The sequence below is a fragment of the Rickettsia endosymbiont of Proechinophthirus fluctus genome, assembly GCF_001602635.1.
Lineage (GTDB): Bacteria > Pseudomonadota > Alphaproteobacteria > Rickettsiales > Rickettsiaceae > Rickettsia > Rickettsia rickettsii.
The window spans coordinates 1-57,671 of sequence record NZ_LECS01000004.1 but is presented as its reverse complement, the minus strand read 5'-3'; the positions used below and the strand labels follow the sequence as shown (position 1 = coordinate 57,671).

The following is a 57,671-nucleotide window of genomic DNA, read 5'->3' as shown; positions in this document are numbered from 1 at the left end:
GAGCGTGGCAATCTCATAAACTAGGGTGCCTGAGATCGCGTACGTACAAAACTTACAGTTTTTCCGTAGCTTATGACGAAGAATCTATCCATGCAGCAAAACCGAGAATGATATTATCCTCTCTACTTATCTTCTTGTTTAACTCTCTCTTTTGTTTCCAGCTGCTTATTAATAAGCAACCCTGTAATTACATCATAAGCACGAGCAAATTGATAATCTTTTTTGTATAATTCCGATAATTCATTCTCTTCTTGTTTATTATTTTTGGCTTTTGTTGCTTTTTGGCTATCTTTGTTTTTTTCATTATCATTCTTCAAATAATTTTTTAAAGAACTCTCAGAAAAACGCTTATCTATTTTTTTCACTTCTGGATACTCAACTTTCGCCGGCTCAATTAAAATATCAGGCTCTATTCCTTCTGCTTGAATAGAACGACCGCTTGGGGTGTAATATTTAGATATAGTCAGTTTTACGGCAGCCCTAGAATTGATTTGCGTTAAAGCCTGAACTGATCCTTTACCGAAAGACTTAGTACCAAGTATTATTGCTCTTTTATGATCTTGCAAAGCTCCAGCAACTATTTCCGAGGCAGAGGCAGAATTACCGTTTATTAAAACTATCATAGGTACTTTGGGAGCTTTTAACGAAAACTCATTTGCTTTAATTTCGCTATTACTTGATGTAGTTCTACCTTTTGTTGTTACAATTACACCTGAATCAATAAAATAATCACTAACAGCAATAGCTTGATCGAGTATACCTCCGGCATTATTACGTAAATCTAGAATTATACCTTTAAGGTCATCTTTACCCTCAGTTTTTAACTTCTTTACTGCTGCCTTCAGCGCAGAAATTGTTGACTCATTAAAAGTAGTTATACGTATATATGCAATATTATTTTTTTCTAAATGTGCTTTTATCGGCGTGATTTTTACTATTTCGCGAGTAAGCTCTAGCTCTTGGGGTTTTGCCTCTTCTTCCTTAATTATCAACAATTTAACCTTAGTACCAGGCGTACCACGCATCTCTTTTATAGCTTTATTAGGACCAAGCGTAGAGACTAACTCGTCATTCACGCCTACTATATAATCCCCACCTTTAAGCCCTGCTTTGAAAGCCGGCAAATCGTCAATAGGCGATATTATCTTAATTGCTCCGCTATCATACATTATTTCAACACCGATTCCACCGAATTCACCTTTTGTAAAAGTAAAAATATCTTCTAAATCCTCATCGGTATAATAGCTTGAATGGGGATCAAGTGAGTTTAACATACCGTTAATTGCTTCATCTATCATTTTTTGCCTATCGGGTACCTGTACATAAGCCTTTTCGATACGTTCAAATACGTCTTGAAATTGCTTATAAGCTTCCTGATTTGATATTTTATTTTCAGTTTCTTTTTCTCCTTCTGCAAATGCACAAATAGAATTTATAATAAAAAATAGTGTTATAATTAAACGTAATAACATAATACTCCAAATATGTGTGTTTTTTAAGCAAAGCGTCATTGCAAGGAAAATTACGAAGTAATTTGACGAAGCAATCTCAGGATATTTGACGAGATTGCCGCGTCGCCTATGGCTCCTCGCAATAACGATTAAATATCAAGCTCACTAATAATTTTATCCATTTTAACTAAAGCCTGTTCATAAATAAATTGAAATCTTTTTTCCGGCTTTTTACCCATTAAATCATCTACTATTTTATCAACATTTTGAAAATCTTCTAAAGTTACCTTTAAAAGCGATCTTTTTTCCGGATGCATAGTAGTTTCCTTTAATTGTGCAGGCATCATTTCACCAAGACCTTTAAACCTACCTACTTCAATTTTCGCTTTACTAGCTTTTAATAATTTATCCGTTAACTTAGCTTTTTCCTCTTCATCACCTGCATAATAAGTTTTATTAGACTGCGTTAAACGATAAAGCGGAGGCTTAGCTAGATATAAATGCCCCTCTTCTACCAATTTCGGCATTCGTAAAAAAAAGAAAGTCATTAATAGCGAAGCTATATGAGCACCGTCAACATCTGCATCAGTCATAATAATTATTTTTTCATAACGCAGATTTTCTTTTTTATAATTCTTTAAACTACCGCAGGCAAGAGCTATTTCTAAATCTTGTATTGCTTGATTATTAACGATTTTCTCAAGCGTAGAACTCGCAACATTTAGAACTTTACCCCATAGCGGTAATACTGCTTGCGTTTCTCTATTACGTGCTTGTTTTGCAGAGCCTCCTGCCGAATCACCTTCTACAATAAATAATTCCGTCCCTTCAGGTGAAGTGCGTGTGCAATCGGCAAGTTTACCGGGTAAACGTAATTTTTGAGTGGCATTTTTACGGGAAATATTTTTTTCGTTTTTCTTACTGATTCTAAACTCAGCAATACTAATTACATGCTCAAGTAAATTAGTAGCTAAAGCTTTATCGCTACTAAGAAAATGGTCAAAATGATCTTTTATTATATTCTCGACCGGTTTACTTACACCGTTTGATACTAATTTTTCCTTAGTTTGTCCTTGAAAAGACGGCTCAGCTATAAAAATAGACAGTACGACACTTGTGGTTTCTAAAATATCCTCAATAGTTAGATTAGCAGCTTTTTTATTCCCTATCATTTCACCATATGCTTTAAGCCCACGTAAAATAGCCGACTTAAGTCCTTGCTCATGTGTTCCTCCTTGAGGAGTCGGGACAGTATTACAATATGATTGCACAAATGCCGAGCTATCGTTATTTTGCCAACAAATCGCCCATTCAAGTTTTATCCTGTCCGGCGTAGACTCTATATTACCTGCAAAAATTCCTGGAATAACTAAATTATCTAAAGTTATTTTTGAACTTAAATAATCTTTTAAACCGTTCGGGAAACTTATTAACGCCTTTTTAGGTATATCTGACTGTACTTCTACTTCGCATACCCATTCTATAGTAACACCGCGATATAAATAAGCTTTTGACCTTGCAAGCTCATAAATCTTTTTAGGGTTAAAATGTAATTTTTCACTAAAAATTTCCGGATCGGGAGTGAAATTTATTGATGTACCTCTTAGCCTTTTAGATGCTTCTTCACATATTAAATCAGTTAATTTTTCTCCTTTAGAATAACTTTGGCTATATAATTTACCTTGTTTATAAACCTTTATTTCTAAATGTTTAGATAAAGCATTTACTACCGATATTCCAACACCATGCAATCCGCCTGCAGTATGATAAACATTATTTGAGAATTTACCTCCTGAATGAAGAGTAGTTAAAATTACTTCTAAAGCTGATTTGTCAGGAAATTTAGGATGATTATCAATAGGGATACCGCGACCGTTATCAAATATAGTAATACTATGATCATGATGCATTTTTATCGTGATGATACTTGCAAAGCCGGCGACTGCTTCATCCATAGCATTATCCAGCACCTCAGATACTAAATGATGCATAGCATTTGAATCAGTACCCCCGATATACATCCCCGGTCTTTTACGAACAGGCTCAAGCCCCTCTAATACTTCAATATCTTTTGCACTATAGTTATTATCGACTAGCTTATTTTTCTTTTCTTTGTTAAAGCTGAATAAATCGCTCATATATTAGAGATTTAATTAATTATTTTCTCTCCTAAATTAAACTATTTAACATAGAAAAGCAATTAAGCTTTAAAGAAATTGTTTGAAAATTCTACGTAATTGCGAGGCAAAACTGTAAGTTTTGACGAAGCAATCTCAGGATTTTATACTATTTTATGAGATTGCCACGCTCCTTACAGTCGCTTGCAATGACGATAAAAATAATCTTATCAATATCCCTTAGCTTTGATTAACATACAAGCTATGTTAGTGTTTCCTTGAGCTAATGCAATATCTAATGGATATTGGCACTCATCATTTAGAGTAGAAATTTTAATACCTCGTATGACCAAAAATTTTGCTAAATAGTAATTATCGTTATAAATAGCAGCAGTTAGTAATGTCTCACCGCTTCTACCTTTTTCTTGCAATATAGGATAAACGTCAAGTAACGCACGCAACCCAAAAAGATTGTTTCTATCCACTGCTCTAAAAGCATTCTCTACTGCACTACAATAAGATAGATTGGCATAAATATCTTTCTTTTTATTTATATCATTATCATATTTAATAAAACTCTCTACAACTTTTCTTCTTTCGGCACTTGCTATCCATTCTGCTTTCTTTTGGAACAGCTCTATATATGCATACATATCCATCTGCTCTAAAGTCGCCTGCTCTGTTAGTTTACCAAGAACTATATCATCATCAGGTAAAAATAACATTTGTGTTTCATCTTTAACAAATTTTGTTACCAACTCCAATGTTTCATTATTTACGTTATTATCTTGTTTTTGAATCGTGACATTTGGAGAACTTGCCGGAGGTGATTTCTCTTGATTATTTGTAGTTTGATTATTATTAATTTGTAAAGGCTGAGGTTGATTCAACTTCACTACAACAACGGGTATAAGCGGCGTATTCCAATCTTGTTTTTTTGGGACATCTGAAACAGCTACAAATGTCTCTTGCGAGTTATTGAGTTCTGCTGAAGAATCGGTTGTAGGAATTACTTTATACGGAGTAGTAACGGGTGTATTTGGGCTAGTCGGTGTTATAGGCTGTGTAGAAGGTTGATTTGTAGGCATTACCGAAGGTGCAGGTACATTACTAAGTACTGCCGGAGGTACTGTTATCGGCATAGTACTTGATGTATTATCTTGGGTTACCGGCGGGCTAACCACAGGCGGAGAAACAGCAGGTATATTAGTTATAGAGGGCGGTGCTATCGGTGCTACGCTTTCTTCCTCTTTATTAGCATCAGGATGGGGATTAAGCGGAATAGGCTTATACACAGGCGGCAAATTGGTTGGTTTATATATTTGCACCGGTCGCTGCGGAGGCACTACATAACTTCCTGCTTGAGCCGGAGGCATAGATACTATCGGTCTCGGTACGTTAGGAATTATACTATTAGCAGCTAAATTTGTACCATTATGCTCATTAGAAGCAACTTGTGCTTCATGCATTTCATTACTTGTAACACTAGGTAACGTTGCACTACCAATATCTATAAAAGGTTCAGATGCCTCGGCTTCATTAGATTCCTGAATGTCATGAGAAGCTAAATTTACACTACTTTCATGACTGGGATTTGTATGAACGTTATCACTTGTAGTACTAGGCAATGCTGTATTACCGACATCTATAAACGGCTCAGCTTGTTCATTGTCATTAGGCTCTTGGGAAGCTAGCTTTTGTTCTTCTTGATGGGCTGCTTTAGTTTGTTCATTTGCTTGTTTAGGGGGTATATCTTTCTTTTTTGGTTTACTAAAAAATTGCTTCAATTTATCAAAAAAAGAAATATCGGCACTAGAGCGAACATCCTTATCTTTAGTATCTACTTCGGCAGCCGGTAATGATGGCGGTAAGGGCGGATGTGAAGCATAACTTTGAACTATCACTAATAATAGATTTATAAAAAATAATACCTTACATAATTTATTTAACATATAATTCCTTATTAAATAATTTATTTGATAGCAGGAGGTTGTTCGATGTCATTCCTGCGAAAGCAGGAATCCAGGGTAAAGCGAGATAAATCGAGCTTTTAATATTAAAACTTACTGTGTATATACCTTTTAATTGCTGGATTCCCGCTTCCGCGGGAATGACATAAACAAGCCATACACCTCCCCCGCTTTTAGCTAGCAATGACATTCACTCCCCTACCTCTTACTATTCTGCACCAATTTCTTTATCTCAATCTCTACTAACTCTTTAACAAGTATAGGTAGATTTTTATCAAGCCAAGCTTTAAGTTCTGGTTTTAACATCTCAACGACTAATTCTTCAAGTGCATTTTTAGATGAGATATTATTATCCAGCTTTTTATCTTTAATAGTATCAGTAAAATTTTTAAAAATATCACCTACCTCTTCAGCAGATTTAGTTGATATTAACTTTTCTTCTTCATCTTGATTTACTATTTCCGTTAGCTCTAATACATCTTCCTCTTCGCTATCATTTTCATGAATAGGATTTTTACGCGCGTTTATTACTCCTTTAATCGATTTTAATATGTCTTCTATCGACATATCTTGGTTCTTTTTATTGTCCTTAATCACGTTAGAAACCTATAAACATTTTCTTTTTAATAGTCTTAAACTCTTCTTCAGGACTAAAATATTTTACTTTAAGTTTTAAACTTTGAGCCGTTAGCTCGCCGGTTAACAATTTCATTTGATATGCCGCAAGTACTGAAGATTTATACGCATCCACACGAGTTATTTTTGCTTCGTATAATTTTTCTTCGGCAGTTAAAACATCTAATATTGTTTTAGATCCGACTATTTCCTCTTGAACAGTACCATCATATGATATTTGAGCAGCATCCACTCCTTGATTAGCGGCAACAATACGAGATTTTGCTGCTTCAAATCCCTCCCACACGCTTACAACCCCTGCTTGGGTCTGCTTTATCACATTATCAAGCTGAACTGCACTATTTCTTGTTTGATTTTTAGCCGATCTGATTCTTGAATATTGAGCTCCTCCCTCAGGATAAATAGGGATATTTACCGAAAGAGTAGTAGTATAGCTTCTATTATTTATAGCATTTACATTTCTAGCATTTATATCACCGTGTGGATTGTAGTATGTTCTACCGGATTGCAGTTGCACACTTACTTGCGGTAATAATTTCCCTTTTTCTGCCATTTCTAAAGCTTTAGCCGCAGTGACATTATGCCTTGCCGAATCAATATCAGGATTGAGTTTAGCAGCTCTGCCAGTTAACTCATCTAATGAAGCAGGTAACATTTTAGGTAACTCAGGCATAGTTATATTAGTCGGCTCTATTCCAAATACTCTAATAAAATTTGCTTTTTTTTCTTGAAAATCGGCATAAGCAGCTAGTTTATTCGTTTCTGCTGCTGCAAGCCCCGCTCTTGCGGTTGCTATATCTACTTCCGTTGCTTCTCCAAGTCTTAATTTTTCCTCAACGGTGTTAACTTGTTGTATGTTAGTGCGAACTCTACTTTCGGAAATATCATATTTCGCTTTGCTCTCAAAACAATCAAGATACGCAGTTATTAAATCTAATAATATTTTTTGTTCACCGGCATAATATGCACCCCGTGCAGCTCTAAATCCTGCTTGAGCAGCTTTAAGAGCTGCAACGCTAGAACCACCATTAAATAGAGACTGTTGAATTGTTAATGCACCTTGATCACTATCTGTTTCCCTTGGAGTAAGACCAAGCCTATCAGCATATTTTTTATTATATTTAGTCTTATTATGTTGTCTATTAATCTGTAATCCGGCACTAGGCATAAACCCCGAAAAAGCTCGCGGAAACTGCTCAATCGAGTCTAAAAACTTAATTCTAGCAGCTTTCAGCTCCTCATTATTCTTATATCCTTCAGTTAAAGCTCCCTGCAAATCAACTGCTGCAACCGAACTAGTTAGTAATAATGTAACAATAAATGTAATTAATTTACGCATAAATTTCTTGAATAATTGATAATATGTTAGTTAGATTAGTTTAATCTTTCAAAAATATACCTATATCCTAATAAAACAATATAAATCTATTGTAGCAATGTTAGCACGTAATATAACAAAAATTAATCTCAAGGGCAATGATAACTATTTTACATTTTATTTTACAGTTATAAAGCTTTAAGATTAATTAATATTTGATAACAAAATAAAATTTTATGTCTATAATTGATTTTTCTAGTTTCAGCGGATTAAATAAAGAATCACGAAGACTTTTAATAAAATTAAAAGGTTTTACCAAATCTTTGAAAATGAATGTAAAAGATTTAGAAGATCTTATTTTATATTTTACAAAATTCTTTAATGAATTATTTCACACTGAAAATATCGATGTAGCGAAAATAGAAAAACTTTTTAATAGTACAATCCAAGAATCTATAACTACTTTATCTGAAGCGCTTGAGAAAGCATATCAAGAACAGTTAAAAAACAAAAGATATCTTTTTATTTGACAGGATTATTGTAGAAAAATGTTTAAATGTTTTAGAACACATTTTATTTCAGCAAGAATGAGATACACTCTATCCTGAAGCTTCTAAAAAAATTATAGAATCATTAGACAATATATTAGTCGGGGTTATATCGACTCAAATACCGATGCTTGGAATATTTATACAAACAAGAGGAACACTTGAAAAAGTAAATAATCTTATTAACTCTGAAAAAATTATTGCCAAAAATAACAACATTGCATAATGATATAAAAGAAATAAGGAAAGAAGCTAAATCTCATGAGAAGCTTGAAAACATCTATGAAAAAGCCAAAAAAGTTGCTACAATTTCAGAAATATCAAAAGAACCGACTCGAAAAATTATTGAAATAGCAAATAAAAACCCTAATAACCAAGCTTCACTAGAGAATATTGTAAAAGCTACTAAAGCTATACCAAAAAGCAAAGATGCAGTAGAAGCAAAAATAACAGAACTAAAAAGTAATATTGGAAGTGCAATTCCACAAGATACAAATATTGACAAATTAAACTCTGTAAAGAATACTATTTCTGGTAATCTAAATGAAGCTAAAACAGAATTATTAAAAGTATTATATCCGGAAGCTTCTTGTAGCGAAAAGATAGAATCCTTATGTAAAGCAGCAGAAAAAGCTACGAAAATTGCAAGCAACATAAAAAAATAGTAGGAGTAATACCAGGAAGTCAAGAACTCGGCAATGTTATAAGTCTCACAATAAAAACTAACTTATTACCACCTCCGGTCTTAGCAATTGCAAAGCTAACTCCTGATATAGCTAACTTAGTTAATATAGGTAAAGCAGTGGTTACTATACTTTCTAAAACACACAACTTAACTCAACAACAAGGAAGAGCAAAATAGTGTCTAATTCTAATACTCATATTTTAATTGCCATAGGTTGCTTATTAGCATTATTATTAATATTTTTAATGTATAAGAAAATAGCAGCACGTAAAAACAATATATTACCTGCTGAAGGAGGTAATATTGCTGATTCGCCAAATGTGGCACTTAATAGTCAAACACCAGAAAATAAAAAGCTGACATTACAAGAAAGAATAGAACTATCTTGGAAATTCCTTTATAATATCACAGAAGTTATTTTAAATAAATTCTCTAAAGAAGATGTTATTCAAGTGAATAAATGCGGTCAAGTTTTATTTGAAAATGGCGTTAGATATGAACATGTAGTCGATCTTGCAATTCCTCAAGTTAAGTCTCATACTCAAACAGTTGAACAAGAACAATCTAAAGGAAAAAAAGCCTTAGGGGTATAACTCTTTTCTTTGAAAAGTAGTATTTTATACTCTTCTTTAAAGCATGTTTAAAATCAATTATGTTTTTTATCTTTTACTTATATACTAATATAACTATTTAGGAGTTTATTCCTAAATAGTAATTTTTTAGGAATAAACTCCAATTAAGTTAGATTATAAAAGGCAGCATTCTTAGCTAAATAGGTAAATTTTATTTAAACTATGTCTAATATATATCTTGTTACTATATCGTTTAATAAAAGTAAGCAATTCTTATTATTGGCATTTACTTTGTAGTTTTATCGGTTCTTTATACCAAAACGGTAATATATTAAATAATGGAGAATTTTTAGTCTTACAAAAAATAAATTGGTTTTTTATGCAGTAATTCCTAATAAAGATGCTTTGTATGCTTCACATTTAAGCTATCATGCATTGAAAGATAAAGATGAATTAAGAGCAATTGGGCGTAATAATTAGTTATAAAATAACAGCAGACTATGTTATGCAACACCTATTGATATCGAAAAAAATATTGAAAATGCAAAATTTATCTATTTATATCCTATTTCATGGTCAAAAGCTTATGAAGAGCAGCTTATATTACGTACAGATGATGGGAGATATCTACCTTTATATATAATAAATGATAAAGACCGATCTATGCACGTTCTAATTATTCAAATTGTCCATCTTGTAAAAAAGATTGGCAATTCAAAACAACATTTCATGAAATATTTGATTATAAATGTAATAAATGCCTTTTATTAGGTTATGAAACTTCATAGTTAGCTTTTTGTTGCCTAGAGATATCTTACATATTCTTAATATAACGCCGGTTTAAACAAATCCGTTAACTTGATGCTCCCAGAGTTCCTTAAAAGTGCCGTCTTCTACGATCTTGCCTTTATCCATAACAATAATTCTATCCATATGCTTGATAGTAGATAATCTGTGGGCTATAGCAATTATAGTGACATTCTCAATATCAAGCATGGTATTAATAGATTTTTGTACTTCTTGCTCTGTATGGCTATCAAGGCTTGAAGTTGCTTCATTTAAAACCAAAATCGGAGCGTTTTTAAGAATAGCACGGACAATTGCTATACGTTGCCTCTGTCCACCACTTAGCTTTACTCCTCTCGCACCGACAATGGTGTTATATTTTTCCGGTAAACTTTCGATAAATTCATAAATATTTGCAGCTTTGGCGGCATTTGCTATTTCCCAAGGCAAAGCATTCTCTTTTGCATATCCGATATTCTTACCTACTGAGCGATGAAAAAGCATAATATCTTGAGGAATTAATGATATCTGCTCCCACAGGCTGTCAAAGGAAGTATCGTAAAGGCTTTGGTTATCGATTATAATATCGCAAATTCCGGCTTAAAATTTTTCAATAATAATGCAATTAAAGTGGATTTACCGCTACCTGAATTCCCGACAATACCCACTTTCTCACCGGCTTTAATATACAAATTAAGAGACTGGAATACACTACTCCCCTCTTTATAAGCAAACGATATATCCTTAAATATAATCTCCCCTTTGAAGATTTTTAATTCAGCAGCATTTTTTATCTATAGTATCTTGTGGGATTTGCATGATTGTAAAGGCGGAGCGAAACGCTGCTATATCTTCTAAAAAGTCTTTAAGTTCCATAGTGGCATGCCACAAATTTTCAGTAACTAAAAAAGTAAGGGACATAATAAAAGCAATATCGCCGATACTAATTTCATCAAGATTACGTTAAATGAATTACATACACAAATACACCTATATACCCAATATACTAAACTGAGTATTATACAAATAATTAAATCATATTTGTAATATTTTTGTTAGAGGATGTACATTATGGTAATAATCATTTACTTTATTTAATTCTCGCTGCTTTGCTGCAAACGAAAAAATAGTAAAGATGTTTATAATACAATCAGCTACCAAGAATCTTGCTTATCTTGTTCCATTGTAGTAAGTCTAGTAAAAAACTGTAAAGCAAGCGGTAAGTCAATAGCCATAAAGGTACTAATGACAACAAATACTTTAATATTAGTAAGACCCAGTGCAATAGCGGAAAGCAAGGTAATTAATAACGGTTTGCTTCATTGATACTCGATTGCTTAGTGCATTTTATAATAATAATCACCTATGCCCCGTACTCTTCCAACGATAAAACCGGAAAGGTTATTTTGAAAATAAGTATACGGCAAATTAAAACAGTGATTACATATTTTATGCATCATGCCTTGAAAGATATGAGGCATTGCTTTAAGTTGTGCAAAGTTATGAGCACGCCAAGCACCATCAAGTATAGCTTGTGCTGCTACAAACCATATTATCGGTTTATAACTTTGAGCAAATATAATCTTTTCATTTTGGGTAAATAAATCAAGCAAAAGCTTTACGGCATAATTATATATAATAGGATGAAAGCCGCTTGCAATAGGCCCAAGCATCATAACAAAATACCAATATTTATACGGCTTTATAACAGACCATAAAAAAGAAACAGAATAAGTTTTGATTTTCATAAGTTGAGAAATGTATGTTATTCTGAGATAAAAGCGGCCTTATTACATGGCCCATTTCATATCATACCTGCGTGCCCTTGTTGCATGACTCTTATGTCATTCCCACAAAAGCGGGAATCCAGTACTTTAAAGCTTTATTTGAAAAGTAAAATTTATAAAAAAAATCTTGGTCTAAAAGATTTATTTGGAAAGCTCGATTTATCTCGCTTTACCCTAGATTCCCGCCTGCGCGGGCATGACATCGACCCTTAAGTTGTCACCCATGTGCGATCAACGGAATGACATTATTGTAGATAATCTATTAATATATTAGTATCAAAGGTAGCTTTCATTCGTTCCACTCATTACATAATTTAGCCTAATATTCTACACTATCTAGATTTTTATCTTTCCAGAGTTCAAAAGCGTTTTCAAATGCCTTATTATTGTGATCATTACTAGCAATGTAACTAGTTAAAGCTTGCCCAATAATTTTATCTCTTGATATTTTTTTCTTGGATAGTTTATCTAGAATTTTAATTTGCGAATCAGCTATATTAATAATAGTTCTCACATAATCTCTTTAGAATTTTTTCCTAATTAGGATATCATATCCCTATGATACGTATTATTATCTTATATCATCCTTTAGATTTAAAAACTACAAGTATTTCTCATTCTCTTCTTTAACCACAGCTATTAACTGCTCAACCGATAATACTTCTTGGTCAGTAGTTCCAAGCCTTCTAATCGCTACTTGTTTATTTTCTTGCTCTTGTTTACCGATTACTGCAATCATCGGTATTTTTTGATTAGAAAACTCACGAATCTTATAGTGAATTTTATCAGGTGAGATATTAAAATCCGTTCTTACCCCGTTATCAATTAAAGCTTTCCGCACTTCCAAAGCGTAATCGTTCAAATCGCTGGTAATAGTTGCAATAGCAACCTGCACTGGTGCAAGCCAAAGCGGAAACCTACCTGCATATTCTTCGATCAATATACCAATAAAACGCTCAAGTGAGCCAAGGATCGCTCTATGTAGCATTACGGGTCTTTTTTTCTCTCCGCTTGCTGCAACATAGCTAGCGTCTAACCGCTCCGGCAAAACAAAATCCATCTGAAGCGTACCGCATTGCCATTGCCGCCCTATCGCATCGGTTAATACAAACTCAAGCTTCGGACCGTAAAATGCCCCCTCGCCCGGGTTTAGTGTATAAGTAAACCCTGCTTGTTCTACTGCTTCTTTTAAAGCATTTTCAGCCTTATCCCAAACTTCATTGCGCCCTGCTCTGATTTCAGGACGATCAGAGAATTTTACCTTTATATCAGTAAAGCCGAAATCCTTATAAACTTCAGTCAGTAATTTACAAAAACTACTCGTTTCATCGGTAATTTGTTCCGCAGTACAAAATATATGTGCATCGTCTTGCACTAAACTCCGCACTCTCATTAAACCGTGCAATGCACCGGATGCCTCATTACGATGGCACAAACCAAACTCCGACATACGAAGAGGTAAATCACGATAACTCTTGATACCTTGTTTGAAAATCTGCACGTGGCAAGGACAGTTCATCGGCTTCAAAGCTAATGTCTTGTCGTCTGTTTCTAACGCAAACATATCATCACGAAACTTTTCCCAATGTCCTGAAGCCTCCCAAAGGCTTTTATCGACCAAAACAGGAGTCTTAACTTCGGTATAACCGTTTTTACGAATCTTTTTCCTAATATACTGCTCAATGGTATTATATATACTCCAGCCTTTATCATGCCAAAATACCATTCCTTGAGCTTCTTCTTGGAAGTGGAATAAATCAAGCTCACGCCCAAGCTTTCTATGATCACGCTTTTCGGCTTCTTCAAGCATCAAGAGGTAACTATCTAGCTGCTCCTTCGTGGCCCAAGCAGTGCCGTATATACGCTGCAACATCTCATTACGACTATCACCTCGCCAATACGCTCCTGCAACTTTCATCAACTTAAAATGCTTAACAACCCCTGTAGAAGGAGCATGCGGACCTCGGCATAGATCAATAAAATTACCTTGCCTGTATAAAGTAATTGGCTCACCTGCCGAAATTGAAGCAATAATTTCGGCTTTATAATGCTCTCCTATCGATTTAAAAAACTCTACGGCTTTATCCCTATCCCATAGCTCTCTTGTTACTTGCTCGTTCTTTTGTGAAAGTTCTTGCATTTTAGCTTCTATAACGGCTAAATCATCATTGGTAAAAGGTTTATCACGAGCAAAATCGTAATAATAACCGTTTTCAATTGCAGGACCAATCGTTACCTGAGTTTCAGGGAATAGTTCCTTTACTGCTTCTGCTGTTAAATGTGCCGCATCGTGCCTTATTATCTCGAGACATTCAGGATCTTTCGCAGTTAAAATACGAAGCTTGCAATCATTGTCAATTACGATACTTAAGTCTTGAAGCTCACCGTTTATTTCAGCAACCATTGCTGCTTTAGCAAGTGACATTGAAATTGCATTTGCTACTTCATAGGCAGTAATGTTTTTTGCAAATTGTTTTATACTCCCATCGGGAAAGGAAATATTAATCATTCTTTTATAACTTATTTTTTCTTCAAATTTTTTACTTGTAGACCTTAGCTTGTAGCTCTTATTTCATTCCTGCAAAAGCAGGAATGACACTTAGACTACTTGCTTTCTTGATCTATTATAGCCATGGCATTTATCAATTCTAATACTCTTGCATCACTAAGGATCTGATCAATAGTTTTATCGTTAAAGGTTAGTCCGGCGTCTTTACTTTTCACATCCACTACTAAAGATTCACCGTCTTTTAATTCAGAATTTTTACTAAAAACTTCTATTGCCCTAAAGCCGTATTGCTTTATTATTGAAGATTGTTTTCCTAGATTTAAAGCAAATTCCTTAGAATCTTCTATTTTATTAAGCACCGGTACAATAGCATTATTAGTATAATGCACAAAATTATTTATAACTACACTCGGATCCGATAATTTTATTACGCTTTCTAGATTCAGAGGATTATCTATACTAGGCATATCAATATCAATAGCAAAATTAAAATCATCCATTACAAGATTAGTTTTACTGGATAATTTTTTTGCTTCAGGATCAAACTCACCTTTTAAATTAAATTCGGAATTATTTATTTTTGCAAAAACACCCATTACTCTTTCTCCATCTTCTTGAGTAATAGGGCTAGTTAGTTTAAAAAATTTATCTAACTCAGCTCTTTTGTTTAAACCATTACTAAAGTAGCTTCCTAAAGCTTCAGCTGCAGTTTTTTGGTATGTTTCAGAAGGTTCTATAGTAGATTTAATATTTAAAGCAAAATCAAAAATTTTATCTTTTTCTATATTTAATTTATATAAATTACTTTCTACTTTTCCTTTTCTTTCAATATCACAAGCAAATAAAAACGGCTTACCTTTTACTAATGCTCCTAACATCTGCATAAAAATAACAGCATACATATTCTCATTTTGCCTTTGATCTAGAGAAAAATTTTGAATTAATAATTTCCCAAGAGCTACTAACTCATCACTATATTTTAGTTTTAATTTGGAATTGTAAGAAATAGGTAAATTCAATATATCTAACTTTGTCAAACCATACTCAAAGAAAGCAGTATCAGAGTTATTAGCTATTTGATCTCTCAAAAATTCAAAAATTTTATCATATAAATTTCTTCTGTAATTTTCAGAAATAAAAGAAACAGTATTTTTTCCATCCAAAATTAACAAATTAAGGTTATCCGATGTCTTAGTATTAGTAATTACAGAATTACTAATATCACTCTCTGCTAATTTTTCTGCATCTAAAGAACTATAAAGAGTTGATTTATTGGCACTCAAGCTTAATTGCCAATAATCAGGCTCTCTATTAAACAAAGATTTTCTAAACCAAATTGTGGTATGATGATCAGGTGAGTAAAAAATATTTTTTTCATCCTGAGCGGTAGTAATTTTTACATTATTTCCGTAAGAATCAATTTTTGTAATATTCAAAAACGGTATATGTCTAATAACTATTTCATCACAATAAAAATCTATAGGTTTTAACATTACTTTATTTAAAGTAACACTAAATCCATATTGATTAACTTTTATTTCATCATAAGTTATATATTCTTCATATTTATCAAGAATAGAGATAATATTTTCTTTACTTTGATGTTCAAATTTATAGGCAGCATATCCCCACCCTACTAGGATTAGAGCTATAAAGCTTATTATAATAAATCGTATTTTCATCTTTTTTACTGTAAAAAATTATTAAAAATCAGAAATGTCCTGCGTAGACACCTAATCGTCATTGCGAGCAGCCGTAGGCTGCGTGGCAATCTCATCAAATATCCTGTGAGATTGCTTTGTCAAGTACTTCGTAATTTTCCTCGCAATGACGAAAAACTGAACTTTGTAATAAAACCTTAAACAGTCCAAAATAGCATATATCGCTTAAAAAATATATTTATTTTTCTTTTAAACGATCAGCTATTAGCTTATATGATTCAAAAACCTTATTTGGTTCTTTTTCAAGCAATTCAAATCCCAATTTTTCATTACTGTTAATATGCCATAATCTACAATTATCCGGACTAATTTCATCAGTTAACATAATGATAGATTCTTCACTGTTAAACACACGCCCAAATTCTAATTTACACTCAACAAGCCGAATCCCGACACCGATAAATAAGCCGCTTAGAAAATCATATATACGCAAAGCCTGCTCTTTTACCGCTTTAATTTCATCCCTAGTTAACCAACCAAAATTTAATATTTGATACTCATTAACTATCGGATATTTAAATTCACGACTTCGGACCTTAAAATCAATGATAGGTTTATCAAATACATACCCTTCATCAATTCCGAATTCTTTTACAAATCTACTGCACGCTACTGATGATATTATTACTTGTATCGGGAAAACCTCAACATATTGAATTAATTGCTCCCTCATATTTATTTTTTCGATAAAATGATTTTCAATGCCGATCATTTCCAGTTTATCCATTAGAAAGGAAGAAATATTATTATTAAGTACTCCTTTACCTGATATATCAACAATCTCACCTGTTTCTAAAATAGCCTTATCGGAAAAAGCCATTATAAGTAAAAAATCTTCTTCAGCAGAATATAAAATTTTACTTGAACCTTCATATAATTTTTTTTTCATTTATTTGTCTCAAAATTCATTTTCCTCATCATTGCGAGAAAATTACGAAGTAATTGACGAAGCAATCTCAGGAGCTTGTTATTATTTCATGAGATTGCTACGCAGCCTACGGCTGCTCGCAATGACGACTCTGGTATCCACACAAGCATATCATTAAAATCCCTGAAGATCATTCGGACCAATAATTGCCGACGTAGTAGTACCACTAAATATTTTATTTGCTGTATTAATAATATCATCAGCTTTTATGCTCATGATAATTTCCATAATCTCTGCAGGAGAAATATATTGACCGAAAACAGAATAATTTTTACCTATTTCTTCTGACTTATAGGTATTTTTCTCTTGAGCCATTTGTAAATTACTACGTAGTTGTGTTTTAGCTCTAAGGATTTCTTCTGTGCTTACTTGTTCAGTCATTTTTATTATTTCGTTTTTAATCTCTCTATATAATAATTCTAATTTATCATGTGCAGTGGATGCATAAATTGTAAACACTCCACTATCAAAATAAGCACTATTATAACTACCTACTGCATATGCTAAACCTAATTTCTCACGAATACTTTGAAATAAACGCGATGACATACCGCCACCGAATATTATAGAAAGTAGATGGGTTTGGTAAAGCTTTTCTAAATTAATATATGATGTACCTTCAAACCCTAGCACTAAACTAGTTTGCTCTAACTCCTTATTAATAAAGCCGTGTCCGCCTATGTATTTTGCCGGAATAAAGCTACTTTTTACTCCTTGCTTCAAAGAAGAAAATAACTGTTCCGCTATAATTACTATTTTATCATGATCAATATTACCGGCAATTGATAAATAGAGATTTTCAGCATTATAATGTTTATCTATAAAATTAAAAAAATGTTCTTTCGTAAAAGTTGCAAGGGTTTTAGCAGTACCTAAGATTGACTTACCCAATGGTTGTTCTCTATAAACTTTATTATAAAATTTCTCATATACTAGGTCATCTGGATTATCCTGATGATGAGCAATTTCCTGCATGATCACCTGATATTCCTTAGCTATTTCCTCATCAGAAAAAATAGAATTTTGAATTATATCGGCAAGTATATTAAGTGCTTTATCACAATTTTCAGACAAAACTCGTGCATAATATACCGTATTCTCATGACCGGTATAGGCATTAAAATGTCCGCCTATAGAATCAAACGCTTCCGCTATCTGTTTTGCTGTTCTAGTTTTTGTACCTTTAAAAGCCATATGCTCAAGAAAGTGAGATATGCCATCCTCTTCTACATTCTCATAACGTGCTCCAACTTTAGCAATTAAATTTATTGCTACTGAATTAACATAAGGCATATTATATGTTAAAATTGTCAAACCGTTTTTTAATTTACTAACATTAAAATTTTCTTTCATAATTTATCTTTTATTTTCTAAATTGTCATTGCGCGGAGATGCATAGCATCGACGTGGCAATCTCAGAAATTTTATATTACTTCATGAAATTGCCACGCTCCTTATAGTCGCCCGCAATGACGTTTTTTGATTTAAGCGATGACTCTCTTAACTTCGCAAGCCTTAGAAATCTTGCAAAAGCAAAAATTATTGAATCTACAAAACCGTCAAAACCAAATACAAAATAGCGTCTAATAAAAAATGCTTTATAAAACCACCATATCATTTCTGTTGTTAAACGAAAATTTGAAAGCTTTTTTCCTTGCTTAACTAAATCTTTTGCTTGCTCGTTAGAATAAAAATTTGCTTTAGTGACCAACTGCTCAATTGAAGTACCCGAATAATGATAAGCAACTTCATTTAATAGATAAATTTTACCTGCAAAATCAACATCCTTATTAAATATTACCGAATCATGAGTAGTACTATTTACGGTATTTGCAAAGCTTGCAAATTTTTTATTATACAACCGAGTACATTTATTACATGGAGCAAACATTCGTGGCTTTTGGTCATTACGATGCATTATTAACAGCTTTATTTGATAAGCTAAATAACGCTCTTGATTATGAGAGGCAAAAATATACTCTATTTCGTCTTGTAACTCTTTAGACAACTCCTCATCGGCATCAATATTAAGAACCCAATCATTTACGCAAAGGCTTTCGGCAAAAGATTTCTGTCCTACATAACCAAGCCACGGTTTTATTACTACCTTTGCTCCTAATTTTTCAGCTATTGCTACCGTATCATCAGTACTTTCACTATCGACTACTATCACCTCATCAGTAATATTTTTTACGCTATTTATAGCTCGTGCTACCCTTGTGGATTCATTTTTGGTAATAATAAATGCTGAGATTTTTTCAGTTAATGACTTATGCATAATACGTATACATTCTAAGAATTTTTACAACTTTTTCTTGTTTATAAACTTCATAAACCAACCTATGTTGAATATTAATTCTTCTTGAATAGCAACCGCTAAAGTCACCAACAAGCTTTTCATATGGAGGGTAAATTTTCCAAGGATCAGTACTAACTATGTTTAATAAAACTTCTACTTTATTCTTTAAACCGGCTTGCACTATTTTCTTAGCATCTTTTTGTGCTTGTATAGTATAACGAATTATATACATTTATAAACAATTACCAATTTAATTTATCGCTACACTTTGCTATAGACTCTGCTCGTCCTTCAATTATAGACTTATGCATATTTGGAATAGATAATAAATATAAAGTTTCTTCCATATTATGATAGTCTTCTTCTGAAATTATCACTACATTATTTCTTTTACCTTTAATATAAACAGGTTTGTGCACATCAGAAACATAATCTATAAGTTTATAAAGCTTACTTCTTGCTTCGCTTGTATTATATATTTCCATTATTTTTTCCTTATAGTTAGTGAGACTTAATATTAATAACGTACTATAAACAGTACGTTTTGTCAAGGTTATATTCCTACTATCACCCTAAACACCAGCTTAACTACATAAGTTAAAAGAAATGTGGATAATAATCCGCTAAGCCATAGGATAATAAACCATTGCCACCCTTTGAGACAAGAGGTTATTGTTTTAAATTTTTTAATATATCGGATGATGAGATGATTTGCCACGGAATATATAATAACAATAGAATGTGTAGCCAAGTATGACAGGTAGGAATATCCCAGCCCCTATCAACAGTAAAGACTGTGACTCCGGTGCTGCTGCTGCAGTTTCAAGCGTAACTTTATAAGGAACGATATATGGCCATATGCTTATCGCGAGCCCTAAATATCCTAATAAAAATAACAAGATCGTATAAATAAACGGCTTTACTTCTTTTTTCTGCTTAACGGCTTTAATTAACTTGATAAATATTAAAGCAGTTACAATAGGTACAATAGATAAATAGTAAATATTAGGTACACTAAACCAACGATGCTTTATGTGGTTATTTAAGAAAGGAACCCATAAGCTTACAAGCCCCATAAAAAGTGCAACGTAAAATAAAATATATAAAGCAGATTTATAAGCCCAATCTTGTGTTGTCTTTTCTGTTTTCAGAATAAGCCAAGTAGCACCCAAGAGTGCATAACCGAATATTAATGCTATCCCCGTCATAACGGAAAAGGGAGTAAGAAAATCAAAGCTCCCTCCTGCAAATTCTCGTCCTTCTATCTCTATTCCTTGGACAAACGTACCAAGCATTAAACCTTGACAAAAAACAGTAATCATAGAACCGAAATGAAAAGCGTAGTCCCAAATATAACGATGACCTATATGAGCCTTAAAACGGAATTCAAAAGCTACACCACGAAATATTAGACCGAGTAACATCAATATAATAGGAATATATAAAGCCGGCATTAATAGCGAATATGCCAACGGGAAAGCCGCAAATAAACCACCGCCGCCAAGTACTAACCAAGTTTCGTTACCGCCCCAAAAAGGAGCAATAGAATTGATCATTTTATGACGGCAATCATCGGTAGGTGCAAACGGAAATAAGATTCCTACTCCTAAATCAAAACCGTCTAATAAAACATATAAACAAATAGCGGTAGCTACAAGCCCACCCCAAACAAGCGGTAAATCCATATTAAGATGCAACATTTAACATAAGCTTATTACTTTTCTAATAATGGGTTATTCAAACCACTCTCTCCGTACATTTCTTTATTATCTATCACTTCTATACCTTTCTTTATCAAATGCATTATATAATATATACCCGCTCCGAAAATGATCACATACACTACTATAAAAGCAATTAGAGAAATAAATACATATTTGCCGAGTACCGGTGATACCGTATCCACGGTTTTTAAAATATTATATACTATATAAGGTTGTCTACCTACCTCGGTTACGAACCAACCGGCAAGTACTGCAATAAAACCTGAAGGTGACATTAATATATACCAATATTGAAACCAATGCGTAGTATATAATCTTTTCTTCAAGTAAAGATATAACCCCACAATACCTGTAAATACCATTAAGCAACCGATTCCTACCATAATACGAAAGCTAAAAAATACTACTGCAACCGGCGGACGCTCTTCTTTTGTCCATTCTTTTAATCCTTTCACTTCACCATCTAAACTATGCGTTAAGATTAAACTACTAGCATAAGGTATTTCTACAGCATATTTTGTTTTTTCTTCTTCCCCGTCAGGAAAGCCGATAAGATTAAAAGCGGCTCCTTTGTCTGTATTCCAAATACCTTCCATAGCCGAGACCTTGACCGGCTGATATTTAAGAGTATTTAAAGCATGCAAATCACCAATAACTATTTGAATCGGTGCAACGATTAACGCCATTAACACCGCCATAAAAAGCATAATTTTAGCATGCTCTTTATAACGATTATTTAGTAAATAAAAGCTAGCTACACCACCGATAACAAAAGAAGTAGTTAAATAAGCCGCCGTAATCATATGGAAAAAGCGATATGGGAAAGAAGGGTTAAAGATAATTTCTAGCTCATTTAAAGGATAAAAGAATCCTTCGCCTCGCAGTTCAAAACCAGCAGGCGTATGCATCCAGCTACTAGCTGCAAGTATCCAAAAAGCTGAGATTACAGTACCAACAGCAACTATTAACGTAGAAATAAAATGTACTTTTTTACTGACTTTATTAAAGCCAAATAACATTATACCTAAAAAAGAAGATTCGAGGAAAAAGGCAGTAAATACTTCAAAACCAAGAAGCGGACCAAGGACATTTCCAACCTTATCTGAAAAATTCGACCAGTTAGTACCGAATTGATAAGACATTACAACACCCGAAACTACTCCCATACCGAAAGTAACGGCAAAAATCTTCACCCAAAATTTGTATATTTCTTGATAAACCGGCTTTTTGGTTTTCAACCATAACCCTTCAATTACCGCCAAAAAGCTTGCAAGCCCTATAGTAAAAGCAGGGAATATTATATGAAAACTTATGGTAAAAGCAAATTGAATCCTTGATAATAATCCTTGATCAAATTCCATATTTAAGCTGCTGTTTTAAGATAATAAGCTTTGTGACAATAACAATATACTCCCAGTGTAATAACGTATACTTAATACATGAGTACCACAGTACTTATAGGACGACGACGTAGCCAATTTTTCAAATTAAGCGAGTATACAGTATTTGATTTAATCATCCACCTTTGCTATTATTAAATTCTATCTGATTAGTTTTAACAAATTTCCCTTTTTCGGAGTTCCAATTATAATGAACATTTACTATTCTTACTTCTGTAACATTAATATCACCATTGGGCAATTGCGTTACATCATACCCTTTTCGGATAGAATCCGTAATTAATAAACTTGCTTGACAAATATATTTTACATCACAGAACGGAGAATCGTCTTTCTTAGACTGTTCTTGTTCTTCTAAAAAATTATTAGATAATTCTTTTTCTTGCATTTCTAATGATGTTGAAGTTATTTTCTGAATTTTGTAGCATTATTTAAGGTAAGAAGCAAGGCTTGTTTATTATTTTTCCACAGATTTAATATTTTTAGGTATATTTTAAAATAATTAAATTAAAATATGCTCCAAAATAACACGAATTAATATATTATTTTAAAATCGAGGTACATTATCGTGATACAATACCCTACTTTATCTAAATCAACATTTAGCTTAAGTATTTATTTTTTAAAATTCGATAAAGTTAAAATGACTTTATTGACTGTAATTTGTATTTTACTCGGTATGATTCCGGCGATCGATAGTATATTACTTCAGAAAATCATTGATTTAATAGAATCTTTCAGCGATAAGAACACTAATAATCTTTTATCTTCTATGGTTTACTGGGCAGTATTTTATGCTCTTTGGTGGGAGAGTATTAATATAGCATATCGTTCATATGATTATTTGTATCTCAAGACTATGCCCGTAATAAAAGGGAAAATACTAAATGAACTTTATAATTACACCCAATATCATAGCCATAAATTCTTTCAGGATAATCTAGCAGGACATATTAGCAATCGTATTACCGAAACTGCAAGATCGTTTGAGATGATTATTTCAATATTCGGTGAAAAAATTCTTCGTAAACTCGCTATTATTGTATTTGCATTAATTGCTTTATATTCAGTACATTACGTTTTTGCTACAATATTTATTTTATGGATTACAGTTTTTTTAGGACTTAGTGTTCTTTTCTCCAATAAAATCAATAAATACTCATTAAATTATGCTAGAAGCCAATCTTTTGTTGCCGGTAGTATCGTAGATGCAATTAGCAACATTAATGCGGTTAGAATGTTTACAGCCCATAAATTTGAACGTCAACATCTCGAAACAAGAGTAGAAAATGCCGTAGCCGATGAGCAGACTATGCAATTCTTTATGTTCAAATTGCGTTATGCTCTTGGGACTTCTTGTTCAATAATGATTTTTATAATGATTTATTATTTATCTAAACTTCGTAGTGAATTATCTATAAGCATAGGTGATTGCGTATTAGTACTAACATTATGTATAAATGTAGCAGACGATATTTGGGATTTAACGCAAGAAATCGGTGATATGTTCGAGCAGGTTGGGGCATTTAATCAAGGCTTATCTTTAATGGCACCGCATATTATAACTGATATTGCAAACGCTACTCCATTAGGTATCAAAGAAGGGGTTATTGAATTTAGAAATGTTACATTTAATTATCATCATAATAACAATCTATTTTATAATAAATCGGTATTAATACCGAGTAAACAAAAAGTAGGACTAGTTGGATTTTCAGGTTCAGGGAAAACCACTTTTATTAGTTTACTCACGAGGTTACATGATATAGAAGAAGGAATGATTTTAATAGATAATCAAAATATTAAAAACGTAACTCAAGATTCTTTAAGAAAAGCCATTAGCCTTATACCTCAAGAACCAGTGCTTTTTCATCGTACCATTTTGGACAATATCAGATACGGGAAAAAAGAAGCTACTCTTGAGGAGGTTATAGAAGCAGCAAAAGCTGCACATATTCATGATGTTATCGATAATCTACCGGACGGTTACGATACTATGTGCGGTGAACGGGGGAATAACTTATCAGGCGGTCAACGTCAAAGAATTATCATAGCAAGAGCCATCTTAAAAAATGCTCCTATTTTAATTCTCGATGAAGCAACAAGTAGCTTAGATAGTGAAACGGAAAGCCTGATTCAAGAGTCAATGGATTATTTAATGCAAAATAAAACCGTGATAGTCATTGCCCACAGATTATCTACTTTACTCAATATGGATAGAATTTTAGTTTTTGAAAAGGGAAGTATAATCGATGACGGTAACCATGCAGAATTACTAAAAAATAGTAAGCTATATCAAAAATTATGGAACTCTCAAGTTAAAGGGTTAATAGTGTGAGGAGGTATTACCCATGTTTTATGTCATTCCTGCAAAAGCAGGAATGACATAAANCCAGCCTCAACCTTTAAACTAAATCATTATGAGCCACTATTTCTCCTGTTGCTTCAACTTGAAGTAGTCTGCACTCTGTCATTGCTTTTATTGCACTCTCAGGTAATTCTATCTTATCTGTAGCGTTACTATCAATAATATCTTCAATTTTTAAAATGCATAAAAACTCTAAAGGCGGTATCAAGTTAGCTATCTTTTATCCTAATTCTATTAATGGTTGTTTTATAGAATCATCCGAATCCAAACTCATTTGATTTGAAAATATTATATAGTTCTAATAGGATTTTTATATACTCATCCTTAGAAACATTTTTTACAACCGGTCATATTGCTGCTTTCCATTGAACAAACGCAGCTAAATCTTTCTTGTCAATAGCCTTAATTTTCTTGTAATCATTCTTACGCAATATGGATTCAAGCGTTAAAAGAGCTTTCAGAGGTTCATAAATTGCTTCCTTGTCACAGACCATTTGACTGTCAGAATCGAGTATATTCGATTAGCACCATATTGTAACAATACTTTTACCATATCTGTACTCTGCTTACTATCATTAAATTCTCTAGTTAGGTCTACTAAACTTTTAAATGCGGTTTTTCATATTAGCACCATAAGCGAGCAATTTAGTTACCATGGCTATATTTAGGTATAGGACGTACATATTTCTAAATCAGTCATATTGTCACCTGTTACGTAATTAGGACCCACACCATTTTTAATTAGAAATGCTGCCATATCAAAATGTTAAACTGTTAGGGCAGTGTGAAAAACGGTCATACCGCTGTTGTGATCAAGGATTATATTTGCACCTTTTGCAAGTAGAAACCTTACTATCCCTTTCTGATTATTATGACACGCAAAATATAAAAAAGATTTAGCCTCACCTTCCAATGTATATACTTCTGTATTTGGATCAATATTTAAAGCGGTTAACATACTATAAACTCAATCATAATCACCTTGACAAATTGCTTTAACTTATAGCAGTGTCAGAAGATCTTGCTATTTTATCTACAGTACAGTATGCCATATTGTACACACTAGAAATATTTGTATTTGGATCTTCAATCAAAGCTTTGAATTCTTTGACAAAACTTTTTCTAAAAAATTCATATCTTTTTATTTTATATATATTATTAAATCCCATATTTTCTTCTATATCTTTACTGCTTAATATCTCATGAAATTTATTTCTAATTATATCATCGATTATCAAGTATTTCCCTTAATGATCCAATTGATAGTATTTTGTATCGTACAGAAAAAAAATCATTTTATCAACCAATAGTTGATTTATTAGTAAGCAATCAATAAACTAAAATATTATATTAAATATTGTCATATGCTGTTATAATCACTTTTTTAGCCACTAATATTTAAACAATGAAACTATCTGATTTTGACTTTGATTTACCAAGCGAACTGATCGCACAATATCCATCTAGTGAACGTGATAACTCAGATTTACTAATTGCTGTTACGCCGCCTATTAAAACCAAATTCTACAACATAATAGATTACTTAAAAGAAGGGGACTTATTAGTCTTTAATAATAGTAAGGTAATAAAAGCAAAGTTAAATTTGGGGAAAAATATTACAATAAATTTGAATCAAAAATTATCAGATGATAGTTGGTCAGCTTTTGCTAAACCAACTCGAAAGCTTCATATAAATGATGAATTTTATTTTGATAATCATAAGGTAATTATTACCGAAAAACTTGCAATGGGTGAGATTAAAGTAAAATTTGAGCTTAATGATATTTCTGTATTCGAGTTCTTAAATAAATACGGTGAGATGCCGCTACCGGTTTATATTAGGCGTTCACACTCATTATGTCATCCCGTGGCTACGACCACGGGATCCAAAACATATTTAAATAATGACTGGATACCGTGGTCAAACCACGGGATGACAAACACTCAAAACGACAACGACCGCTATCAAACTGTCTATAGCCAAATAGAAGGTTCAGTTGCAGCACCGACAGCAGGCTTGCATTTTACAAAGGATATACTTGATAAGCTTAAGGCAGAAGGCATACAAGCCACATTTTTAACATTACATGTGGGAGCTGGAACTTTTTTACCTGTAAAAACCGAAAATATTCATGAACATAAAATGCATACCGAATATTACTCTATTACTCCTGACACTGCTGAAATTATTAATAAAGCAAAGCAAGAAGGGAAACGTATTATCGCAGTCGGCACTACAACACTTAGAACACTTGAGAGTTCTTGCAATAACGGCATCATAAAAGCAGGTAGCTTTAAAACCGATATTTTCATAACCCCAGGTTTTAAATTTCAAACAGCCGATATGCTACTTACTAATTTCCATTTTCCTAAATCTACTTTATTTATGCTTATATGTGCTTTTGCCGGATTTAAAGAGATGCATGAATTATATAAATATGCTATAAAAGAAGCAATGCGTTTTTTTAGCTACGGCGATGCAACGCTTTTATGTAGGAAATGATAATCACAACCGTCATTGCGAGCAACTAAAAGGAGCGTGGCAATCTAGCAAAAATAACAAAAAATGCTAAAGGTTAGCATTTTTCACTGGATCCCGTGGTCAAACCACGGGATAACAGAGGTGAAATTGATCCACGCAACAAAGCCTTCCTGCTTTTAGCTAGGAACGACATTTTAGAAAAAACCTATAACAAACTAGATAAAAAATATTTTGGATGATTAAATCCTCTACTTCATTAATACAAGATTCAAAACAAACTGCTTTACGAGAAGAATTAAAACAGCTGGCAGCAGCACTTAATAAGCCTAAAAGTTTATTCAAATTCTTTAATCAAAACAACTTAGAAAGCGGAATTTATTTATACGGTCCGGTGGGCAGCGGTAAAACTATGCTCATGAATTCTTTTTGTGAAGAATTAACTACACCTAAAATAATAATACATTATCAGAACTTTATGCAGGAAATTCATAAATCTATGCATAAATTACAAACAGCAAATCAAAAAGATATCATCCCTAAAATTGCTAAAAACTATACTAAACAAACTAAAGTGTTATGTATAGATGAGTTTGAAATTAACGATATTACTGATGCAATGATAATCGGTAGATTATTTAATGAATTAATAAAGCAAAATATTTTTATTTTTATAACTTCTAACACGAGTCCCAATAATCTGTACAAAGACGGATTACAACGAGAATCTTTCTTACCTTTTATAAAGATAATCAATAATACATTTTATGTTAAATATCTAGATAATCAACATGATTATCGATTTGATAAAGCGTTAAGAGTTAAAGAGGCAAGGATAATGTATCCTTTAACTTTAGAAAACCAAAATAAACTTGAAAAAATTATCACGGATATTAGTGATAATAATCTTGCTCCTCAAAATATACAGGTTCTAGGTAGAGAAATATCCTTTCAAAAAGTGCATAAAAGAATATTAGTAACAGATTATAATGAATTATTTACAAGAGGCTTAAGCTATATCGATTATGTTAATATTTGCCAAAATTTTAACGTTATTATAGTGGGGAACGTTCATACTATCGATGCTAACGATACAAATACAGCCGTTAGATTTATCAACTTTATCGATAATGCCTATTTCTATAAAATACTCTTATTTATGAGCCTAGAAAATAACCCAAATAAAATATATCAAGGTTCAGCACGAGCCGCAGAATTTAAACGCACTATTTCAAGACTAAATGAAATGAATAGCGAATCTTATTTATTAAATAATGATTTTAAGAATTAACTTCAATTTTCGCTAAAAAAGCTCTTTAATTACTAATTAAAATTTATTTACAGATGACCTCTAAGAAACTTAATAAATTCATCAATATTGATCTTTATATTGTCTTCTAAATGCTCTTCTGTTGTCTGATGATCTACATAAAAAGGATAATAATCGCATGACATATAATTTGCCATTCTTTTATAAAAACTTCTAGAGGGAGTTGTACCGTGATCAATCTCTACTACCGTGCATTTTGGAACCGCAAAAATAAAGTTAGCAAATCCTGATCCGTGCGATCCAACTATTATTTTTGCTTTATTAAAAAGCTGGGCCTGTTCATACGAGAAGGATAGCGCTAGATATATTACTTTCAAACCGGATCTCTCAATTTTTTCTATTAATTCCTCTTCATTAACTATTTTTCGGGTAGAAGCGTATTTACAAGAAATATATATTTTATCGTATGCTTTACTATTATCTTTAATAAAAATATTTCTTAAATCTTTTTTTAACCATAAAGGCAAAGGTGTACCTTTTACCGGAATAAACGGTACAGATGGAACAATTAGTCTAGTAGCTTGGAATTATACAGTCACTATTTACTACAAAAAGCTTATCTTCCAGTATATTTAAATAATTTAATACTATTTCTAATGACTTAATTTGCCATGAATATTTTAAATTATTAATATAGGTACGATCATATTCAAGAGCTGATTCTTTTAATATAATTAATCTAGGCAAAATTTGTAGCAGCCAATGATACCAATTTTCAGAACCAAAAGATAAAATTACTGCTAATTTTCCATTAAAATATAAAGGATTTTCAGTATTAATATCTCGTTTTTTAATAAACGATGTTGATCACCTAAGCTTGTTTGAATATCTTGTAGAATATAACCTTCTTGAGTTAAAATTCCACCTTCATTAATTACTGTGATGTGGTAACTCTAAAATAAATTGACCAGTATTTTTTTTCTTTAAATAGCTTTTTAATTTCTATGTTAGATTTTAGCGATTCTATGGAAATAAATTGATGTTTATCCTTTAATGCGTAAGCATTACTAATATAGAGAAAGGTAAAAATTATGAATATAAAATATCCTCATAAAGAGAAAGAAAGATAATTAAAAACTTGCATTGCAAGCTTGGCAGCGACTTACTCTCCCATGCCTTATAACATAGTACCATTAGCGCTATGAGGTTTCACATTCGAGTTCGGGATGGGATCGTGTGTTTCACTCATGCTATAACCACCAAGCTAGCAATACAAATTTTTAAAAAGATAGATTTGTATTATAGTTTACTGTTCATGTTGTTGCACGACTCAAAAAAATTCTCAACATCATATCTTAACTTTTACTACGATACTCAGCAAAATAATTTTCGCTGGATATCGTAGCAGGGCTACAGTATAACATTAGTTATGCAATAACATTTTTATTAGTTGATAAAACTATTTAACCTGATAACTTTGTGAGTAGATACTACACTCTTATAACATTAACACTATATGCATATGTAATCTCACAGCAAAGTAAATCAATCGAGCTATTAGTATCGGTTAGCTACACACATTACTGTGCTTCCACACCCGACCTATCAACGTGGTGGTCTTCCACGGCTCTAATGGGGAAGTCTAGTTTTGAGGTGGGTTTCCTGCTTAGATGCATTCAGCAGTTATCCCTTCCGTACTTAGCTACCCAGCTGTGCCGTTGGCACGACAACTGGTCCACCAGGGGTACGTCCACCTCGGTCCTCTCGTACTAAAGGCAGATCCTCTCAAACTTCCTACACCCACGGCAGATAGGGACCGAACTGTCTCACGACGTTCTAAACCCAGCTCRCGTACCACTTTAAWYGGCGAACAGCCRWACCCTTGGGACCTWCTYCAGCCCCAGGATGTGATGAGCCGACATCGAGGTGCCAAACGATTTCGTCGCTATGGACGCTTGGAAATCATCAGCCTGTTATCCCCGGAGTACCTTTTATTCGTTGAGCGATGGCCCTTCCACTCGGGACCACCGGATCACTATGACCGACTTTCGTCTCTGCTCGTCTTGTCAGACTTGCAGTCAGGCTAGCTTATGCCATTGCACTCTAAAAGTTGATTTCCGACCAACCTGAGCTAACCATCGCGCGCCTCCGTTACTCTTTGGGAGGCGACCGCCCCAGTCAAACTACCCACCATGCATTGTCTCGGATCCTGATTCAAGGATCTCGGTTAGATGTCAAGCACCAAAAGGGTGGTATCTCAAGGATGACTCCACAAAGGCTGACGCCTTCGCTTCATAGTCTCCCACCTATCCTGCACATCTGATTCCTAACACCAGTGCAAAGCTATAGTAAAGGTTCACGGGGTCTTTCCGTCTGACCGCGGGAACTCCGCATCTTCACGGAGAATTCAATTTCGCTGAGTCGATACTGGAGACAGTGGGGAAATCGTTACGCCATTCGTGCGGGTCGGAACTTACCCGACAAGGAATTTCGCTACCTTAGGACCGTCATAGTTACGGCCGCCGTTCACTGGGACTTCAATTCAGAGCTTGCACCCCTCCTTTTAATCTTCCAGCACTGGGCAGGCGTCAGACCCTATACATCGTCTATTGACTTTGCAGAGCCCTGTGTTTTTAATAAACAGTCGCTACCCCCTAGCTTGTGCCACCTGCACATGGTTGCCCATATACAGGTCATCTTTCTTCCGAAGTTACAGATGCAATTTGCCTAGTTCCTTCAGCATCGTTCTCTCAAGCGCCTTGGTATACTCTACCTGTCCACCTGTGTCGGTTTCGGGTACGGTCTATAATGAAGGTGTTATTTCCTGGAAAATATTCACCGCACAATCAATCCAATAAGACTGTACAATTTACTATTTTCGTCACATCCTTCAGGTTCAGGAATATTAACCTGATTCCCATCGACTACGCCTTTCAGCCTCATCTTAGGGGCCGACTAACCTTGCGCAGATTAACTTTACGCAAGAACCCTTGGACTTTCGGCGAGAATGTTTCTCACATTCTTTATCGCTACTTATGTCAGCATTCTCACTTCCGATACCTCCAGCAAACCTTACGGTTGACCTTCGCAGGCTTACGGAACGCTCCGCTACCATTTATGCCAAATGCATAAACCCGCATCTTCGGTACATGACTTGAGCCCCGTTACATTGTTGGCGCAAGAAAACTTATTTAGACTAGTGAGCTATTACGCTTTCTTTAAATGATGGCTGCTTCTAAGCCAACATCCTAGTTGTTTTGGTCTTCTCACATCCTTTAACACTTAGTCATGATTTAGGGACCTTAGATGGCGGTCTGGGCTTTTTCCCTCTCGACTATGGACCTTAGCACCCATAGTCTGTCTGCTATGCTGTACTCATCGACATTCGGAGTTTGATTGAGTTTGGTAAGTCTGTGGGACCCCCTAGCTCATTCAGTGCTCTACCTTCGATGGTAATCGCTATAACGCTCTACCTAAATAGATTTCGCGGAGAACCAGCTATATCCGAGTTTGATTGGCCTTTCACCCCTAACCACAGCTCATCCCCTACTTTTTCAACAGTAGTGGGTTCGGTCCTTCAGTGGATTTTACTCCGCTTTCAACCTGGCCATGGCTAGATCACCCGGTTTCGGGTCTAATTCATCTAACTAAACGCCCTATTCAGACTCGCTTTCGCTACGCCTACACCTAACGGCTTAAGCTTGCTAGATAAACTAAGTCGCTGACCCATTATACAAAAGGTACGCCGTCACAAGACATATAAATACGCTTGCTCCGACTGCTTGTAAGCATTTGGTTTCAGATACTATTTCACTCCCCTTGTCGGGGTACTTTTCACCTTTCCCTCACGGTACTTGTTCACTATCGGTCACTAGAGAGTACTTAGGCTTAGAGGGTGGTCCCCCTATGTTCAAACAGGATTTCACGTGTCCCGCCTTACTCAAGGACTTCAAACTTTTTACCTATACGGGACTATCACCCTCTATGGTCAACCTTTCCATGTTGTTTTAGTTATTTTTTTGAAGCCACTGGCCTGGTCCGCGTTCGCTCGTCACTACTAACGGAGTCTCGGTTGATGTCCTTTCCTCCAGCTACTTAGATATTTCAGTTCGCTGGGTTTGCCTCATATAGCTATGTATTCACTATACAATACCTAATAAATTAGGTAGGTTTCCCTATTCGGAAATCTTCGGATCAAAGTTTATTCGCAACTCCCCGAAGCTTATCGCAGCGTATTACGTCCTTCATCGCCTTCTAGTGCCAAGGCATCCACCAAATGCTCTTATTATATTTACTTAATGCTTTTAACTTGAGATTACACAATGCATACAGAATTAATTTCACAATTATTTTTCTTATTTTCAGCATCTACTCACGATATAAATTTTTATTATCGCGGTGTATTTAGTTTTTAGCTTTACCAACTTTTTAAACAGCTACAAAGTTTTATGCTTCAAACTTTGTGTGATGTACTTTATATCTATATTTTTAAAGCTTGTCAAACACTAATTTCAAATAATTTTAATTTTATTTCTTATGAGAGGACTTAAAGTTATTTTAACCTCTTTTTAAGGTAGGCTTTATCGGCTTTTTGTTTAGATTTGTGGTCCCTAATTTTGTATCTACCTTACCGCCTAAATCTTCAAACAAAAATCTGCCTTTTTGTAAAATATGATTTACTGCTGTTATTTCTCCTTCTCTGTTTATCAAACTGCTTTGAGTTTTAACCCATAATAATTTACCGTCTTTTCTAAAGACTGGATTTTCATCAATTGCAAAATCTTTAGTTATATTTAAATTACCGTTCTTATCAAATTTACCTAAAATATTTTTCTGTAAATCAGCAAATACGGCATGAGCGTATAATTATTTCTTTTATTTGTTTTGGATCGTTTATATGTTCGCCGGCTTGGTTAATAAAGCCGCTAATTTCATATTGAGATGTTTTACCATGTGGAGTTTTTTTCACAAGAAATTGAGTTTCCGTAAGTAGCTGAGTTTGATCCTCTATTTCATCATCTACTATTATAATGCTATCAAAGCTTTGTTACCATATTAATTACTTTCCTTTTTAAAGAATAAATATCACTATTCTTTTCAAACTTTGAGGTAAACTCCTTAACGTCTCAATTATCATTAAACCTAACTTCTTTTTTATCTTTACCCATAATAATACTCTTATTTTAATACTGTATCTTTTAAAATATTTGTACCACGTAAAAATTCTTCTATATTCAAAGCTTTTTTACTCTCTTGCTGAAGTTTTTTCACTCGTAATATACCGCTTCCACAAGCTATTTCCAGCTTATCGCTAATAACAGTACCGGAAGTAAAGTGATGATCCGCATTTAAATATTCTGCTTCAAGGATTTTAATTATTTTATCATTATAACTAAAATATACTCCGGGCCAAGGATTCATACCCCTTATTTTACAATCTATTTCATATGCGGATTCATGCCAATTAATTTTTCCTTCTGCTTTAGTTAATTTATGAGCATACGTAACGCCGTCACTTGGCTGTGTTATTGGTACTATATTATCGATATTTGCAAGTGTTTTAATTAATAACTCCGCTCCGAGATTTGCACATTTGTTATGCAGTTCTTCCAATGTTATTCTTTCTTCTAAATCAAAATCTTCTTTCATCAATATATCACCTGTATCCAGCCCTGTATCCATACGCATAATACATACACTACTTTTCCGGTCACCCTCTATAATAGTACGCTGCAGAGGAGCCGCTCCTCTGTGCCGAGGCAAATCAGATGGATGGATATTAAGACAGCCGTATTTCTTAGCTTCTAATATAGCTTTCGGCACAATAAAACCATAGGCAATAACAACTATAATATCAGCATTAACTTTATTAATTAGATTTATTATTTCATCATTACGAAGAGTAGAAGGAGTATAAACAGGAATTTGATGCTCAAATGCTAATTGATGTATTGGAGATTTAGCTAAGTGAAGTCCTCTGCCCTTAGCTTTAGGTTGCTGTGTAAAAACAGCTTTAACTTCGTGATGAGTTATAAGTTTTTTAAGAGCGGGAACAGCGAATTCAGGCGTTCCCATAAAGATTACTTTCACACTATATTACTTTTGAGTTTCTTAAGCTTACGAAGTACTACATCTCGTTTTAAATTACTTAAATAATCAATCATAAGCTTACCTTCTAAATGATCATACTCATGCTGGATAACTCTTGCAAGCCAATCATTTGCTTTAAGCTCTTGCGATTTACCATGATAGTCTAAATACCTAATCTTTATAGATTCCGGTCTTGCCACCTCAATACGTTGCTCCGGTAATGAGATACAACCTTCGTTAGCCGTAACTAGCTCTTCTGCTTTTTCTATTATTTCAGGATTCACTATAAAAAGCGGATAAAAATCTTTTGGTCTTGCTACCGAATCATGATCTTGTATATCAATTACTAAAATACGTTTCAATACCCCTACTTGTACTGCTGCAAGCCCTGCACCGTCTTCATGGTACATAGTTTTAAGCATATCATCCATAAATTTTCGTGTTTGATCGGTAAACTCTAAAACCGGCTGAGATTTCTGCTTTAATCTTTCATCAGGTGCCGTTACTATCGGTAATATTGACATAATTAAATCTTAATATTTAATTTTAATATACCAAAAATCACCAAAATGTAAAGAAAGCAAACCGGCCTAATTCCGGCAATAGTTGCATAATAAACTCACCTATCTGCAATAATTTGTCGAATCAATAATATTTAGTAAAAAATAATAGCAAATATCAGATAACATGTTAATAAATAAGGTTTGCATAAAATTAAGGAGGAATAATAATGCATTGGGGTGATATTGAAGAAATGGCCGAACAACTCGAAGAACATTGTAGCGATCAGTATAATGAAAAAAAATTTCATTATTAAAGCTAGAGAAACTGATTAGAGATTTAAAGGACTTTGAAGATGGAGAGAAAAAAGTCGAAGAAGTTACATTAGAAGAAATTTTAGACAAATGGGAAGAATTACGTGAAGAAATTAGTGAAATCGATTAAGTAGCTTTTGAGTTATTTTCAGACATTTATAAATTAACTTTATAAAAATACATTATAATCAATAAAAATATAGCAACTGCCTGAAAAAAAACCCTTAAAGTCATTAACTTTGAACTAAATTTCTTATCAAACTTTCCTGCGATAGCCATCGATACTACCCCTATAATAAGAACCGCAACGGTTAAACCAATCGCAATTAATAACCACATCATAATTTATTACCAATATATCACTTTCCACACAAAGATTATATGCTTTTTCTCTTTTAAATCAATTATATAATATTTGAGATTTGATTAAAAAATTCACTAATTCTTCGTAAAAAATAATAATTCAAGGAACACAAATATCTAATTTATCAAATATAGATAATTCAACAATTACTTTAAAAGCAAAAGAGATATTAGGCTCTTGCATTCTTATTAATTTTTGCTCAAAAATATCTAAAAATACAAATAATTTAATTTTCTGCATGCAAGAACCTAGAGTATTTTGAGAAACCTCGTCCTATTGCTAAAATATTTATTAATGCTCACGGTGGAACATGACTTGCTCTGTGCAAATTTGCTTAAATTAAGCTTTCTGAGTTACACTATATATATTATCTATCAGTTTAACAAAAGCACCATTTCCTAAAACATTAGCACAAGTGATCACAGGATCAAATAAGATATAAAGAGCTGTAATCAGAGACATCATATTAGTATTAAAACCTAGATATTGTTCAAGTATAGGGCACATTACAATAATTCTACCACCTGGTATAACTGCTACTGAAAATTTTGCCAATACAAAATAAAAAGTAAAATAATTAAATAAAGTAGGTTCAGCTAATCCATAACTTTTTAGTATAGCATAAGCCAAAATCGATATGGCAAAACAATCGCCAACAAGATGAATATTGACTGTTATTGTTCAACGGTACGAGCGAGTGCTTTATTATTTGTATTATTTTCCGCTCCGATTATACTAAGTGGCATACTTATAACACTAGACATTGCACTAAATCCACTTATAGACGCTGGCATCATATTACTAAAGCTAGCTATGCATTCCTTAACTCGACAGTTACTTAAAATAAAATAAGCAAGAAAGATATAACCAAACTGAGCAAATACGATCGTCACAAAAATGAACATATAATCTTTAATAATTATATCTAATACTTCATCAAACTGTAGTTTTATGATAAAGCCCATTATAAATAAGGGCATTATATAGATCAACAATCGCAATATTTTTGCAACAAATACTTCTAACTTACAAGCCAATCCAATTGCAACTTCAGCATACAACTTTGAGGAAATAAAGCCTAAGATAATACTACTAAATACGATTTTATCATCAGAAATAATATTAGGAAAATTAAGCAACCATAAAGGCTTTAAACTATCATTTTCTATAGGAGAGATCATTGATAAAGCGAATTGATATGATGTATATACCTACATAATGACTTATGAAGGTAGAATAAACATTAGGACCCACATACTAGTAATAATATTAAGAAAACTATACGTGTTGCATCTTTGGCTAGCATTACAACAGATTTAAAAAGTGAACCAAAAATAATTAAAGGCAGAAAATCCAATTATAGAAATAGATAGACTTATTGAATACAATAACCTTTGTACTTCTAAAGTCATTAGTGGGTTTAACAATATGATAGCAAGTTCTTTTTTTTGGGGGGGTATTGTTAACTAAAAGCAGATCAATTAATAAATTAATGTCATTGCGAGGAAAATTACAAAGTAATTTGTACATCTGCAATCTCAGGAGTTTTATTATTTCATGAGATTGCCACGTAGCCTATGGCTGCTCACAAGGCATTGTTGCGTGGAGCAATTTCACCTCTGTCATCCCGTGGCTTGACCACGGGGTGACACAGTGGGTTTTACCGGTCCACGCAACAATACCTCCTCGCAATGATGACTTTAGGTATCTATGCAAAATGCTTTCTCAAGAATGACATCGAAAGCTTTTTAAGAGCTATGCGGGAGAATAACAACGCCTCAGCCCTTACACCTCTTCAGATTGCTCTAATCCCTCTTCCTCTAACTCACTATCTTCTTCTCTTTCAGCAGTGTCAGCAATTAAAGAGACAGACACGACTTTTTCACCATCATCTAGCTTAAATAGGATTACGCCGCTAGTATTACGTCCTGTAATACGTACTGACTCAAGTTTACAGCGAATTAACTTACCGCTATTGGTAATCAGCATTAATTCATCATCCATTTTAACCGGCATAACACCGACGACTAAACCAGTTTTGTCGTTAATATCCATATTGATTATACCGCTACCGCCACGGTCAGTAATTCTATAGCCATAAGCTGAGCTTCTCTTACCAAAACCGTTCTCAGTTACGGTTAAAATGAATTCTTCAGAATTTGCCATTTCTACAATAGCCGGAGCAGTTAAGCTTACGCCAAGTGCTTCAGGATTAAACTCCTCACCTTTAGCAATCTCTAATCTCTGCTCCCACGGCACGGATAAATAAGCATCTCTATCCTCTTTTGTACTACTAATACCTTTAAGCACAGTCATAGAAATTACGGAATCCTCTTTGGCAAGCTTCATACCTCGTACCCCATCAGAAGTACGGCTCTTAATAACACGCAGCGATTCAACAGGGAATCTTAAAGCTTTACCGGCTTTGGTAGCAAGTAAAATATGCTCGTCTTCTTTACATGGTTTTACATCTATTAATTTATCGTCCTCATCAAGCCTAATAGCAATTTTACCGTTCGACTGAAGCTTTTTGAAATCTAATAAATCGCTTCTTCTGATATTACCTTTGGCAGTTGCGAACATAATGTTTAAATTATCCCTCTCATCCTGATTTTCAGGTAGCGGCATAATATTCGTAATATGCTCATTTGCTTTCAGCGGTAATATATTAACCATCGGCCTACCCTTACCCTGCGGATTACTTAAAGGCAGTTTATACAGTTTTAAACTATAAACCTGACCGATATTTGAGAAGAACAACATAGGAGTATGGGTACTACCGACAAAAACTTGCGTGGTAATATCTTCATCACGCATTGAAATCCCTGATCTTCCTTTACCGCCACGTTTTTGTGCACGATAGCTACTTAGAGGTACACGCTTGATATACCCGCCAAGCGTTACGGTTACAACCATTTCTTCACGCTGAATTAAATCTTCTATATCTTGATCAAACTCGCCGAATTCAATTGAAGTAAGACGAGGAGTCGCAAATTCTTCTTTAACTTTAATGAGCTCTTCCTTTAAAATTTCAAGTAACCTTGTACGAGAGCCAAGTATATTAAGATATTCGGTGATTTCCGTAGTGAGGTTCTTTAAATCCTCTTCAAGCTTGTTTTTCTCCATAGCGGTCAGGCGTTGCAATCTCATTTCTAAGATTGCCTTAGCTTGCACTTCAGTAAAGTTACATTTATCCTGCTCGTTTAACATTGCTTTATCATCAATCAACTTTACAAGAGGTAGGATATTTAATGCTTCCCACTGACGAGCCATTAATTCTTGTTTAGCTGCATTCGGGTCATTTGAAGCTTTAATAATACGTATTATTTCATCGATATTACTAACGGCAATAGTTAGTCCTAGTAAAATATGAGCTCTATCTCTTGCTTTATTGAGTAAATATATAGTACGGTTAGTAACTACTACTTCCCTAAAACTAACGAAAGCTGCAATTACTTCTTTCAAATTCATCACTTTCGGTAACCCGTCTTTAAGAGCAAGCATAATAACACCGAAGCTAGTTTGTAGCTGCGTACATGCGTATATTTGATTTAAGACTACTTCAGCAACTACGTCTTTCTTTAACTCAATAAAAATCCTTACACCGTTTTTATTCGATTCATCACGTAAATCACTTATACCTTCTATACGCTTTTCCTTAACCATTTCAGCGATTTTCTCAACAAGCCTTGCCTTATTTACCATATACGGTATTTCGGTAATAATAATTGCTTGACGGCTATTACCGATATTCTCAATCTCGGCTCGACCTCGCATAATGATACTACCTCTACCAGTAAGATATGCCGATCTAATACCGCTAATGCCTAAAATCATTGAACCTGTAGGAAAATCCGGTCCTTTAACAACTTCAAGTAAATCTAATATTTCTATATCGTTATTATCTATATATAAACAGCACGCATCGATAACCTCACCAAGATTATGAGGCGGGATATTAGTTGCCATACCGACCGCAATGCCTCCGCTACCGTTCACCAATAAATTGGGAAACATTGCAGGAAGTACGGAAGGCTCTTCTTCAGAACCATCGTAATTAGGGTTAAAGCTGACAGTCTCTTTATCGATATCCTCTACGAGCTTATACGCAACTTTAGCCATTCGAGATTCGGTATATCTCATTGCTGCCGCCGCATCCCCATCCATCGAACCGAAATTACCCTGCCCGTCTACAAGCGGTAAACGCAAGGAAAAATCTTGTGCCATACGTACTAACGCATCGTAAATAGCACTATCGCCGTGCGGATGGTATTTACCCATCACGTCACCGACTATTCTAGCGGATTTTCTATAAGGTTTACTAGCATGATTACCGGCTTCATGCATGGAATAGATAATTCGGCGATGTACCGGCTTTAAGCCGTCCCGAACATCCGGTATAGCTCTACTTACTATAACGCTCATAGCATAATCAAGATAAGATACTTTCATCTCATCTTCGATATTTACCGGTACTAAATTAGAAGAAGATTTATCAGTCACGATTACTTAGCCTTAAATTTAATGAATTATATTTAATAATAGAGACATAATAAATTTCTTTCAAGGATTGCTTGTATTTATAATCATGCCATTGTTTCTAAGTTACCGATGTCATTGCTGCGGGGCATTGTTGCGTGGATGCCGATGTCATTCCTGCGAAAACAGGAATCTAGTTTTTTAAGCAAATTATATACTAAATTTTTATGTAATTTTCTTTGTTTATCATTTTTTACTGGATTCCCGCTTGCGTGGAAATGACATAAACGAACCATACAACAAGGCCTTTAGTCGCTTACAAGGATGACATCAACCGTTTCTATGCAATAACATAATCGTAAAAGTTAATAAACTTTTTATATATTAGAATTATTTTATACTTTCTAAATATAATGAATGCTGCTCTATTCTTGTTATCTCATCTACCATTACCTATTCTGCTAACCTTTGTTTAAACTTAGATCTTAGTTTTTCTAAATCTTTTATTTTTCTTAGAGAACGGTAATATTTTAGATAATAATTTATTATTTTTATTGAACATGTAGTTGCTCCAGTGATTACACTTAAATTGCTCAAGTTTTAACCACCGAAGATTTTAACTTCGGGTGGTTGGGACGTTCAAAGAACCGTCACAGAACAGTTATAATAGCTTTTAGGTTTAAAGCTTACACTTTAAACCTTATACATAGCTACTATCCCCTGACCATGAAGTCGAGGATTATACCATTTATACGGCTGATAATACCGCTTAGGATAGAGGCTTTGAAAGCCCAGAATAACGTCACCGCTATTCTTGCAAGAGATTTTAGCCAATTTTTTGAAATATCAATTAGCTATCCATGTCATTCCTGCGTGGATCAGTTTTTTTGTCATTGCGAGGAAAATTACATAGTAATTTGACGCAGCAATCTTGAGAAGAATTCCTGAGATTGCCACATAGCCCATGACTGCTCGCAATGACGACTTGATATCCACGCAACAAAACCTCCGCGGGAATGACATCGAGCTGGTTTTACCAAACCACTTAATAAAGCTTGTAGTTGATATAATGATAAATTTTAAGAATGTTCCTCTTCTTGCTGTTTATACCAAAGTTCGGTATAATAGCCTTTGTGCTGTAGCAAGGTTTTATGGTTGCCCCGCTCAACTATATAACCGTTATCTAAAACGATAATCTCATCTGCATCGATAATAGTTGAGAGTCTATGGACAATGATTAAGGGTAGTATGGTGAGCCGAGATCTCTTTAAGGCGTGCTTGAATTAGCTTTTCGGCTTTAGTATCAAGCGAACTTGTTGCCTCATCAAAAACATATATTGCTGGATTTTTCAAGATGGTTCTTGCAATTGCAATACGCTGTTTCTCACCGCCCGAAAGCTTTAAGCCTCTCTCGCCTACCTGCGTCTCATACCCTTCGGGCAACGTGCTAATAAACTCATAAATATGAGCATTTTTTGAGGCTGCTATAACTTCATCGTAGCTTGCTGCATTATTACCGTATGCGATGTTGTAATATATCGCGTATCGTTAAACAGTACCGTATCTTGCAGGACAATTCCAATAGATTTACGCAGCGATTGTTGCATGACTTCTCTTATATCCTGACCATCAATAGTAATATTGCCGCTATTAATATTGTAAAACCTAAAAAGCAAGCGTGATATCATCGATTTCCCTGCCCCGCTACTACCGACTACTGCTAAAGTTTTACCGCTCTTGATCGTAAAACTTATATTATGTAAAATCGGACGTTCCTGATTATAAGCAAAGCTAACATTATTGAAACTAACCACACCTTTTAAGATAATTAGCTCCTTAGCGTTCAAAGCATCCTCTACTTCTACAGGTATATCAAGCAGCTTAAACATATCTTCTATACCTAACTAGAGCGTTTTTAATTTCTCTATAAGCAAAGCCAAGTATTGAAAGCAGAATTGATAGCTGAAATAGATAAGTATTAACAATTATTAAATCGCCGACGATCATTTTATTTTGGTTAATAGCATTTGCTGAAAGTATCATAAGACTAACAAGCCCTAAGGATATTATAACATCCTGCCTGATATTTAAAATCGATATGCTGTTAGTAGTTTTAGTAGCTGATTTTTCATAAGTTTATAAAACCTCATTAAACTTTATCGCCTCATATTCTTCATTACCGAAATATTTAATGGTCTCAAAATTCAGTAAACTATCGATTGCTCTATTATTGGCGGTGTTATCGCTTTGGTTCATTTCCCTTGCAAAAGAAATACGCCAAATACTGATTAGGCAAGTATAACCAACATAAACTATCATTGTTATTAAAATAGTTACGGCAAACCAAATACTGTAAACATACCATAACATCCCGCTTACTAATATAATTTCTACGCTTGTCGGAAAAATATTAAATAACGAATACCGCAGTACCACTTCAATACCTTTAGTACCACGCTCTATTGACCTACTTAAGCCCCCTGTCTTTCTAGTAATGTGAAAACGCATACTTAAAGCATGTACTTAAAGACATTTAGAGCAACTAAGCGAGTTGCTTGATGCCCTACTTTTGAAAAAAAGATATTTCGTAATTCACTGTTGAACAAGTATTTTTGTTCCGCCATATGCAACAATAATCCCGATCATAACCGAAAGAGCAAAGTTTTTATTTAGCCCATTTATTATATATTTATAAACAATAGGAACGAAAACATTTATTACTTTAGCTATGACTAGACAAATAAGAGAGGTAACAATACGCAGGCGTATATCAAAATCCTTCGACCATAAATACGGCAGAAGTAGAGAGAATGAATTTTTGCGAGTTTCGTTTTTGAACATTTTAAAGTTTTGGTAGTTTTCAGCATCATTGCAAGCGGGCATTGCTCACGTGGACACTAAATCGTCATTGCGAGCGACCGTAGGGAGCGTGGCAATCTCATAAAATAATAACAACCTCCTTAGATTGCTTCGTCAATTACTTCGTAATTTCCTTGCAATGACGTTTGTATTAATTACGCTCCGGCAGCAGGTGAAGTCGTCTTTGGCTGATTTTCTAACAGCTTATCTAGCCTTCCCTCTTTTTCAAGATCAAACAGAGCATCACAACCACCAACATGCATATTATCTATAAATATCTGCGGGACGGTCTTTTTTCCACCGGATTTCTTAATAAATTTTTCTTTCTCTTCCTGAGTAAAATTACTTACTTCAATTTCCTCATAAGCAACATTTTTCTCATCAAGCAATGCTTTAGCTTTTATACAATAAGGACAACTAGCGAGAGTATAAACAATAATTGTGTGTAATATAGCTTTATTCATAATGTTATATTTTTTTATTAGATTTTAATATATTATCTTAAACTATAGTTTTTAAAGCAAGTAAAAATGCATGAATAATTTTTCTATTATCTCAGAATATAAACCGGCAGGCGATCAACCAAAAGCAATAGATGAAATTATAGCAGGGTTAAGTAGCAAAAAACGCTCACAAATGTTGCTTGGTATTACGGGATCAGGCAAAACCTTTACTATGGCAAATATTATAGAGAGAACTAATCGTCCTACTCTTATTATGGCTCATAATAAAACTTTAGCTGCCCAAATCTATTCAGAGATGAAATCGCTTTTTCCAAAGAATGCCGTTGAATACTTTGTCTCATATTATGATTATTACCAGCCCGAAGCTTATATAGCACGCACCGATACTTTTATAGAAAAAGACTTATCAATTAACGAACAAATTGATTTAATGCGTCATGCCGCTACAAGATCGCTATTAGAGCGTCGTGACGTTATAGTAGTTTCTTCCGTTTCCTGTATTTACGGCCTTGGCTCTCCCGATTTATATTACCAAATGGTGGTTAATCTAGAGCCTGGTCAAAGCTACCTTCGTGATCAACTACTAAACGATTTGATAAATCTACAATATAAGCGTAACGATATCGGATTTGAGCGTGGCTGTTTTAGAGTTAAAGGCGACAACATCGATATTTTCCCCTCACATTACAGCGATAAAGCTTGGCGTTTATCGTTTTTCGGTAATGAACTCGAATATATCCATGAATTTGATCCCCTAACAGGTGCCAAACTTGCTCAGCTCGATAAAGCTATGGTTTGTGGTAATTCACATTTTGTGATGCCTCAAGAAACGGTCAATAATGCCATATCAGGTATTGAAGAAGAATTACAAAAACGCTTAGAGTTTTTAAAGTCACAAGACAAACCACTTGAAACTCAAAGGCTAAATCAACGTACTCAATATGATCTTGAAATGTTAACGGAAACCGGCAACTGTAAAGGCGTTGAAAACTACTCTCGCTTTTTCACAGGACGTAATGCCGGTGAGCCGCCTCCTACATTATTCGAATACCTACCAGAAGATGCATTATTATTTGTTGATGAAAGCCATGTATCCGTACCGCAAATTAGAGCGATGTATAACGGCGATCGAGCAAGGAAAAAAGTTTTGGTAGAGCATGGGTTTCGTCTACCCTCTGCACTTGATAACAGACCTTTAAAATTTGAAGAATGGGACAAATTTAGACCACAAACTGTGTTTGTATCTGCAACTCCAGGACCGTTCGAGTTAGAAGAAACCAGTGGCACGGTTGTAGAATTGATTATTAGACCTACTGGGCTGCTTGATCCTGAATGTATTATCAAACCCGCTACTAACCAAGTTGAGGATTTAATTAGTGAAATTCAAACCACTATCGCTCAAGGTTTTCGTGTTCTAGTCACCACCTTAACTAAAAAAATGGCAGAAGATTTAACTGCCTATTTGCAGGAGCTAAAATATAAAACTTCTTATTTACATTCTAACGTTCATACTCTCGAACGTATAGAGATTTTACGAGATTTAAGACAAGGTACTATTGATGTTTTAGTCGGTATTAATCTATTAAGGGAGGGGCTTGACATCCCTGAATGCGCCTTAGTTGCTATACTTGATGCAGACAAAGAGGGATTTTTGCGGTCGGAAGTATCGTTAATACAAACAATAGGAAGAGCTGCAAGAAATAGCGCGGGTAGAGTTATACTTTATGCCGATAAAATGACTAAATCTATCGATAAAGCTGTTAGTGAAACGTTGCGTAGAAGGCAAATTCAGCAGGAATATAATGAAAAACACAGCATAATTCCAAAAACCATCAACCGTGTTATTCACGCTTTAGCAGAATTTGAGAAAATCGATAGTAAGCTTGATAAAAAACAAGCTCATACTTTATTTGATAATCCTGCTAAGCTAAAAACCCATATTGATAAATTAAAGAAAGAAATGCTTAAAGCTGCAAGTAATCTTGAATTTGAACAAGCAGTAAAACTTCGTGATCAGCTAAAAACTCTAGAAGAAGCGGCACTCGAGTTGAGTTAATGGTGTGCGTTGTGGATACCAAAATCGTCATCGTCATTGCGAGGCAAACCTGTCAGTTTTGACAATCTCAGGAGTTTGTTATTATTTCATGAGATTGCCACGCAGCCTATGGCTGCTCGCAATGATGATTCAGTGTCCACACGGGCAATACCATTAACAACACCTAAAACTCCTACGATGATACGGTGATAAGCCCTGTATATTAATAGCTTCGATATGTTCTTTGGTGCCGTAGCCGGAATTTTTGTGCCATAAATATTGGGGAAATTCAGCACTTAAGTCTAGCATCAAACGATCCCTAGTAACTTTTGCAATAATAGAAGCCGCAGCAATCGATAATGATAAATTATCACCGTTAATTATACTGACAAATCTTTCATCCTTAAACTGCATATTACCGTCAACTAACACTATTTCTGGCTCAAGGCTAAGATTTGCTACAGCAATAGAACAAGCTTTTTTAGTTGCCTCTAATATATTAATATCATCAATTTCAGTATGAGAAATAATAGCAGTTGCCCAAACATAATTACTAGTGATTTGTTCATATAGTAATTCTCTTTTCTTTTTGGAAAGCTTTTTAGAATCTTTAATGCCCGTTATAATATTGGCGTTATCTACTATAACGGCACTTGCTACTACCGGACCTGCAAGCGGTCCTCTACCTGCTTCATCTATACCTGCTACAATACAGTTATGATATTTTTTTTCAAAATGTAATAGATCTACTTCCATAATTGTATTTTTTTAATTTTTGATATATGATAGAGCAGTTTAGAATTACAAAAAAGGAAAAGTGCAAAATTATTTTCAATTATTAGGACTTCCGCAAGAGTATAATATTAATTTAAAGATATTAGAAAAGCAATATTTTGCTATGCAGGTAAAATATCATCCCGATAAAGCAAAAACTTTGCAGGAAAAGGAACAAAATCTAATTACTGCGGCTGAATTAAATAACGCTTACTCTACTCTTAAAGATGCCTTAAAGCGTGCTGAATATATGCTGCTTTTGCAAAATATAAATTTGAATGACGAAAAAACACGTAGTTTACTTTCGCCGCTAGAATTAAGCATATTCTGGGATGAAATGGAAATAATCGAAAATACTATCTTATTTAGTGATTTAGAAAAAATAAAAGACAAATATGAATTAATGAAAAAGCTTGAAATTGATTCTTTAAAACAAGCTTTTGAAGAACAAAATCTATCAGACGCAACTATAAAAACTAGCAAGCTTAAATATATTGGGACATTGCTGCATAAACTGCAAGAAAAAATAAAATCATGCAAATAATAGAAATTAGGGAACCAGAGCAAGCTGATTTTAAGCCAGAACAGCAAATAGCAGTCGGTATCGATTTTGGCACTACTAACTCATTAATAGCTATTGCAGCTAATAGAAAAGTTAAAGTTATTAAATCTATAGATGATAAAGAATTAATCCCAACTACTATAGATTTTACAAGTAACAATTTTACTATAGGTAATAATAAAGGACTGCGTTCTATTAAAAGACTCTTCGGTAAAACATTAAAAGAAATTCTAAATACTCCGGCACTTTTTTCGTTAGTTAAAGATTATCTAGATGTAAATAGTAGTGAGCTTAAGCTAAATTTTGCAAATAAACAACTGAAAGTCCCTGAAATTGCAGCAGAAATTTTTATTTACCTAAAAAATCAAGCAGAAGAACAATTAAAGACTAATCTAACTAAAGCAGTAATAACAGTACCTGCACATTTTAACGATGCAGCAAGAGGTGAAGTAATGCTTGCGGCTAAAATAGCAGGTTTTGAAGTATTAAGGCTAATTGCCGAACCTACTGCAGCTGCCTATGCTTACGGCTTAAACAAAAATCAAAAAGGCTGTTATTTAGTATATGACCTAGGCGGCGGCACTTTTGACGTATCTATTCTTAATATACAAGAAGGTATTTTTCAAGTTATAGCAACAAATGGCGATAATATGCTTGGTGGCAACGATATAGATGTAGTAATTACACAATATCTTTGCAATAAATTTGATTTACCTAATTCTATAGATACTTTACAACTTGCAAAAAAAGCAAAAGAAACTTTAACATATAAAGATAGTTTTAATAATGATAATGTATCAATTAATAAGCAAACATTAGAGCAATTAATTTTGCCCTTAGTAGAACGTACTATCAATATAGCTCAAGAGTGTTTAGAACAAGCAGGAAATCCAAATATAGACGGAGTTATTTTAGTAGGGGGTGCAACCCGCACTCCTTTAATAAAAGACGAATTATATAAAGCATTTAAAATAGATATTCTATCAGATATTGATCCTGATAAAGCAGTTGTATGGGGGGCTGCATTACAAGCAGAAAATTTAATAGCACCCCACACAAATTCATTATTGATTGATGTAGCACCTTTATCGCTGGGTATGGAATTATATGGCGGTATAGTTGAAAAAATCATCATGCATAATACTCCAATTCCTATTTCGGTCGTAAAAGAATTTACGACTTATGTCGATAATCAAACCGGTATACAATTTCATATATTACAAGGTGAACGTGAAATGGCTGCCGATTGTCGCAGTTTAGCCCGATTTGAGCTAAAGGGACTTCCTCCTATGAAAGCAGGATATATTAGAGCCGAAGTTACTTTTTCTATTGACGCAGACGGTATATTATCCGTTTCTGCTTATGAGAAAATTAGCAATACATCACATGCTATAGAAGTAAAGCCAAATCACGGTATTGATAAAACGGAGATTGATACTATGTTAGAAAACGCGTATAAAAATGCTAAAATAGATTATACTACAAGATTATTACAAGAAGCAGTAATTGAAGCAGAGGCTTTAATCTTTAGCATAGAACGTGCTATAGCGGAATTAACAACTTTATTATCGGAAAGTGAGATATCTATAATTAATTCTTTATTAGATAATATAAAAGAAGCCGTACACGCTAGAGATTGGATCCTAATTAATAATTCTATTAAAGAGTTTAAATCCAAAATAAAAAAATCTATGGATACAAAGTATAATATAATAATTAATGATTTGCTAAAAGGCAAAAATATCAACAAAATTAAATAGCCTCAGTTATATATAAAATATTATATATAATCGAACTAATTTAGATAATAAAAAATAAGAAGAATGTCAGGAAAAATAAAAGTAACATTTATTATAAATGATGGAGAAGAAAAAACAGTAGAAGCACCGATAGGGCTTTCTATTTTAGAAATTGCCCATAGTAACGGTCTAGACCTTGAGGGAGCTTGTGAAGGATCGCTTGCTTGTGCTACTTGTCACGTTATTTTAGAAGAAGAATTTTACAACAAATTAAAAAAACCTACGGAAGCAGAGGAAGATATGCTTGACTTAGCCTTTGGTCTTACCGATACTTCTAGATTAGGATGTCAAATTATTTTAACCGAAGAATTAGATGGCATAAAAGTACGCCTTCCTGCTGCTACTCGTAATATAAAATTATAATGGATTAAAAAAGTGATACGTAAAATACTTCTTTTTGTGTTTTTAGCCTTTACTATAATATGGTTTGCAACTGCATATACTATAAAAAATAACGTTGTAAGTTTAATGAAGAATTCTGAATCCGATAATCTTAAAATATCTTATAATGTAGTTAAGTTTTCAGGCTATCCTTTTAATTGGAAAATTACCGTAACGGATCCTAAAGTAAAATTAATTAATCATGTAAATTCTAAAGAATTTACATGCAAAAATATTGTCCTAAATATAGCTTTTAGTACTAAAAGAGCCGCTCTTAATTTCGGTCCTTTTATTAGAGAAGTCGATAATTACGGCGACAAAACATTTACCTATGATGTACGCAGCGATGATGACATAAAAGGTATAGGAAAATTTAATAAACCTTTATATAAAATATCAAAAGATGATAATTTAAAAGAAATATTAAAATCAATTCAGTTAAATAATAAAGCATTATTGATATTTAAAGATAATCAAGAAATCTTTAAAATTAATGATTTAGCACTTCTTATAAGAAAACAGAATTTAGCAAGTGAGGAAAATATATCCTTATTTTTAAACATGCATTATTATTCAGAAAAAGATATTTTGAATTTTAAAAATGCTAATTTAGATATTGCTGCTTCTTTAAAATTTGCTGAAGACGGAGAAGATTCAGCTATTTTACAAAATTTTAATATAGAGAGATTTATTTTTACTTGTGATAATGATTCTAAAATTAATTTAAACGGTGATTTACAACTCTTTGCCAATAAATTACCGAAAGGAAAACTATATTTTGAGCTGGAAAATTATAATTCCATAGTTGATAAATTATTACCGAATAATATTATTTTTTCTAAGAAAATAATTAAAACAATTATTGCTAAAGCAATTAATAAAGCTTCCGACGTGCAATTAAATACGGAGCAAAATGATTCAAATTCAGCTTACAACAATATAGAAAAAGCTAAGTTTGATATTGAGTTTTCAGACAAAGGAATAAATATCGGTGCTATTAATTTATTAGAACTAAAACTTGGTGAACATAAAGAAGACCAAAATACCACAAATAATTCAAATTAGCTTTATGAACAATTTTAAGCTAGCGACTATTATTAGCATATTTCTTATTTGCAGTAATATTTATGCTGCTCCAAAAGTCATTAAAATCGGTACCGGCTCTATTTTAAAAGGATATTATGCTATTGGACTTGATTTATGCAAGACTATTACAAATGACGATAAAAATAATGAACATATTAAATGCGAAGTTGTTGCAACAAACGGTAGTCTAGAAAATTTAAAATTATTACAACAAGGCAAAATTGATTTAGCCCTAGTGCAAGCTAATATTGCAGTAGAAGCATATGAGGGCATAGGTTATTATCACGATCAAGAAAAAATGCAAAATTTACGTCAGGTGCTTAATCTACATGATGAGTTTTTTACGGTTATTGTAAAAGATGAGGATAAAATAAAAGGTTTTACTGATATTGACGGGAAAAAAATAACTAACGGTCCAGCATTTTCCAGTAGTCATATTACTTATGATGTCGTACGTTCTTTATATAAATTTGCTAAGGAACCTGAAGAGCTACACATTAATTATGAAGATTCTAGTGATCAATTTTGTAATAAGGAAATAGATGCTATAATAATGATGGTTGGACATTCTAACCCCTTAGTAAATTTAATAGCTAATAAGTGTGAAATTGATTTCATTTCTATTGACAATGATAAAATAACGGAATTAATAAAACAAAATAGAGCTTTTCATAAAGCCATACTTCATAAGGGCTTATATCCAGGGATTACCGATAATCACACTACAGTAAAAGTATCGGCAATCCTAGTAACTAGAGATGAGGCAAATCGTGATATTTTAGATAAATTTATCGGAGCTTTTCATCGAAACGTAGCAAATTTTAAACTTTCTAACTACTTATTAAATAACCTGGACATTAACTATTTCGCCGATACTAAAAATTTTGTCCTACCAAAACATGATTCAGTAAGAAACAAAAACTAACAATATCTTATGTCTGAAAATACTATATTTAAAAATATACTGATACCTATAGATTTAAATGATAAAAAATCTATAAAAGGTATTCTTTCTAAGGCTTTAATGCTTGCGACGAACTTTCAAGCAAAATTACATTTTATGTATGTAATTCCTGAATTCGGTACGAAAATGTTTGAAGATTATTTACCTAAACATTGGAGAACAGAGAAAAAAGAAAAGTATAAAGCTCAAATTAAAGAGCTTATCAAACAATATATTCCCAATGAAATTGAAACAGATTATTATATAGGTAGCGGTGCCGTTTATGATGAAATAATTAAGCACTCTAATGAAATTAAAGCTGATTTAATCATAATCTCTGCAGTCAGACTACAATTAAAAGATTATATGCTTGGACCTAATGCTTCTAAAATCGTCCGTCATTCAGATATATCAGTGTTAGTAGTAAGAGACGAGTAATAAGTATTATTTACGGCTCTTGGGAGTGCATTGCTAGCGTGGGTCCATAATCGTTGCAGCCATAGGCTGCATGGTAATCCACAAAAAATAAAAAAAATGCTATAAATTAGCATTTTTTACTGGATTCCTTCGTCAAAACTTACAGTTTTTTCTTGCAATGACGATTTTGGCTGTTATAATTTCACTTTCAACTTCACAAATCCTTGATAGCTTTGATATTTCTTTTGTAAATGACAGTGATATTCAAGTAATACGCTTACATTATCTTTTTCAGTTAAAACGCTAGCACCGATATTATAAGCGACTTTAGGTTGCTTCGGTAATGCGATATTTTCATTAACTTCTCTATCTTTCCATTTTACTTTAGCATTAAGTTACTATTATCATTAAGTAATGTTCTACAGATGCTTGAAGTGCAGGCATAACACTGAAACCTTCAGCTATTTTCTGCGGTGCTAAAGAGCTACCTTACCGCCTAAAATACCGCTCTATAAATGCTACTTTTAGAACCAATACTCAAATACTGAATACCTATAACATCACTTTCTTGATATGTATTGTCTTTAGAGTGGCCGTATCTTATACCAAGATTTGGAGTAGGAGTAATAGCACCATTCATAAGATGATTATAACTTAATAAAGTTTCAAAGTTATAATTATTATCCTTATATTTACCGGTTGCAATAGTACCTAAACGGTTGATTTACTCTTTACTATATTAGATAGTAAGCAAACATAGCTTGTATCATAAAGTTTTTCGGTAATTCTTTTTGTCCGTATAAAGTTACGATATGGTTATCGATATTAGTATTTGCCCTGCTACCGTTAGATTTAAACTTTGAATCCAATTTAGTATAAGCAATACCGACTAAATCTTTGTAGTTATCAGAACCAATATCAAAACCTATAGTACCACCCACAGCATGACCTTTATAACCGGCAAAACCTTTTTGCGTATTAGTACCGTAAGTACCTGCAATCCAAAGGCTTTTATCTAACACTTTTTCATCTTCATCACCCGCAGCAACCACAGCACTAGAGAACATTCTATGCGATATAATATTACAGCTCATTTGAGTGATTATCATGAATCAAATTATATATTGCTCCAATCATTTCTTCGTCTTATTTTACTGCATTTTGCATTTCTACAACTTCTCAGCAGCTTCAACTCTTACAGCTTCAGCAATGCTTGCTTCTGCAGCTTCCTTTATAGAAGCAACTACTTTTGCCTCCTCTTCTTGTCTAGCTTCCTCTTGCTTCGAGTTTTCAAGGCTAACTTCAGAATCCTTAGATTCTGATTTATTTGTACTACTAGATACTTCTACTTTTGTTCGCTCCTGTATTATATTATAATCATCATTTTCATAATCTTCTTCAATGTTAAAATCATCATCTTTATCATCAAAACCTTCAATATTGCCCTCTACAGGAACAATCCTCTCTACAGTATGTGGAGCTTCTTCCACCGGAGGCAGAACTACCCCTACATCTTCCATATTAATAAACTACTGGTACCGGTGCTAATGGAGCTGCAACTGCAGGAACAACTATTACCTCTCCTACATTCTCTTCAGGATCTGCCGGTAAAACCAACGGTGCAACAGGAACCACAAAAGCAACAGCAGAAGCTACTACAACTACTCCACCATAGCTTATGTCTCCATTTGCTACTACTTGTGCTGCTGCTGACTCAGGATGTCTTGTAGCAACTTCTTCTTCATTTACAGCTGCCGTTTCTATAATTACTGCTAACCTAGAACGCTTTAAGTTGCTGCATTAATCCTGCATCTTGATTCATTCTAATACATAAATTTCTTGTTTCCTGATCTATACCACTTGCTACTTCTCTTTTAGGACCTATGAACTCAATATTGGTTCCTTCTTTTATAGTTTAAGCTAATTGATTTATATTACCATCAAGTGCATCTGCATTTTTAGTTGTATATTTCTCAAAAACTTCTTCTACAATTAATGCTTTTAGTTTTTCCTTTCCTTGAGTCTTTATTGCTCACTCTCTTTTTAAATCCGTGTCAATTGAAGCTGCTATAGCTTGCACAACGGTTTCGTATTTTTTCCCCTATTTTAGAAGTAGGAGCAATATAAGCTACTGCCACTGCAACCACAGCATTTTTTTTAGGAAAAAGATTTACGATAGGCTTTAGACTGTTCCTCTTTCTGACTAAACCGTCCATACCAAGCCCATTATATCCTATCCTCGTAGGTAGTGGCAGGGTCCCCACCTGCTACCACTATTACTGGTGCAATAACAGGGGTATTAGCAGCTTTACTCCTTTTAATACCACTTCTATTTTCTCATCACTTATTTATATTAAGAAATTTTACAATTGCCTCTTTTAAGAAATCTTTAGTATTAGGTATTAAAGCTTTCATTTTTGCATTAAAATTATTTTGTACGGCATCTGTTATATTTTTCTCTGTAATGGTTTTAGAAGCTTTAGATAAACCAGCTGCATTATCGGCTAAAACTTTTCTTAGTAATCTAGCGTTAGTATCAACTGCCGTTTCATAAATTCTTGATAATGTTGCCGGTACAGCTTGATTTTATAAAAATGTTAGCCTCTATCTATATTACTTTCCACTGTTAAATTAACAATATTGTTATTAATCCAATTATTTATTTGAGTATTTACTTCGTGTGCTTTAGGAGTAAGGGCTATATTATCGCGTACTTCTCCTTTATTAGGAGCTAGATCTAGTACATCGAAAAATTTTATCTCTATTTCATTATTTAAAGAATTTGCTTCTAAAACATTTTCATTTTTAGCAATATAATCTATTCTTGATATAATTGTTTTCTTATCTTGTAGTTCATCTTTTATTTTTATTTCAGTACTTCTTGCCGTAATATGATTTTGTAAGTCCAGCGGTAATTTATCAAAAGTATAGTTTAACGGTCTATTGCATTATGTTCTTCTTCATTAAATAGCTCTTTAAAAAATTCCTTGTTGGCTATTTTATTATTTAAAGTTAAAGCTTGCCTTGAAATTTGCTTTATTACATCATCATCTTTTAGTCTATTCCAAATAATTCTCAGTTTTTATCATTAATTGTGCTTTATCAGGCTTTGCTTCTGAAAATGATGCTAAAGACTCAAGTGAACTTTTCCTTTCTTCTAAAGTTAAAAGTGTTTTGATAGTAATCCCTAAATCTGTTTCTGCACCTAATCTAATATTCTTACTTCTAGCTTTCCGGGATTTCCATTATTTTTAGCTAAATACATCTCATTATGAAATATTCTGTCTAAAGTATTCGGAGCTACAAGAACTTCTGCGACTGCTCTGCCTACAACCGGTGCCGGTGCAGCTATTCTTCCTCTTAATGCAACATCTTCTTTTGCCTTTAGATTTATAACCTGCTAATTTTAGTTCATCATTACCTATGGCATCTAGATTTGCTATATCCCTAGCTATTGCAAGTCTTATACCTACACCTGCCGGAGGAGGAGCTGCTACTCCACCCGGTAGAGGCAGAGGAGGCGGTACTACTCCTGCCATTGCTTGAGGTGCTATATTACACAAGACCTACTAGACCCTCATTATCTATTCTTATTTCACCTACAGTCTTTTTTAGGACAAGTGCCAGATCACTCATTGTTAAAGCATCGAAATTATTTATCAATGCCTGCATTTTCTTACCATCCAAATCTTTAGTTATTAAACCGGCATCTTTTAAAATCTTGTTATAACTTTTTAGACCTTACTCATCAACTACCTTATCGTTTTCATTCACTATCTTAATTTTACCGTTATCCAATATATGCTTCTTTTAATTTAGCCATCTGCTCTCAATAATTAACTACTATTGCAGGATCAGCTAACTTCATTACAGATTGTCTTATGGGAATACTAGATTGTTTAGACTCAAGCTCAACTAAGTTTTGATTAACATAGTTTTTAAATTGATCTAATAATTTATGTTTTGCTTCCGGAGTAGCTACGCTTTTAAACTTATTTAAAAGGGCTATTTCCTGATTCAGAGTATTTAGCATTAATATCGATGCTTCGTACAAATTATTTACAACTTTTAAATCGTCATTCGCATCTACACCGCCTGTCATAGCTATATATTTTAACTGCTCCAAAGGTGTATTTAAATTTTCTATGTTATAAAATGTATAGCCTTTTTAATTTTATCGTTAATACTGACAGTATTTGCCCCTTCAGCTTTAGCAAGGATTTCCAATACTTGAAGTCTATTTTCTGGAGCCATCTCTTGCTCGTTACGTCCTGTTTCTACTGCTGTATTACCTGTTAAATCAACAACTTCAACACCGGCTGCACATACTTCTCTTCTTTCTCTAGCACCGTTAAGTACAGGAGCAACTGCTTGAAGTCTAGTGACTGCTATTATTGCGTTATTGAATAATCTGCTTTCCCCCGGCATAAGATGGTCAACAAGGTCACCAAAATCTGTACGGTCCTGAATTCCTTTTATAACATTAAGCTTTTGAGCAGGAGTTAATATTTGGTAGTCAGCAGTATGGTTCAATATATCATAGATTTCTATATCTGCTCTTGCTTCCCCGGTCACAGCGGTAAGGATTGCAGCATTAGCACAGTTAAGTAAGAATAATTTTGTAAGTTTAGAATTTATAGATTTAATATTTTTGCCATAATCTCTAATTCCTCTTTAATAAATCTTATTACTTAAAATATTAATACTTTTTTGTTATTAAAGATAATGATACATAAAAAATATTATGTCAAAAATTTATATTGATGAGTTATAAAATAGGATAGTAACGTGGATTTTATATGATATTTTAGTATTTATAGGAAATGTTGTTAACGTTTAGTTAATTTATTAAAATCTCGTAGAATATTATACGATATTACTTCTATACATGCAAACTATATTATTAAAATTTTCATTATTTTTAAAATGCTTTATAATGATTGTTATATAACATGATGTCATTCCCGCATGAATACCCAAGTCGTCATTGCAAGCGAACGTTAGTGAGCGTGGCAATCTCAGAAATTGTTCCAATATTGCTTAGTCGAAACTTGCAATTTTTCCTCGCAATGACGCAAAAATCGTGCCACGCAACCGCGCTTTCTTGCTTACACGGGAATGACATTAAACTATAAGGTATATTACTTTGTCTCTCAAAACCAAATTACTTTTTATTACAATCAGCGGCATTATAATATTATATTTTGCTATTCCTCCTGTACCTTTACTTAAAGATGTAAGTTTCTCACAAAGAGTATTTGACCGAAACGGCGAGTTAATGCGTATTTCGCTTTCTAAAGACGATAAATATAGGATATTCACTCCTATACGTGAAATACCGGCAAGTTTTATAGAAACAGTACTATTATATGAAGACAAGCATTTTTATGCGCATTTTGGCGTTAACCCTGTTTCTTTAGCCAAAACTTTTTATTCTACTTATTTACAGAATAATCGTAAAATAGGCGGCTCTACTATAACAATGCAAGTAGCACGTTTAAGATATGGAATAAACTCTTCTACTATTCTTGGTAAAATCCATCAAATCATTAAAGCTATTCATGTAGAGCTACATTATTCAAAAGATGCAATCCTAATTTTTAGGCATAAATGACCATTTCATACCGGTAGAAAATCCAGCACCTCCTCGCCCTCTAAGCCCTGATTTCTTAACCTCTTCAACGATGAAATCTCTACCTTTATCAAGCAAAGCTTTAGTATTCTCCCAATCGCCTCGCTTCTTGCTAGATTTCAAATCATGGCTTTGCTGCCCATGCAGGTTAGTAAAAATTTTGTCTTCTTCTTTTAGCATAAACTATTCTCGTTATGGCTTAAAAACGTCATTGTGAGGAAAAATTGAAAATTTTGATGAAGCAATCTCATGCCAAAATCCTGAGATTGTCATGCAGGCTACAGCCACTCGCAATGACAATAAAGCCGGCCCAAGCAACAATGCCTGCTCGCAATGACGATTCTTTACCTTTCTATTACTTTTTTATTAAACTTCCTATTAACAAACATTGTAAGTATCGGAG

61 protein-coding genes, 2 rRNA genes and 6 pseudogenes are annotated in these 57,671 nt (G+C 33.6%); 20 read left to right on the top strand and 49 right to left on the bottom strand.

Features of this window, described 5'->3' with window-relative positions; all coding sequences use genetic code 11:
* Positions 1 to 122: 122 nt before the first annotated feature.
* From BG75_RS02115 to BG75_RS02090, 6 genes are all read right to left on the bottom strand, one after another.
* Positions 123 to 1,472, bottom strand: coding sequence for a S41 family peptidase (locus tag BG75_RS02115; RefSeq protein WP_062811275.1), 1,350 nt, complete (start codon positions 1,470 to 1,472; stop codon positions 123 to 125).
* 128 nt (positions 1,473 to 1,600) lie between these two features.
* Positions 1,601 to 3,589: a DNA topoisomerase IV subunit B gene (gene parE, locus BG75_RS02110; protein WP_062811274.1), complete on the bottom strand. Its 1,989-nt coding sequence runs from the start codon at positions 3,587 to 3,589 to the stop codon at positions 1,601 to 1,603.
* 209 nt (positions 3,590 to 3,798) lie between these two features.
* Complete coding sequence (locus tag BG75_RS02105; RefSeq protein ID WP_062811273.1) at positions 3,799 to 5,520, bottom strand: ankyrin repeat domain-containing protein; 1,722 nt, start codon at positions 5,518 to 5,520, stop codon at positions 3,799 to 3,801.
* Entirely contained in the window at positions 5,510 to 5,728 is a 219-nt protein-coding gene (locus BG75_RS09500; RefSeq protein WP_062811272.1) for a hypothetical protein, read from the bottom strand. The genes BG75_RS02105 and BG75_RS09500 overlap by 11 nt, the downstream gene beginning before the upstream one ends.
* 8 nt (positions 5,729 to 5,736) lie before the next feature.
* The gene (locus BG75_RS02095; protein ID WP_062811271.1) at positions 5,737 to 6,135 is read right to left on the bottom strand and encodes a DUF2497 domain-containing protein; all 399 of its coding nucleotides are present in this window, start codon (positions 6,133 to 6,135) and stop codon (positions 5,737 to 5,739) included.
* Position 6,136: 1 nt separating this feature from the next.
* The gene (locus BG75_RS02090; protein ID WP_062811270.1) at positions 6,137 to 7,513 is read right to left on the bottom strand and encodes a TolC family protein; all 1,377 of its coding nucleotides are present in this window, start codon (positions 7,511 to 7,513) and stop codon (positions 6,137 to 6,139) included.
* Between the two features lie 215 nt (positions 7,514 to 7,728).
* On the opposite strand from BG75_RS02090, the gene BG75_RS02085 reads away from it, so the two are divergent.
* Together BG75_RS02085 and BG75_RS02080 are read left to right on the top strand one after the other, a co-directional pair.
* Entirely contained in the window at positions 7,729 to 8,022 is a 294-nt protein-coding gene (locus BG75_RS02085; protein ID WP_252903585.1) for a hypothetical protein, read from the top strand.
* A gap of 218 nt (positions 8,023 to 8,240) precedes the next feature.
* Complete coding sequence (locus BG75_RS02080) at positions 8,241 to 8,705, top strand: hypothetical protein (RefSeq protein ID WP_062811269.1); 465 nt, start codon at positions 8,241 to 8,243, stop codon at positions 8,703 to 8,705.
* A 19-nt stretch (positions 8,706 to 8,724) separates the two neighbouring features.
* Here the strand turns inward: BG75_RS02080 and BG75_RS09495 are convergent, their stop codons facing one another.
* The gene (locus BG75_RS09495; protein WP_196242470.1) at positions 8,725 to 8,871 is read right to left on the bottom strand and encodes a hypothetical protein; all 147 of its coding nucleotides are present in this window, start codon (positions 8,869 to 8,871) and stop codon (positions 8,725 to 8,727) included.
* Positions 8,872 to 8,901: 30 nt separating this feature from the next.
* Between BG75_RS09495 and BG75_RS02075 the strand changes: the two genes are divergently transcribed.
* On the top strand, positions 8,902 to 9,318 hold the full coding sequence (locus BG75_RS02075) for a DUF2660 domain-containing protein (RefSeq protein WP_062811268.1): 417 nt from the start codon (positions 8,902 to 8,904) through the stop codon (positions 9,316 to 9,318).
* Positions 9,319 to 9,956: 638 nt separating this feature from the next.
* Positions 9,957 to 10,085: a DUF2310 family Zn-ribbon-containing protein gene (locus BG75_RS10515; protein ID WP_368072216.1), complete on the top strand. Its 129-nt coding sequence runs from the start codon at positions 9,957 to 9,959 to the stop codon at positions 10,083 to 10,085.
* A 52-nt stretch (positions 10,086 to 10,137) separates the two neighbouring features.
* On the opposite strand, the gene BG75_RS02065 is transcribed toward BG75_RS10515, so the two are convergent.
* From BG75_RS02065 to BG75_RS02005, 16 genes are all read right to left on the bottom strand, one after another.
* A complete protein-coding gene (locus BG75_RS02065; RefSeq protein ID WP_252903714.1) occupies positions 10,138 to 10,611 on the bottom strand; it encodes an ATP-binding cassette domain-containing protein in 474 nt (157 codons plus the stop codon).
* A gap of 50 nt (positions 10,612 to 10,661) precedes the next feature.
* Positions 10,662 to 10,775, bottom strand: coding sequence for an ATP-binding cassette domain-containing protein (locus BG75_RS08635; RefSeq protein WP_014419734.1), 114 nt, complete (start codon positions 10,773 to 10,775; stop codon positions 10,662 to 10,664).
* A gap of 85 nt (positions 10,776 to 10,860) precedes the next feature.
* A complete protein-coding gene (locus tag BG75_RS08630) occupies positions 10,861 to 11,004 on the bottom strand; it encodes a hypothetical protein (protein WP_196242469.1) in 144 nt (47 codons plus the stop codon).
* Positions 11,005 to 11,237: 233 nt separating this feature from the next.
* Positions 11,238 to 11,381, bottom strand: a complete 144-nt coding sequence (locus tag BG75_RS08155) for a hypothetical protein (protein ID WP_156468961.1) — start codon at positions 11,379 to 11,381, stop codon at positions 11,238 to 11,240.
* A 39-nt stretch (positions 11,382 to 11,420) separates the two neighbouring features.
* A complete protein-coding gene (locus BG75_RS02060) occupies positions 11,421 to 11,831 on the bottom strand; it encodes a hypothetical protein (protein WP_062811266.1) in 411 nt (136 codons plus the stop codon).
* Between the two features lie 358 nt (positions 11,832 to 12,189).
* Positions 12,190 to 12,384 (bottom strand): hypothetical protein, encoded by a 195-nt coding sequence (locus BG75_RS02055; protein WP_062811265.1) that lies wholly within the window; start codon positions 12,382 to 12,384, stop codon positions 12,190 to 12,192.
* A gap of 87 nt (positions 12,385 to 12,471) precedes the next feature.
* The gene (thrS, locus tag BG75_RS02050; protein WP_062811264.1) at positions 12,472 to 14,379 is read right to left on the bottom strand and encodes a threonine--tRNA ligase; all 1,908 of its coding nucleotides are present in this window, start codon (positions 14,377 to 14,379) and stop codon (positions 12,472 to 12,474) included.
* A gap of 95 nt (positions 14,380 to 14,474) precedes the next feature.
* Entirely contained in the window at positions 14,475 to 16,061 is a 1,587-nt protein-coding gene (locus BG75_RS02045; protein ID WP_062811263.1) for a hypothetical protein, read from the bottom strand.
* Positions 16,062 to 16,278: 217 nt separating this feature from the next.
* Positions 16,279 to 16,989 (bottom strand): phosphoribosylaminoimidazolesuccinocarboxamide synthase, encoded by a 711-nt coding sequence (locus tag BG75_RS02040; protein ID WP_062811262.1) that lies wholly within the window; start codon positions 16,987 to 16,989, stop codon positions 16,279 to 16,281.
* A 153-nt stretch (positions 16,990 to 17,142) separates the two neighbouring features.
* Positions 17,143 to 18,381 carry a M16 family metallopeptidase gene (locus tag BG75_RS02035; protein WP_062811261.1) on the bottom strand — a complete coding sequence of 413 codons (1,239 nt, stop codon included), beginning with the start codon at positions 18,379 to 18,381 and terminating at the stop codon, positions 17,143 to 17,145.
* 76 nt (positions 18,382 to 18,457) lie between these two features.
* Entirely contained in the window at positions 18,458 to 19,306 is an 849-nt protein-coding gene (locus BG75_RS02030) for a glycosyltransferase family 2 protein (RefSeq protein WP_062811260.1), read from the bottom strand.
* Positions 19,299 to 19,559 (bottom strand): Txe/YoeB family addiction module toxin, encoded by a 261-nt coding sequence (locus BG75_RS02025; protein WP_014364487.1) that lies wholly within the window; start codon positions 19,557 to 19,559, stop codon positions 19,299 to 19,301. Before BG75_RS02025 ends, BG75_RS02030 begins: the two co-directional genes overlap by 8 nt.
* Before the next feature lie 10 nt (positions 19,560 to 19,569).
* Complete coding sequence (locus BG75_RS02020; protein WP_062811259.1) at positions 19,570 to 19,812, bottom strand: type II toxin-antitoxin system Phd/YefM family antitoxin; 243 nt, start codon at positions 19,810 to 19,812, stop codon at positions 19,570 to 19,572.
* Between the two features lie 201 nt (positions 19,813 to 20,013).
* Entirely contained in the window at positions 20,014 to 21,027 is a 1,014-nt protein-coding gene (cydB, locus tag BG75_RS02015; protein ID WP_062811258.1) for a cytochrome d ubiquinol oxidase subunit II, read from the bottom strand.
* Positions 21,028 to 21,041: 14 nt separating this feature from the next.
* The gene (locus BG75_RS02010; protein ID WP_062811257.1) at positions 21,042 to 22,412 is read right to left on the bottom strand and encodes a cytochrome ubiquinol oxidase subunit I; all 1,371 of its coding nucleotides are present in this window, start codon (positions 22,410 to 22,412) and stop codon (positions 21,042 to 21,044) included.
* Between the two features lie 154 nt (positions 22,413 to 22,566).
* On the bottom strand, positions 22,567 to 22,839 hold the full coding sequence (locus tag BG75_RS02005; RefSeq protein ID WP_062811256.1) for a DUF2671 domain-containing protein: 273 nt from the start codon (positions 22,837 to 22,839) through the stop codon (positions 22,567 to 22,569).
* Positions 22,840 to 23,019: 180 nt separating this feature from the next.
* On the opposite strand from BG75_RS02005, the gene BG75_RS02000 reads away from it, so the two are divergent.
* Positions 23,020 to 24,789, top strand: a complete 1,770-nt coding sequence (locus tag BG75_RS02000) for an ABC transporter ATP-binding protein (protein WP_062811255.1) — start codon at positions 23,020 to 23,022, stop codon at positions 24,787 to 24,789.
* Positions 24,790 to 24,856: 67 nt separating this feature from the next.
* Here the strand turns inward: BG75_RS02000 and BG75_RS08625 are convergent, their stop codons facing one another.
* From BG75_RS08625 to BG75_RS01990, 4 genes are all read right to left on the bottom strand, one after another.
* Entirely contained in the window at positions 24,857 to 25,027 is a 171-nt protein-coding gene (locus tag BG75_RS08625; protein WP_196242468.1) for a hypothetical protein, read from the bottom strand.
* Between the two features lie 139 nt (positions 25,028 to 25,166).
* Positions 25,167 to 25,313, bottom strand: coding sequence for a hypothetical protein (locus tag BG75_RS09490; RefSeq protein WP_196242460.1), 147 nt, complete (start codon positions 25,311 to 25,313; stop codon positions 25,167 to 25,169).
* Positions 25,314 to 25,585: 272 nt separating this feature from the next.
* A complete protein-coding gene (locus BG75_RS09485; RefSeq protein WP_252903584.1) occupies positions 25,586 to 25,777 on the bottom strand; it encodes a hypothetical protein in 192 nt (63 codons plus the stop codon).
* 37 nt (positions 25,778 to 25,814) lie between these two features.
* Complete coding sequence (locus tag BG75_RS01990) at positions 25,815 to 26,057, bottom strand: hypothetical protein (protein ID WP_252903583.1); 243 nt, start codon at positions 26,055 to 26,057, stop codon at positions 25,815 to 25,817.
* Positions 26,058 to 26,224: 167 nt separating this feature from the next.
* Between BG75_RS01990 and queA the strand changes: the two genes are divergently transcribed.
* Positions 26,225 to 27,322 carry a tRNA preQ1(34) S-adenosylmethionine ribosyltransferase-isomerase QueA gene (gene queA, locus BG75_RS01985; RefSeq protein WP_062811254.1) on the top strand — a complete coding sequence of 366 codons (1,098 nt, stop codon included), beginning with the start codon at positions 26,225 to 26,227 and terminating at the stop codon, positions 27,320 to 27,322.
* Between the two features lie 214 nt (positions 27,323 to 27,536).
* Entirely contained in the window at positions 27,537 to 28,589 is a 1,053-nt protein-coding gene (zapE, locus tag BG75_RS01980) for a cell division protein ZapE (protein WP_062811253.1), read from the top strand.
* Positions 28,590 to 28,636: 47 nt separating this feature from the next.
* Here zapE and BG75_RS01975 read toward each other — a convergent pair whose 3' ends face one another.
* The 7 genes and pseudogenes from BG75_RS01975 to def all read right to left on the bottom strand — a co-directional run bounded on the left by BG75_RS01975 (position 28,637) and on the right by def (position 35,182).
* Positions 28,637 to 29,095, bottom strand: coding sequence for a glycosyltransferase family 61 protein (locus tag BG75_RS01975; protein WP_252903582.1), 459 nt, complete (start codon positions 29,093 to 29,095; stop codon positions 28,637 to 28,639).
* Between the two features lie 46 nt (positions 29,096 to 29,141).
* Positions 29,142 to 29,315, bottom strand: a complete 174-nt coding sequence (locus BG75_RS09480) for a hypothetical protein (RefSeq protein WP_252903581.1) — start codon at positions 29,313 to 29,315, stop codon at positions 29,142 to 29,144.
* 402 nt (positions 29,316 to 29,717) lie between these two features.
* Positions 29,718 to 29,832, bottom strand: a 5S ribosomal RNA gene (rrf, locus tag BG75_RS01970).
* 272 nt (positions 29,833 to 30,104) lie between these two features.
* Positions 30,105 to 32,865 (bottom strand): 23S ribosomal RNA (locus BG75_RS01965).
* 260 nt (positions 32,866 to 33,125) lie between these two features.
* Positions 33,126 to 33,537 (bottom strand): annotated as a pseudogene (locus BG75_RS01960) (hypothetical protein).
* Positions 33,538 to 33,746: 209 nt separating this feature from the next.
* Complete coding sequence (gene fmt, locus BG75_RS01955) at positions 33,747 to 34,658, bottom strand: methionyl-tRNA formyltransferase (RefSeq protein WP_062811251.1); 912 nt, start codon at positions 34,656 to 34,658, stop codon at positions 33,747 to 33,749.
* The gene (def, locus tag BG75_RS01950; RefSeq protein WP_062811250.1) at positions 34,655 to 35,182 is read right to left on the bottom strand and encodes a peptide deformylase; all 528 of its coding nucleotides are present in this window, start codon (positions 35,180 to 35,182) and stop codon (positions 34,655 to 34,657) included. Before def ends, fmt begins: the two co-directional genes overlap by 4 nt.
* A gap of 206 nt (positions 35,183 to 35,388) precedes the next feature.
* Between def and BG75_RS10510 the strand changes: the two are divergent.
* Positions 35,389 to 35,603: pseudogene (locus BG75_RS10510) on the top strand (Fe-S cluster assembly protein IscX).
* Positions 35,604 to 35,629: 26 nt separating this feature from the next.
* Here BG75_RS10510 and BG75_RS01940 read toward each other — a convergent pair.
* The 4 genes from BG75_RS01940 to BG75_RS07030 form a co-directional block, all read right to left on the bottom strand.
* Positions 35,630 to 35,815, bottom strand: coding sequence for a twin transmembrane helix small protein (locus BG75_RS01940; protein WP_012262261.1), 186 nt, complete (start codon positions 35,813 to 35,815; stop codon positions 35,630 to 35,632).
* Positions 35,816 to 35,936: 121 nt separating this feature from the next.
* Entirely contained in the window at positions 35,937 to 36,077 is a 141-nt protein-coding gene (locus BG75_RS01935) for a hypothetical protein (protein WP_062811249.1), read from the bottom strand.
* 99 nt (positions 36,078 to 36,176) lie between these two features.
* On the bottom strand, positions 36,177 to 36,467 hold the full coding sequence (locus BG75_RS01930; RefSeq protein ID WP_062811248.1) for a cation:dicarboxylate symporter family transporter: 291 nt from the start codon (positions 36,465 to 36,467) through the stop codon (positions 36,177 to 36,179).
* A gap of 44 nt (positions 36,468 to 36,511) precedes the next feature.
* Complete coding sequence (locus BG75_RS07030) at positions 36,512 to 37,018, bottom strand: cation:dicarboxylate symporter family transporter (protein WP_084777187.1); 507 nt, start codon at positions 37,016 to 37,018, stop codon at positions 36,512 to 36,514.
* 87 nt (positions 37,019 to 37,105) lie between these two features.
* Here BG75_RS07030 and BG75_RS10505 point away from each other — a divergent pair.
* Positions 37,106 to 37,307, top strand: a pseudogene (locus BG75_RS10505) (hypothetical protein).
* Between the two features lie 315 nt (positions 37,308 to 37,622).
* Here the strand turns inward: BG75_RS10505 and gyrA are convergent.
* On the bottom strand, positions 37,623 to 40,340 hold the full coding sequence (gene gyrA / locus BG75_RS01915; RefSeq protein WP_062811246.1) for a DNA topoisomerase (ATP-hydrolyzing) subunit A: 2,718 nt from the start codon (positions 40,338 to 40,340) through the stop codon (positions 37,623 to 37,625).
* Positions 40,341 to 41,280: 940 nt separating this feature from the next.
* On the opposite strand from gyrA, the gene BG75_RS10500 reads away from it, so the two are divergent.
* A complete protein-coding gene (locus tag BG75_RS10500) occupies positions 41,281 to 41,511 on the top strand; it encodes a DNA gyrase subunit A (RefSeq protein ID WP_368072210.1) in 231 nt (76 codons plus the stop codon).
* Here BG75_RS10500 and BG75_RS01910 read toward each other — a convergent pair.
* A pseudogene (locus BG75_RS01910) lies at positions 41,408 to 43,157 on the bottom strand (ABCB family ABC transporter ATP-binding protein/permease); the annotation flags it as partial. The gene BG75_RS10500 and the pseudogene BG75_RS01910 sit on opposite strands and share 104 nt — an antisense overlap.
* Before the next feature lie 173 nt (positions 43,158 to 43,330).
* Positions 43,331 to 43,639, bottom strand: a complete 309-nt coding sequence (gene grxC, locus BG75_RS01905; protein ID WP_010976927.1) for a glutaredoxin 3 — start codon at positions 43,637 to 43,639, stop codon at positions 43,331 to 43,333.
* A gap of 70 nt (positions 43,640 to 43,709) precedes the next feature.
* Between grxC and uvrB the strand changes: the two genes are divergently transcribed.
* Positions 43,710 to 45,695, top strand: coding sequence for an excinuclease ABC subunit UvrB (uvrB, locus tag BG75_RS01900; RefSeq protein ID WP_062811245.1), 1,986 nt, complete (start codon positions 43,710 to 43,712; stop codon positions 45,693 to 45,695).
* 153 nt (positions 45,696 to 45,848) lie between these two features.
* Here uvrB and BG75_RS01895 read toward each other — a convergent pair whose 3' ends face one another.
* Positions 45,849 to 46,430 carry a ribonuclease HII gene (locus BG75_RS01895; RefSeq protein ID WP_062811244.1) on the bottom strand — a complete coding sequence of 194 codons (582 nt, stop codon included), beginning with the start codon at positions 46,428 to 46,430 and terminating at the stop codon, positions 45,849 to 45,851.
* A gap of 61 nt (positions 46,431 to 46,491) precedes the next feature.
* On the opposite strand from BG75_RS01895, the gene hscB reads away from it, so the two are divergent.
* The 6 genes from hscB to BG75_RS01865 all read left to right on the top strand — a co-directional run bounded on the left by hscB (position 46,492) and on the right by BG75_RS01865 (position 51,657).
* Positions 46,492 to 46,992, top strand: a complete 501-nt coding sequence (gene hscB / locus BG75_RS01890; RefSeq protein ID WP_004996487.1) for a Fe-S protein assembly co-chaperone HscB — start codon at positions 46,492 to 46,494, stop codon at positions 46,990 to 46,992.
* Positions 46,983 to 48,770 carry a Fe-S protein assembly chaperone HscA gene (gene hscA, locus BG75_RS01885; RefSeq protein ID WP_062811243.1) on the top strand — a complete coding sequence of 596 codons (1,788 nt, stop codon included), beginning with the start codon at positions 46,983 to 46,985 and terminating at the stop codon, positions 48,768 to 48,770. The genes hscB and hscA overlap by 10 nt, the downstream gene beginning before the upstream one ends.
* Before the next feature lie 63 nt (positions 48,771 to 48,833).
* Positions 48,834 to 49,172 carry a ferredoxin family 2Fe-2S iron-sulfur cluster binding protein gene (locus tag BG75_RS01880; RefSeq protein WP_062811242.1) on the top strand — a complete coding sequence of 113 codons (339 nt, stop codon included), beginning with the start codon at positions 48,834 to 48,836 and terminating at the stop codon, positions 49,170 to 49,172.
* A 12-nt stretch (positions 49,173 to 49,184) separates the two neighbouring features.
* Positions 49,185 to 50,255, top strand: coding sequence for a hypothetical protein (locus tag BG75_RS01875; protein ID WP_062811241.1), 1,071 nt, complete (start codon positions 49,185 to 49,187; stop codon positions 50,253 to 50,255).
* Positions 50,256 to 50,259: 4 nt separating this feature from the next.
* Entirely contained in the window at positions 50,260 to 51,201 is a 942-nt protein-coding gene (locus BG75_RS01870; protein WP_062811240.1) for a TAXI family TRAP transporter solute-binding subunit, read from the top strand.
* A gap of 9 nt (positions 51,202 to 51,210) precedes the next feature.
* Positions 51,211 to 51,657 (top strand): universal stress protein, encoded by a 447-nt coding sequence (locus tag BG75_RS01865; RefSeq protein ID WP_014364467.1) that lies wholly within the window; start codon positions 51,211 to 51,213, stop codon positions 51,655 to 51,657.
* A 475-nt stretch (positions 51,658 to 52,132) separates the two neighbouring features.
* Here the strand turns inward: BG75_RS01865 and BG75_RS09475 are convergent, their stop codons facing one another.
* From BG75_RS09475 to BG75_RS09465, 3 genes are all read right to left on the bottom strand, one after another.
* Positions 52,133 to 52,276 (bottom strand): hypothetical protein, encoded by a 144-nt coding sequence (locus tag BG75_RS09475; RefSeq protein ID WP_368072209.1) that lies wholly within the window; start codon positions 52,274 to 52,276, stop codon positions 52,133 to 52,135.
* Positions 52,277 to 52,370: 94 nt separating this feature from the next.
* Positions 52,371 to 52,730 (bottom strand): autotransporter outer membrane beta-barrel domain-containing protein, encoded by a 360-nt coding sequence (locus tag BG75_RS09470; RefSeq protein WP_252903580.1) that lies wholly within the window; start codon positions 52,728 to 52,730, stop codon positions 52,371 to 52,373.
* Positions 52,731 to 52,805: 75 nt separating this feature from the next.
* A complete protein-coding gene (locus BG75_RS09465; RefSeq protein ID WP_252903579.1) occupies positions 52,806 to 53,156 on the bottom strand; it encodes a hypothetical protein in 351 nt (116 codons plus the stop codon).
* Between the two features lie 158 nt (positions 53,157 to 53,314).
* Here BG75_RS09465 and BG75_RS10320 point away from each other — a divergent pair, with 158 nt between their 5' ends.
* Together BG75_RS10320 and BG75_RS01850 are read left to right on the top strand one after the other, a co-directional pair.
* Positions 53,315 to 53,440: a hypothetical protein gene (locus BG75_RS10320; RefSeq protein ID WP_305140705.1), complete on the top strand. Its 126-nt coding sequence runs from the start codon at positions 53,315 to 53,317 to the stop codon at positions 53,438 to 53,440.
* A gap of 444 nt (positions 53,441 to 53,884) precedes the next feature.
* Complete coding sequence (locus BG75_RS01850) at positions 53,885 to 54,190, top strand: hypothetical protein (protein ID WP_062811239.1); 306 nt, start codon at positions 53,885 to 53,887, stop codon at positions 54,188 to 54,190.
* Between the two features lie 715 nt (positions 54,191 to 54,905).
* Here the strand turns inward: BG75_RS01850 and BG75_RS01845 are convergent.
* The 3 genes from BG75_RS01845 to BG75_RS01830 form a co-directional block, all read right to left on the bottom strand.
* Positions 54,906 to 55,175, bottom strand: a complete 270-nt coding sequence (locus tag BG75_RS01845) for a hypothetical protein (RefSeq protein ID WP_062811856.1) — start codon at positions 55,173 to 55,175, stop codon at positions 54,906 to 54,908.
* 290 nt (positions 55,176 to 55,465) lie between these two features.
* The gene (locus BG75_RS01835; RefSeq protein ID WP_252903578.1) at positions 55,466 to 55,762 is read right to left on the bottom strand and encodes a hypothetical protein; all 297 of its coding nucleotides are present in this window, start codon (positions 55,760 to 55,762) and stop codon (positions 55,466 to 55,468) included.
* Between the two features lie 17 nt (positions 55,763 to 55,779).
* Complete coding sequence (locus tag BG75_RS01830; protein WP_062811238.1) at positions 55,780 to 56,211, bottom strand: hypothetical protein; 432 nt, start codon at positions 56,209 to 56,211, stop codon at positions 55,780 to 55,782.
* Positions 56,212 to 56,782: 571 nt separating this feature from the next.
* On the opposite strand from BG75_RS01830, the pseudogene BG75_RS01825 reads away from it, so the two are divergent.
* Positions 56,783 to 57,232 (top strand): annotated as a pseudogene (locus tag BG75_RS01825) (transglycosylase domain-containing protein); the annotation flags it as partial.
* Here the strand turns inward: BG75_RS01825 and BG75_RS01820 are convergent.
* Positions 57,233 to 57,448, bottom strand: a pseudogene (locus BG75_RS01820) (NADH-quinone oxidoreductase subunit F); the annotation flags it as partial.
* Positions 57,449 to 57,671: the final 223 nt, after the last annotated feature.

Excerpts from the sequence above, each read along its gene's own strand:
- uvrB (WP_062811245.1), top strand. The coding sequence starts at position 43,710 with ATGAATAATTTTTCTATTATCTCAGAATATAAACCGGCAGGCGATCAA.
- BG75_RS02030 (WP_062811260.1), bottom strand. The coding sequence starts at position 19,306 with ATGCATAAGTCATTAACTGAAAAAATCTCAGCATTTATTATTACCAAA.
- BG75_RS02085 (WP_252903585.1), top strand. The coding sequence starts at position 7,729 with ATGTCTATAATTGATTTTTCTAGTTTCAGCGGATTAAATAAAGAATCA.
- BG75_RS01870 (WP_062811240.1), top strand. The coding sequence starts at position 50,260 with ATGAACAATTTTAAGCTAGCGACTATTATTAGCATATTTCTTATTTGC.
- BG75_RS09470 (WP_252903580.1), bottom strand. The coding sequence starts at position 52,730 with ATGAGCTGTAATATTATATCGCATAGAATGTTCTCTAGTGCTGTGGTT.
- BG75_RS01880 (WP_062811242.1), top strand. The coding sequence starts at position 48,834 with ATGTCAGGAAAAATAAAAGTAACATTTATTATAAATGATGGAGAAGAA.
- BG75_RS10320 (WP_305140705.1), top strand. The coding sequence starts at position 53,315 with ATGTCTCCATTTGCTACTACTTGTGCTGCTGCTGACTCAGGATGTCTT.
- BG75_RS01935 (WP_062811249.1), bottom strand. The coding sequence starts at position 36,077 with ATGCAGAAAATTAAATTATTTGTATTTTTAGATATTTTTGAGCAAAAA.
- BG75_RS02115 (WP_062811275.1), bottom strand. The coding sequence starts at position 1,472 with ATGTTATTACGTTTAATTATAACACTATTTTTTATTATAAATTCTATT.
- grxC (WP_010976927.1), bottom strand. The coding sequence starts at position 43,639 with ATGAATAAAGCTATATTACACACAATTATTGTTTATACTCTCGCTAGT.
- zapE (WP_062811253.1), top strand. The coding sequence starts at position 27,537 with ATGATTAAATCCTCTACTTCATTAATACAAGATTCAAAACAAACTGCT.
- BG75_RS09475 (WP_368072209.1), bottom strand. The coding sequence starts at position 52,276 with ATGAATGGTGCTATTACTCCTACTCCAAATCTTGGTATAAGATACGGC.
- BG75_RS02045 (WP_062811263.1), bottom strand. The coding sequence starts at position 16,061 with ATGAAAATACGATTTATTATAATAAGCTTTATAGCTCTAATCCTAGTA.
- BG75_RS10500 (WP_368072210.1), top strand. The coding sequence starts at position 41,281 with ATGACTGCTCGCAATGACGACTTGATATCCACGCAACAAAACCTCCGC.
- cydB (WP_062811258.1), bottom strand. The coding sequence starts at position 21,027 with ATGTTGCATCTTAATATGGATTTACCGCTTGTTTGGGGTGGGCTTGTA.
- BG75_RS01845 (WP_062811856.1), bottom strand. The coding sequence starts at position 55,175 with ATGGCAGGAGTAGTACCGCCTCCTCTGCCTCTACCGGGTGGAGTAGCA.
- BG75_RS02090 (WP_062811270.1), bottom strand. The coding sequence starts at position 7,513 with ATGCGTAAATTAATTACATTTATTGTTACATTATTACTAACTAGTTCG.
- BG75_RS09485 (WP_252903584.1), bottom strand. The coding sequence starts at position 25,777 with ATGTTAACCGCTTTAAATATTGATCCAAATACAGAAGTATATACATTG.
- BG75_RS02105 (WP_062811273.1), bottom strand. The coding sequence starts at position 5,520 with ATGTTAAATAAATTATGTAAGGTATTATTTTTTATAAATCTATTATTA.
- BG75_RS09500 (WP_062811272.1), bottom strand. The coding sequence starts at position 5,728 with ATGTCATTGCTAGCTAAAAGCGGGGGAGGTGTATGGCTTGTTTATGTC.
- hscA (WP_062811243.1), top strand. The coding sequence starts at position 46,983 with ATGCAAATAATAGAAATTAGGGAACCAGAGCAAGCTGATTTTAAGCCA.
- BG75_RS01865 (WP_014364467.1), top strand. The coding sequence starts at position 51,211 with ATGTCTGAAAATACTATATTTAAAAATATACTGATACCTATAGATTTA.
- parE (WP_062811274.1), bottom strand. The coding sequence starts at position 3,589 with ATGAGCGATTTATTCAGCTTTAACAAAGAAAAGAAAAATAAGCTAGTC.
- BG75_RS09490 (WP_196242460.1), bottom strand. The coding sequence starts at position 25,313 with ATGGTCTGTGACAAGGAAGCAATTTATGAACCTCTGAAAGCTCTTTTA.
- def (WP_062811250.1), bottom strand. The coding sequence starts at position 35,182 with ATGTCAATATTACCGATAGTAACGGCACCTGATGAAAGATTAAAGCAG.
- BG75_RS02025 (WP_014364487.1), bottom strand. The coding sequence starts at position 19,559 with ATGTATATAATTCGTTATACTATACAAGCACAAAAAGATGCTAAGAAA.
- BG75_RS01940 (WP_012262261.1), bottom strand. The coding sequence starts at position 35,815 with ATGATGTGGTTATTAATTGCGATTGGTTTAACCGTTGCGGTTCTTATT.
- BG75_RS02035 (WP_062811261.1), bottom strand. The coding sequence starts at position 18,381 with ATGAAAGAAAATTTTAATGTTAGTAAATTAAAAAACGGTTTGACAATT.
- BG75_RS02060 (WP_062811266.1), bottom strand. The coding sequence starts at position 11,831 with ATGAAAATCAAAACTTATTCTGTTTCTTTTTTATGGTCTGTTATAAAG.
- BG75_RS08630 (WP_196242469.1), bottom strand. The coding sequence starts at position 11,004 with ATGTCCCTTACTTTTTTAGTTACTGAAAATTTGTGGCATGCCACTATG.
- BG75_RS02020 (WP_062811259.1), bottom strand. The coding sequence starts at position 19,812 with ATGGAAATATATAATACAAGCGAAGCAAGAAGTAAGCTTTATAAACTT.
- queA (WP_062811254.1), top strand. The coding sequence starts at position 26,225 with ATGAAACTATCTGATTTTGACTTTGATTTACCAAGCGAACTGATCGCA.
- BG75_RS01895 (WP_062811244.1), bottom strand. The coding sequence starts at position 46,430 with ATGGAAGTAGATCTATTACATTTTGAAAAAAAATATCATAACTGTATT.
- BG75_RS02005 (WP_062811256.1), bottom strand. The coding sequence starts at position 22,839 with ATGCAAGAAAAAGAATTATCTAATAATTTTTTAGAAGAACAAGAACAG.
- BG75_RS07030 (WP_084777187.1), bottom strand. The coding sequence starts at position 37,018 with ATGATCTCTCCTATAGAAAATGATAGTTTAAAGCCTTTATGGTTGCTT.
- BG75_RS09465 (WP_252903579.1), bottom strand. The coding sequence starts at position 53,156 with ATGGAAGATGTAGGGGTAGTTCTGCCTCCGGTGGAAGAAGCTCCACAT.
- BG75_RS02040 (WP_062811262.1), bottom strand. The coding sequence starts at position 16,989 with ATGAAAAAAAAATTATATGAAGGTTCAAGTAAAATTTTATATTCTGCT.
- thrS (WP_062811264.1), bottom strand. The coding sequence starts at position 14,379 with ATGATTAATATTTCCTTTCCCGATGGGAGTATAAAACAATTTGCAAAA.
- BG75_RS02010 (WP_062811257.1), bottom strand. The coding sequence starts at position 22,412 with ATGGAATTTGATCAAGGATTATTATCAAGGATTCAATTTGCTTTTACC.